This window comes from Nocardia sp. NPDC055050 (genome assembly GCF_053608345.1).
In genome coordinates, this window is sequence record NZ_JBSGVG010000026.1 from 1 (window position 1) to 57671 (window position 57671).

The 57671-nt window shown below is 69.7% G+C and carries 36 protein-coding genes (1 of these 36 running past the window's edge); 28 read left to right on the forward strand and 8 right to left on the reverse strand.

All coding sequences use genetic code 11. From position 1 onward, the window contains the following. Positions 1-34: 34 nt before the first annotated feature. Together ACWGCN_RS24110 and ACWGCN_RS24115 are read right to left on the reverse strand one after the other, a co-directional pair. Positions 35-466 carry a ferritin-like domain-containing protein gene (locus tag ACWGCN_RS24110; protein WP_378992332.1) on the reverse strand — a complete coding sequence of 144 codons (432 nt, stop codon included), beginning with the start codon at positions 464-466 and terminating at the stop codon, positions 35-37. Then, positions 463-1170, reverse strand: coding sequence for a hypothetical protein (locus ACWGCN_RS24115; protein WP_452459393.1), 708 nt, complete (start codon positions 1168-1170; stop codon positions 463-465). The genes ACWGCN_RS24110 and ACWGCN_RS24115 overlap by 4 nt, the downstream gene beginning before the upstream one ends. 231 nt (positions 1171-1401) lie before the next feature. Between ACWGCN_RS24115 and rimP the strand changes: the two genes are divergently transcribed. The 7 genes from rimP (at position 1402) to ACWGCN_RS24150 (ending at position 8530) form a co-directional block, all read left to right on the forward strand. Continuing rightward, the gene (rimP, locus tag ACWGCN_RS24120) at positions 1402-2034 is read left to right on the forward strand and encodes a ribosome maturation factor RimP (RefSeq protein ID WP_378992335.1); all 633 of its coding nucleotides are present in this window, start codon (positions 1402-1404) and stop codon (positions 2032-2034) included. After that, positions 2031-3059 (forward strand): transcription termination factor NusA, encoded by a 1029-nt coding sequence (gene nusA, locus ACWGCN_RS24125; RefSeq protein WP_378626517.1) that lies wholly within the window; start codon positions 2031-2033, stop codon positions 3057-3059. The genes rimP and nusA overlap by 4 nt, the downstream gene beginning before the upstream one ends. Before the next feature lie 69 nt (positions 3060-3128). After that, positions 3129-3440 (forward strand): YlxR family protein, encoded by a 312-nt coding sequence (locus tag ACWGCN_RS24130; protein ID WP_101468594.1) that lies wholly within the window; start codon positions 3129-3131, stop codon positions 3438-3440. A gap of 108 nt (positions 3441-3548) precedes the next feature. Continuing rightward, entirely contained in the window at positions 3549-6566 is a 3018-nt protein-coding gene (gene infB / locus ACWGCN_RS24135) for a translation initiation factor IF-2 (protein WP_452459394.1), read from the forward strand. A 93-nt stretch (positions 6567-6659) separates the two neighbouring features. After that, a complete protein-coding gene (locus ACWGCN_RS24140; protein WP_378628258.1) occupies positions 6660-6953 on the forward strand; it encodes a DUF503 domain-containing protein in 294 nt (97 codons plus the stop codon). A gap of 12 nt (positions 6954-6965) precedes the next feature. Next, positions 6966-7412: a 30S ribosome-binding factor RbfA gene (gene rbfA / locus ACWGCN_RS24145; protein WP_378626520.1), complete on the forward strand. Its 447-nt coding sequence runs from the start codon at positions 6966-6968 to the stop codon at positions 7410-7412. A gap of 119 nt (positions 7413-7531) precedes the next feature. After that, entirely contained in the window at positions 7532-8530 is a 999-nt protein-coding gene (locus ACWGCN_RS24150; RefSeq protein ID WP_378992337.1) for a DHH family phosphoesterase, read from the forward strand. A gap of 1 nt (position 8531) precedes the next feature. Here the strand turns inward: ACWGCN_RS24150 and ACWGCN_RS24155 are convergent, their stop codons facing one another. After that, entirely contained in the window at positions 8532-9698 is a 1167-nt protein-coding gene (locus ACWGCN_RS24155; RefSeq protein ID WP_378992339.1) for an MFS transporter, read from the reverse strand. 369 nt (positions 9699-10067) lie between these two features. On the opposite strand from ACWGCN_RS24155, the gene ACWGCN_RS24160 reads away from it, so the two are divergent. Together ACWGCN_RS24160 and ACWGCN_RS24165 are read left to right on the forward strand one after the other, a co-directional pair. Beyond that, positions 10068-11408: an MATE family efflux transporter gene (locus ACWGCN_RS24160; RefSeq protein WP_452459395.1), complete on the forward strand. Its 1341-nt coding sequence runs from the start codon at positions 10068-10070 to the stop codon at positions 11406-11408. 120 nt (positions 11409-11528) lie between these two features. Then, complete coding sequence (locus ACWGCN_RS24165) at positions 11529-12674, forward strand: lipase family protein (protein WP_452459396.1); 1146 nt, start codon at positions 11529-11531, stop codon at positions 12672-12674. A gap of 17 nt (positions 12675-12691) precedes the next feature. Here the strand turns inward: ACWGCN_RS24165 and ACWGCN_RS24170 are convergent, their stop codons facing one another. Beyond that, a complete protein-coding gene (locus ACWGCN_RS24170; protein WP_378992342.1) occupies positions 12692-13000 on the reverse strand; it encodes a putative quinol monooxygenase in 309 nt (102 codons plus the stop codon). An 89-nt stretch (positions 13001-13089) separates the two neighbouring features. Here ACWGCN_RS24170 and ACWGCN_RS24175 point away from each other — a divergent pair, with 89 nt between their 5' ends. From ACWGCN_RS24175 to truB, 4 genes are all read left to right on the forward strand, one after another. Further along, a complete protein-coding gene (locus tag ACWGCN_RS24175) occupies positions 13090-13392 on the forward strand; it encodes an ArsR/SmtB family transcription factor (RefSeq protein ID WP_378626527.1) in 303 nt (100 codons plus the stop codon). Between the two features lie 42 nt (positions 13393-13434). Continuing rightward, positions 13435-14391, forward strand: coding sequence for a metallophosphoesterase family protein (locus tag ACWGCN_RS24180; protein WP_358062466.1), 957 nt, complete (start codon positions 13435-13437; stop codon positions 14389-14391). A gap of 156 nt (positions 14392-14547) precedes the next feature. Beyond that, complete coding sequence (gene npt / locus ACWGCN_RS24185; RefSeq protein ID WP_378992346.1) at positions 14548-15219, forward strand: 4'-phosphopantetheinyl transferase Npt; 672 nt, start codon at positions 14548-14550, stop codon at positions 15217-15219. Next, a complete protein-coding gene (truB, locus tag ACWGCN_RS24190) occupies positions 15219-16151 on the forward strand; it encodes a tRNA pseudouridine(55) synthase TruB (RefSeq protein WP_378992348.1) in 933 nt (310 codons plus the stop codon). The genes npt and truB overlap by 1 nt, the downstream gene beginning before the upstream one ends. An 81-nt stretch (positions 16152-16232) precedes the next feature. Here truB and ACWGCN_RS24195 read toward each other — a convergent pair whose 3' ends face one another. After that, positions 16233-17717, reverse strand: coding sequence for an FAD/NAD(P)-binding protein (locus ACWGCN_RS24195; RefSeq protein ID WP_452459397.1), 1485 nt, complete (start codon positions 17715-17717; stop codon positions 16233-16235). 227 nt (positions 17718-17944) lie between these two features. Between ACWGCN_RS24195 and ACWGCN_RS24200 the strand changes: the two genes are divergently transcribed. The 3 genes from ACWGCN_RS24200 to ACWGCN_RS24210 all read left to right on the forward strand — a co-directional run bounded on the left by ACWGCN_RS24200 (position 17945) and on the right by ACWGCN_RS24210 (position 20544). Next, the gene (locus ACWGCN_RS24200) at positions 17945-19060 is read left to right on the forward strand and encodes a LuxR C-terminal-related transcriptional regulator (protein ID WP_452459398.1); all 1116 of its coding nucleotides are present in this window, start codon (positions 17945-17947) and stop codon (positions 19058-19060) included. A 109-nt stretch (positions 19061-19169) separates the two neighbouring features. Then, positions 19170-19592: an EF-hand domain-containing protein gene (locus ACWGCN_RS24205; RefSeq protein WP_378992353.1), complete on the forward strand. Its 423-nt coding sequence runs from the start codon at positions 19170-19172 to the stop codon at positions 19590-19592. 121 nt (positions 19593-19713) lie between these two features. Continuing rightward, a complete protein-coding gene (locus tag ACWGCN_RS24210; protein ID WP_378992355.1) occupies positions 19714-20544 on the forward strand; it encodes a hypothetical protein in 831 nt (276 codons plus the stop codon). Between the two features lie 7 nt (positions 20545-20551). Here ACWGCN_RS24210 and ACWGCN_RS24215 read toward each other — a convergent pair whose 3' ends face one another. Next, entirely contained in the window at positions 20552-21313 is a 762-nt protein-coding gene (locus ACWGCN_RS24215) for a metal-dependent transcriptional regulator (RefSeq protein ID WP_378992357.1), read from the reverse strand. Between the two features lie 102 nt (positions 21314-21415). Here ACWGCN_RS24215 and ACWGCN_RS24220 point away from each other — a divergent pair, with 102 nt between their 5' ends. The 5 genes from ACWGCN_RS24220 (at position 21416) to ACWGCN_RS24240 (ending at position 50836) form a co-directional block, all read left to right on the forward strand. Further along, entirely contained in the window at positions 21416-22384 is a 969-nt protein-coding gene (locus ACWGCN_RS24220) for a bifunctional riboflavin kinase/FAD synthetase (protein ID WP_452450343.1), read from the forward strand. 127 nt (positions 22385-22511) lie between these two features. Then, positions 22512-22781 (forward strand): 30S ribosomal protein S15, encoded by a 270-nt coding sequence (rpsO, locus tag ACWGCN_RS24225; RefSeq protein ID WP_056811493.1) that lies wholly within the window; start codon positions 22512-22514, stop codon positions 22779-22781. A 375-nt stretch (positions 22782-23156) separates the two neighbouring features. Next, entirely contained in the window at positions 23157-25430 is a 2274-nt protein-coding gene (locus tag ACWGCN_RS24230) for a polyribonucleotide nucleotidyltransferase (RefSeq protein WP_452450341.1), read from the forward strand. Between the two features lie 593 nt (positions 25431-26023). Further along, positions 26024-49309: a non-ribosomal peptide synthase/polyketide synthase gene (locus tag ACWGCN_RS24235; RefSeq protein WP_452529106.1), complete on the forward strand. Its 23286-nt coding sequence runs from the start codon at positions 26024-26026 to the stop codon at positions 49307-49309. A 198-nt stretch (positions 49310-49507) separates the two neighbouring features. After that, positions 49508-50836: a M16 family metallopeptidase gene (locus ACWGCN_RS24240; RefSeq protein WP_452459932.1), complete on the forward strand. Its 1329-nt coding sequence runs from the start codon at positions 49508-49510 to the stop codon at positions 50834-50836. Between the two features lie 193 nt (positions 50837-51029). On the opposite strand, the gene ACWGCN_RS24245 is transcribed toward ACWGCN_RS24240, so the two are convergent. Next, positions 51030-51392 (reverse strand): ArsR/SmtB family transcription factor, encoded by a 363-nt coding sequence (locus ACWGCN_RS24245; protein WP_378992362.1) that lies wholly within the window; start codon positions 51390-51392, stop codon positions 51030-51032. A 107-nt stretch (positions 51393-51499) separates the two neighbouring features. On the opposite strand from ACWGCN_RS24245, the gene ACWGCN_RS24250 reads away from it, so the two are divergent. Next, positions 51500-52693: an MFS transporter gene (locus ACWGCN_RS24250; RefSeq protein ID WP_378992407.1), complete on the forward strand. Its 1194-nt coding sequence runs from the start codon at positions 51500-51502 to the stop codon at positions 52691-52693. 40 nt (positions 52694-52733) lie between these two features. On the opposite strand, the gene ACWGCN_RS24255 is transcribed toward ACWGCN_RS24250, so the two are convergent. After that, positions 52734-53129, reverse strand: a complete 396-nt coding sequence (locus ACWGCN_RS24255) for a VOC family protein (RefSeq protein ID WP_364411883.1) — start codon at positions 53127-53129, stop codon at positions 52734-52736. 134 nt (positions 53130-53263) lie between these two features. On the opposite strand from ACWGCN_RS24255, the gene ACWGCN_RS24260 reads away from it, so the two are divergent. From ACWGCN_RS24260 to ACWGCN_RS24285, 6 genes are all read left to right on the forward strand, one after another. Further along, on the forward strand, positions 53264-54370 hold the full coding sequence (locus tag ACWGCN_RS24260; protein ID WP_452450337.1) for a zinc-binding dehydrogenase: 1107 nt from the start codon (positions 53264-53266) through the stop codon (positions 54368-54370). A 98-nt stretch (positions 54371-54468) separates the two neighbouring features. After that, entirely contained in the window at positions 54469-55215 is a 747-nt protein-coding gene (gene dapB, locus ACWGCN_RS24265; RefSeq protein WP_378761874.1) for a 4-hydroxy-tetrahydrodipicolinate reductase, read from the forward strand. Beyond that, complete coding sequence (locus ACWGCN_RS24270) at positions 55212-55709, forward strand: hypothetical protein (RefSeq protein WP_378992365.1); 498 nt, start codon at positions 55212-55214, stop codon at positions 55707-55709. Before dapB ends, ACWGCN_RS24270 begins: the two co-directional genes overlap by 4 nt. 7 nt (positions 55710-55716) lie before the next feature. After that, entirely contained in the window at positions 55717-56169 is a 453-nt protein-coding gene (locus ACWGCN_RS24275; protein WP_378655351.1) for a flavodoxin family protein, read from the forward strand. A 110-nt stretch (positions 56170-56279) separates the two neighbouring features. Continuing rightward, positions 56280-56969, forward strand: a complete 690-nt coding sequence (locus tag ACWGCN_RS24280; RefSeq protein ID WP_378626553.1) for a response regulator — start codon at positions 56280-56282, stop codon at positions 56967-56969. After that, a protein-coding gene (locus tag ACWGCN_RS24285; RefSeq protein WP_379313050.1) for a sensor histidine kinase crosses the window boundary here: on the forward strand, positions 56966-57671 show its 5' portion. The gene runs 509 nt beyond the window's last position; 706 of the gene's 1215 nt are visible here — the first part of the coding sequence; the start codon lies at positions 56966-56968; its stop codon lies off the right edge, out of view. Before ACWGCN_RS24280 ends, ACWGCN_RS24285 begins: the two co-directional genes overlap by 4 nt.

Here is a 57671-nt window from a genome sequence, read left to right on the forward strand (position 1 = left end):
TCGCCGATCTGCCCGCAACCGCCGACTCGGTTCGCTACGCCCGTCCCGGGAAGGTGACGGTGACCGGGACCGATCCCAGAATCGTCTGCCAGCGAGCGCGGCGAACGGCGGCCTCGGTGAGGGCTTCCGTCGCGGTGGCGCGCACCACTTCGTCGGTCGCGTTCTCCACGACCGCGTACCACGCTGCCGCGCAATCGGTTTCGACGCTCACCGCGAGATGCGCCGCGGGGATCGGGTCGTCGACCGGGGCGGGTGGGGTGTAGGCGGCGCGGGGAGCGTCCGGTGCGGTGCCCTCCGCTTCGAGCAGTTCGACCGTGCTGTCGCGACGTGCTCGATGCGCGGCGCTGAACTCGGCGACCAGCCGGGACCGGTCGGCATTGGCGTACGCGGCGATCAGGCCGTAGGAGTAGACGGCCGCGTACTCGGCATCGAGTGCGCTCTGCAATGCCGTTCGCTGTTCGGTCATGTCAGCAGGACTCCTGCCTGGGTGGCACAGGCCGCGCTGATCGACGCGAGAAGACCTGCGCGATAGCCGGTTTCGGTGCGGGCCAGGGCGGCGGCGGACTGTTGGGACCGGACCAGCTGATCACGCACTTGCGCGAGGGTGGCCGGCTGCGCGGACGCGGTCTCGGCCTCCGAGGCCGGGACCGGCGATCCGCCGGGGCCGGGCACGGTCACGGCGCCCGTGCGATGAACGGGCGTGGTGCCGTCGCCGTACACGCCGATCACCCGGTCGATTTCGGTGCGGAGCGCGTCGGCGTGCGCGGTGCGCTCGGTGGCGATCGTGCTCAGCGCGGCATTCGACTGGGGTGCCAGCGCGATCGCCGCGGTCGCGGCCGCGGCATCGGCGCGAGCCAGAACTTCTTGCGCGGCAAGAGGATCCGGAGCATGGACGGTATCGTCCTCGGTGCAGGCGGCCAGCGTGGCCACCACGGGAAGGCCGATCGCGCTCGCGCCGACGAGTCGGAGCACGGTGCGGCGGCGCCAGGCAGGCCGGGTGTCGACCCGTCCGGTCGCCGACGGTGAAAGCTGCTGCACCGGTGTGGGATGCGGCACTACGGCGGGCGGCGGCGACGCGGTCGCGCCGGTGGGAGCCGGCGTCGGCCCGGCGAGGTGCGCGGCGGCGGGCTCGACCCGTAACCGAGAGGGTTCGTGCCGGTCGGAACGCATGCCGGAAGGTCGCCCGGCTCTCGGCGGGACGGAATGGCGGTGGGGCACGTTGACCATCGTGCCAGATCTCACGCGGGCGGCACGCATGCGTGCTGACAGGCCGCGGGCACGCCGAGTCGGACCGGTGCGTGGCGCTCAGCGCCTGGTCCTTTACACTCTCTGAGCGCGTTACGCTAGACCTTCGGCGTAGATATTTCCGATCGCGTCACAACTGAACCAGGAGCCGCCCATATGCCGATGCCCACCGAGGAAAGGGTGAGCCAGCTAGTCGCTGAGCTCGTCGCACGCCGGGGATTCGACCTCGAGGGCGTCGCGATCGCCGCCGCGGGCAATGGCGAGCTGGCTCCGGTTCGAGTGAAGGTCACCGTCGACAGCGACGGCCCCGCCGACCTGGACGCCATCGCCGCGCTCAGCCGCGAGATGTCCGAACTTCTTGATGCCGCAGGCGATTTCGGCGAAGCCGCCTATCTGCTCGAAGTGACGACTCCCGGCGTGGAGCGCCCGCTCACCACCGAACGGCATTGGCGGCGCGCACAGGGCCGCAAGGTCCGCGTGAAGCTGGCCGACGGCGCCGAGCGGATCGAGGGCAAGGCCCGGTTCGACGCGCGCGTCGGCCAGTTCACCGACGACGCCACCGCCATCGCGCTCGTCATCGGCGGCAAGGTGAAGCCACACCGCGTACACGTTCCGGTCGTCGATATCGCCGAGGCTGTCGTCCAGGTCGAGTTCAACGCACCGGGCGCCGCCGAACTCGAGCTCGCGGGCGGTATCGCACCGGGCCGCCCGGTACCGGGCGAAGAACCCGCCGACCTCGCCGCACCAGGACAACACAGTGACACTCCCACCGAAGGGGTTGCGGAATGAATATTGAAATCGAAGCCTTGCGGGCGATCGTCGCCGACAAAGGTATCTCGATCGAGACCGTGATCTCGGCGATCGAGTCGGCACTGCTCACCGCCTACCGGCACACCGACGGCCACGAGGCCAACGCGCGCATCGACATCAACCAGAAGACCGGTGTGGTGCGGGTGATGGCGCGTGAGCTCGACGCCGACGGCAACCTCGTCTCCGAATGGGACGACACCCCGGAGGGTTTCGGCCGCATCGCCGCGACCACCGCCCGCCAGGTGGTGCTGCAGCGGCTGCGTGACGCCGAGAACGAGAAGTCCTTCGGCGACTTCGCCACCCACGAGGGTGAGATCGTCGGCGGTGTGGTCCAGCGCGACGCCAGGGCCAATGCCCGCGGCATCGTGGTGGTACGCATCGGCAGCGAGGCCAACGGCGCCGAGGGACTGATCCCGCCCGCCGAGCAGGTGCCGGGCGAGACCTACGAGCACGGCGACCGGATCAAGTGCTACGTCTACGGTGTCTCGCGTGGCCCGCGTGGCCCGCAGATCCAGCTCTCGCGCACCCACCCGAATCTGGTGCGGCGGCTGTTCTCGCTCGAGGTGCCCGAGATCGCCGACGGTTCCGTCGAGATCGTCGCGGTGGCGCGCGAGTCGGGACACCGTTCCAAGATCGCCGTGCAGTCCACCGTGCCGGGCGTGAACGCCAAGGGCGCGTGCATCGGCCCGATGGGTCAGCGCGTGCGCAACGTGATGAGTGAACTGGCGGGCGAGAAGATCGATATCATCGACTACGCCGAGGATCCGGCGACGTTCGTCGGCAATGCGCTCTCGCCGTCGAAGGTGGTTTCGGTCACCGTCGTCGATCCCGACGCCAGGGCGGCACGCGTGATCGTGCCGGACTTCCAGCTCTCCCTCGCCATCGGTAAGGAGGGCCAGAATGCCCGCCTGGCTGCCCGTCTGACGGGCTGGCGCATCGATATCCGCAGCGACGCGGCTCCGCAACCGGACGACTCCGCCCGGCCGGAAGCGCACCGTAGCTGATCCGAACACGTCGAATCCCGACCGGCGGATGACATGTTCGTAACTTCCGGAGGGGAGGGGTTCGTCGTTATGACCGGGTCACCGGTAGAGTGGGTACAAGACCGGCCCGCGCAATCCGTTCGCACCTGTATCGGATGCCGTCAGCGCGAGCCGTCTGCCGACCTGTTGCGGATCGTGGCGCAGCATCGAAACACCGATGTCGCGATTGTTCCCGATCCGCGGCGCAGACAGCCCGGACGGGGTGCATGGCTGCACCCCGTTTCAGTTTGTTTGCGTTCCGCAGAGCGGCGCCGAGCATTCGGCAGAGCCCTACGAGTGTCCGGAAATCTGGATATCTCAGCCCTGGAGCAGTACCTCGAGAACAGGCACGAGCACTCATGAGCACACCGTGAAGCACCAACGATGAACGTCCGTCGGAGATAACCCGAGGTCGTGCGGGCCCGCCTTACCTAGGCGGCGTCACTGCTCGGCCTCTCAGTGAGGAGAGCAGTGGCAGGCAAGGCCCGCGTGCACGAGTTGGCTAAAGAGCTCGGTGTCACAAGCAAGGAACTACTCGCGAAGCTCAAGGAGCAAGGCGAGTTCGTGAAGTCGGCGTCCTCGACGGTGGAAGCACCCGTCGCACGTCGTCTGCGCGAATCACTGGCGTCGAAGTCCGCTCCGGCGGCCGATGCCAAGTCGGCGGCCCGTCCCGGCCCGTCGTCGGCAGCAGCAGCCCGTCCGGCTGCCAAGCCCACCCCCGGTGGCCCTCGCCCCGGTCCGCGTCCGGCTCCGGCCGCTCCCGCCCCGGCAGCCGCTGCCGCGCCGGCTGCGCCGAAGCCCGAACAGGCCGCTCCGGTCGAGGCCAAGCCCGCTACTCCGGCCCCCGCGAGCCACGCTCCGGCCGCCGCGCAGTCGGCTCCGGCCACCAAGCCCGCAGGCGCCCCCGCGCCCGGCCCGCGTCCGGCTCCCGCCGCGCCGCGTCCGGCACAGGCGCCCGCCGCAGGTCAGACCCGTCCGGGTCAGGCGACGCCGGGTGCTGCCGCGCCCGGTCCGCGTCCGGCCGGTCCCGGCCCGAAGCCGGGGCCGAAGGCTCCGCGCGTCGGCAACAACCCGTTCAGCTCGGCGCCCGATCGTGAGCGTCCGGCACCGCGTCCCGCTCCGCAGGGTGGCCCGCGTCCCACTCCGGGTCAGGGCGGTCCCCGTCCGGCTCCCGGTCAGGGTGGCCCGCGTCCCGCTCCCGGTCAGGGCGGTCCCCGCCCCGGTCAGGGTGGTCAGGGTCAGCGTCCGGCCGCCGCGCAGGGCGGTGCCCCGCGTCCCGGTGGTCCCCGTCCCAACCCGGGTTCGATGCCTCCGCGTCCGAACCCCGGCGCCATGCCCGCACGCTCCGCACGTCCCGGCCCCGCGGCCGGTGGCCGTCCGGGTCGTCCGGGTGGCGCTCCCGGCGGTGGCGGCGCAGGCCGTCCCGGCGGTGGCGGCGGCGGTGGCGGTTACCGCGGTGGCGGTGGCGGTACCCCCGGCGCTCCCGGTGCCGGCGCTCCCGCGGCCGGTGGTTTCCGTGGTCGTCCCGGTGGCGGCGGCGGTCGTCCCGGTGGTCCCGGTGGCCGTGGTGGTGCCGCAGGCGCCTTCGGTCGCCCCGGTGGCGCAGTTCGCCGTGGCCGTAAGTCGAAGCGGGCGAAGCGCGCCGAGTACGAGAACATGCAGGCTCCCGCCGTCGGTGGCGTGCGTCTGCCCCGCGGCAACGGCGAGATCATCCGTCTCGCCCGTGGCGCATCGCTGTCGGACTTCGCCGAGAAGATCGACGCGAACCCCGCAGCTCTCGTGCAGGCACTGTTCAACCTCGGCGAGATGGTCACCGCGACCCAGTCGGTGAACGACGAGACCCTCGAGCTGCTCGGCGGCGAGATGAACTACGTCGTCCACGTGGTCAGCCCCGAGGACGAAGATCGCGAACTGCTGCAGTCGTTCGACCTCACCTACGGCGAAGACGCCGGCGGCGAGGACGACCTCGAGCACCGTCCGCCGGTCGTGACCGTCATGGGTCACGTCGACCACGGTAAGACCCGACTGCTCGACACGATCCGTAAGGCCAACGTCGCTGAGGGCGAGGCCGGTGGCATCACCCAGCACATCGGTGCCTACCAGGTGCTCACCAACCTCAACGAGGAAGAGCGTCTGATCACCTTCATCGACACCCCGGGTCACGAGGCGTTCACCGCCATGCGTGCTCGTGGTGCGAAGGCCACCGATATCGCGATCCTCGTGGTCGCGGCCGACGACGGCGTCATGCCGCAGACGGTGGAAGCGATCAACCACGCCCAAGCCGCTGATGTGCCGATCGTCGTCGCGATCAACAAGATCGACAAAGAGGGTGCGAACCCGGACAAGATCAAGCAGCAGCTCACCGAGTACGGCCTGGTCACCGAGGAGTACGGCGGCGACACCATGTTCGTCAACATCTCGGCCAAGCAGGGCACCAACATCGATCAGCTGCTCGAAGCCGTGCTGCTGACCGCGGATGCCTCGCTCGACCTGCGGGCCAACCCGGACATGGACGCCCAGGGTGTCGCCATCGAGGCGCACCTCGACCGCGGACGTGGCCCCGTGGCCACCGTGCTCATCCAGCGCGGCACGCTGCACGTCGGCGACTCGATCGTGGCGGGCGACGCCTACGGCCGCGTCCGTCGCATGGTCGACGAGCACGGCGAGGACGTCCACGCGGCGACTCCGTCGCGCCCGGTCCAGGTCATCGGTTTCACCTCGGTGCCCGGCGCCGGTGACAACCTGATCGTGGTCGAGGAAGACCGCATCGCCCGGCAGATCGCCGATCGCCGCAATGCGCGCAAGCGCAACGCGCTGGCCGCTCGCAGCCGCAAGCGGATCAGCCTGGAAGATCTGGATGCCGCACTGAAGGAGACTTCGGAGCTCAACCTGATCCTCAAGGGCGACAACTCCGGTACCGTCGAGGCCCTCGAAGAGGCCCTGCTCGGCATCGAGATCGACGACGAGGTGCGTCTGCGCGTCATCGACCGCGGTGTCGGTGGCGTCACCGAGACCAACGTCAACCTGGCGTCGGCCTCGAACGCGATCATCATCGGCTTCAACGTCCGCGCGGAGGGCAAGGCCACTGAGCTGGCCAACCGCGAAGGCGTCGACATCCGGTACTACTCGGTGATCTACCAGGCGATCGACGAGATCGAGAAGGCCCTCAAGGGCATGCTCAAGCCGATCTACGAAGAGGTCGAGCTGGGCCGCGCCGAGATCCGCGCGATCTTCCGTTCGTCCAAGATCGGCAACATCGCCGGTTGCATGGTCACCTCGGGCTCGGTCAAGCGCAACGCCAAGGCGCGCCTGATCCGTGACGGTCGAGTGATCGCGGAGACGATGACCATCTCCTCGCTCAAGCGGGAGAAGGACGACGCTCCTGAGGTTCGCGAAGGTTTCGAGTGCGGTATGACCGTCACCTACAGCGACATCAAGGACGGCGACATCATCGAGGCTTACGAGCTTCGTGAAAAGCCGCGCGACTGATCAACGCAATACCGCTCGATCCACGCCGCATCCGATTCTTCGGGTGCGGCGTGGAGTCTTGCGGGAACCCCATCTACCAGGAGGTGAGCACCGCTGTTCATCGGTGCGCTCGAATTCGATCTACTGCTCGGTGACGTGCATTCGCTCAAGGAGAAGCGGTCGGTGATCCGGCCGATCCTCGCCGAGCTGGGAAAGCGCTTCGGCGTGAATGCCGCCGAAGCCGGAGATCAAGACCTGCACCGCCGAGCGCTGCTCGGGGTTGCCATGGTCAGTGCGGAAACGGGACACCTGAACGAGGTGCTCGACAAGTGTGAGCGGCACGTTGCCGCGCGTCCGGAGATAGAGTTGCTGGCAGTACGCCGCCGGATCTTCGGACCCGAAGACTAGGGAGGTTCAGCCATGGTTGATCAAGCCAGGGCACGCCGGCTCGCCAAGCGGATTTCCGCGATCGTGGCCACCGCGATCGAATACGAGATCAAGGATCCGCGGCTGCGGTTCGTCACCGTCACCGATGCCAAGGTGTCCGGGGATCTGCGCGAGGCGAACGTCTATTACACGGTGATGGGCGAGACCATCGACGCCGAACCCGACTACGCCGAGGCCGCCGCCGGGCTCGACGCGGCCAAGGGTGTGTTGCGGTCCAAGGTGGGCGCGGGTACCGGAGTGAAGTTCACCCCGATCCTGTCTTTCACTCTCGATAAGGTGCCCGAGGTGGCCCGCGAGATGGAAGAGTTGCTCGCGAGAGCTCGCGCCATCGACGACGAGGTGGCCAAGGTCGCCGCCAACGCCAAGCACGCGGGCGAGGCCGACCCGTACAAGGCCGATCGCGACGACGAAGACGAGTAGGCAGGCATGTCCGGTCAGCGCCCGCAGGCGGTAGCCCGAGTGACCACGCAGGGTACGTCATCCTGCCCGGTGGCCACCGCCTTGTCGGGCCGACGACCGGTGCCCGTCGTGGACGCCGGATGACCAGCGTCCGCGACGGGACCGAACTGGGCACAGCCGTCGCCGCCTTGGCGGCGGCGCGCTCGGTGACGATCCTGTGCCACGTGCAGCCCGATGCCGACACCGTGGGGAGCGGGCTGGCGCTGGCGCTGGCGCTGCACCGGCGCGAGGTACCGGTGTGTGTGTCCTTCGCCGAGCCCGCTGAGCTGCCCGCTTCGTTGCGCACGCTGCCCGGTGTGCAGCTGGTGGTGCCGCCCGCGCAGGTGCCGGCCGAGGTGGACCTGTTGATCGTTGTCGACTGCGGCGCGCGCAGCCGTCTCGGCGCTCTCGCCGACCGATTACCCGGTGCGACCATGACATTGGTGATCGATCATCATCGGGCCAACGACGGCTTCGGCACCGTCGACCTGATCGACGAATCCGCGGCCTCGACCACCGAATTGGTGACCCGGCTCCTCGATGCGTGGGGCGTGGAGATCGACGCCCCCATCGCGCACTGCCTGTTCGCGGGCCTGGTCACCGATACCGGCTCGTTCCGCTGGGCCCGGTCCGGCAGCCACGCGATGGCCGAGCGCCTGCTCGCCACCGGCATCGACGGCACCGAGATCACCCGTGTCCTGCTCGACACCCACCCCTACGCCTGGCTCCCGATGTTGTCGAAGGTGCTGTCCACCGCCGTGGTCGTGCCCGCCGCCGCCGGTGTCGGCCTGGTCTACGCGCTCGTGCGCGCCGCCGATACCCATGACGTGGGGCCCGAAGAGGTCGAGAGCGTCATCGACGTCATCCGGACCACTGCCGAAGCGGGCATCGCCGCCGTCTTCAAGGAAGCCCGCGGCCAGAACGACCGCTGGACGGTTTCCCTGCGCTCCCGCGACTCTGCCCCAGGCCGCACCGACGGCGTCGATGTCGCCGCGGTCGCCGGCGTTTTCGGCGGCGGCGGCCACCGCTTCGCCGCCGGCTACACCACCTACGGCAACGCCGAGGATGTCGTGCGCGCCCTGATCGCCGCCCTGGGCTGACCTAGGTCGCGGCGACGGCCTTCTCGCGGCGCAGGCGCAGGGCCAGGGGGACGCCGAGGACGGTGGTGGTGGCGCAGAGGGTGAAGGCCAGGGCGGGCTGGTCTACGAGGAGGCCGGTCAGGCCCGCGACGACGAGACCGCCGAGATTGCCGGTCATCCAGATGAGGCCCGCGGCGGTGCCGTCCGCGGCGCCGGTGTGGCGTTCGGCCATGGCCAGCACGATCGGGAGGGCGGGGAGCAGGGTCAGGCCGATGAGGACGAAGGCCAGGAAGCCGGTGGCGAGGCCGGGGGCGAGGGCGACGAGCAGACAGGCGGCGGCGCTGGCGGTGAGACCGACCATCACGGCGGGGAGTTCGATACCGCGGCGCAGGACCGCGACCGGAATCACCGCGCAGCCGACGACACCGGCGAGGACGTTCACCAGCAGCACGATGCTGGCCGCGTCCGCGCTCACGCCGGACGGTTCCAGCAGCGCTTGGCCATAGGTCGCCAGCGCGACGAACGTGCCGAAGGGGAAGAACACGGTGACGCAGAGTCGGCGCACATACCGGTCCCCGAGGGTCGCTCGGAGCGCGACGAACGAGGTCGATGTGCTCGCGGCAGGTCCGGTGCCCGCGCGCATCAGTTCGACGGTGAGTGCGACCGCGGCCAGGGCGGCGAAGATCGTGCCGATCGCGGTGAGGGCGGTGAGCTGGCTTTGCGCGGGCAGCGCCGCGCCGAGTACGAACGCGGCGGCCATCCCGGCGAAGGTGCTCGCGGTGCCCACCGCGATACCGGTCGGCCGGTCCTTCTCGTCGAGATAATGCCCCGAGATGCCGGTGATGGCGTTGAGCACCAGCGGTTGCGCAATGGCGACGACGGTCTGACCGATGAGCACGATCGCGAAACCGCCGTCGAGCAGGCGCAGCGCCGCACCGATCGCGGTGAGAACCGCGCCGGCGATCAGGCTGGGACGGAACCAGCGATCGAGTGCGATTCCGGCGGGCACGGCGAGCACGACGTAGAGCAGCGGGAACATGTTCGCCAGCCACCCGATCGCGGACTCGGACACACCGAAGTGCTCCGCCGCCACGGTCGTCACCGGCGCGTAGGTGAGCCACACCAGCTGGGTGGCCGCGCCGACCAGGGCGAACGCCGTGATCACCCGCCATCGCTGCACAAACACCATGGTCGATCCTGAGTTGTCCGGGCGAACCAGGCGTCCGCGGTATGTCATCGTCCCACCCGAGCTGGGCAGGCGACCAGTATCGTCGCTCATCCTGCCTGCCGTCCACACTTCGTACTCGCGGTTTCGTGCTGATCGGGAGGTGTGTCCGCGATCGGCGGGCGTGATCGGCGATGTGGGTGGCGGCGTCGGTGCGCCACCACCGCGAACATGATCATGCCCGGCGATCGGCGAGATCGCTCCGGTGGCGCTGCGCGGTGGGCGATGGTGTCGGTGGCGTGTGCCACCATCGGCAGGTCGGCAGCGCGTCCGATGAATTCGTGGTGACCGTGGGAGGTCGGTGTGGGGTCCGCTGAACCGAGGGACGAAGCCGTGACCGGCGATGAGGCCGACCAGGTCGGACCGCGGCGAATTCTCGGCATCGCCGTGCCCACCCTGGGCGTGTTGGTCGCCGAGCCGCTGTATCTGCTCTTCGACATCGCGGTGGTCGGCAGGCTGGGGGCGCTGGCACTGGCCGGGCTGGCCGTCGGCGCCGTGATCCTCGGGTCGGTGAGCACCCAGCTGACGTTCCTGTCCTATGGGACGACCGCGCGTGCGGCCCGTAGACACGGTGCGGGGGATCGGACAGGTGCTGTCGAGGAGGGCGTACAGGCCAGCTGGGTGGGTGTGGCGATCGGTCTGGTGATCGTCGCGGTGATCCAGTTGTTCGCGGTGCCACTGTGTTCGGTGCTCTCCGGTGGTGGGGAGATCGCCGACGAGGCGCTGATCTGGGTGCGGATCGCGCTGTTCGGCGTGCCGTTGATCCTGCTGTCGATGGCGGGCAACGGGTGGATGCGCGGTGTGCAGGATGTGCGACGACCACTGACCTATGTGGTGGTGGGTCTGGCGTTGTCGGCGGTGCTGTGTCCGGTTCTGGTGTACGGACTGCTCGGCGCACCACGGATGGAACTGGCCGGCTCGGCGGTGGCGAACCTCGTCGGCCAATCGGTCTCCGGCGTCCTGTTCGCCTATGCCCTGCTGCGCGAACGTGTTTCGCTGCGCCCGCGCGTCGCGGTGATGCGCGCTCAACTCGTCCTCGGGCGCGACCTCATCATCCGCAGTCTGTCGTTCCAGATCTGCTTCGTCTCCGCCGCCGCGGTGGCCGCCCGTTTCGGCGCCGCGTCCGTGGCCGCCCACCAGGTGGTCCTGCAGCTCTGGAATTTCCTCGCCCTGACCTTGGACTCGCTCGCCATCGCCGCCCAGACGCTGGTCGGCGCGGCTCTCGGTGCCGGTAATGCCCACGGCGCCAAGGCGATCGCGCGCCGGGTGACAGTCTGGTCCGAGATCTTCGCGCTGCTCCTTGCCGCCGTCTTCGCCGCGGGCGTGACCGCGATCCCGCTGCTGTTCACCGACGACCCCCAGGTCCTCGAACGCATCCATGTCATCTGGTGGTTCTTCGTCGCCATGATCCCGGTGGCCGGCGCGGTGTTCGCCCTCGATGGTGTCCTGCTCGGCGCGGGCGACGCCGCCTTCCTTCGCACCGCGACCCTCGTCGCCGCCCTGACCGGCTTCCTGCCGCTGATCTGGCTGTCGCTGATCTTCGACTGGGGCGTGGCGGGAATCTGGACCGGTTTGGTCGTCTTCATGTTGGCTCGACTGCTGGCCGTCATCGCCCGCGCACGATCCGGTCGCTGGGCCAAGGTGGGCGCCGAAATCCCGCACGGCGCCGCATAGTGCTGTGGAAACCTTTGCGACGCAGCAGATTCGATTCTGGTGACGGGCACGAAGGTGCTTCTCGGCAGTAGATCGCCTACCGTCGCAAGTGCGGACAGTGGGATCGACGATGGAGGCGCAATGGCCGTGCACGATGTGATTTCCCAGGCCGGCCGGGTGGCGGTGGCCGCGGCGCTGGTGCTGATCGGCGCGGTGGGCGCGGGGCCCGCGGCGCAGGCGGCGCCCGTCGCGCCGGGGCAGCTGATTGCCCACACCGCGCAGCCTGCCGGCTGGGGTGAATGGTCGCGGGCAGCCATCGTCGAATATCGCACGGAGGGTGCGACGCACGGCATCGCGAACGCGGCAGGGCTGGTGCTGCTCCCGGATTCGCCCGCCCCGGAAGGTGGTTATCCGGTGGTGGCGTGGGATCACGGGACCAGCGGGCTCGGGCCCGACTGCGGCCTCACCACCGACAAGGCGCGGCATGAACGCCCGCTGCTGCAAGCGTTCCTCGATCGCGGCTGGGCGGTGGTCGCACCGGATTACCTCGGCCTGTCGCCCGGCTCCGACACCGTGCACCCGTACCTGCACACTCGCACCGAGGCCACGGCCACGATCGACCTGGTTCGTGCCGCGCGGGCCGCGGAGCCGAGTCTGGCGCCGACGTGGGCCGTGGTCGGCGGTTCGCAGGGGGGACATGCCGCACTGGGGACCGGCAACCTCGCCGGCGACTACGCGCCCGAACTGGACTTCCGCGGCACCGTGGCACTGGCGCCGGCATCCAACTACGAGCAGATTCTGACCCAGCTCGGTCCCGAGGTCCCGAACCTCCCCGTGGTGGACCGGCTCGTCGGCCCGTTCGCGGGCATGCTCGCCGGGCTTCGCGCCACCCGTCCCGATCTGGATGTGAACGGTCTGCTCAGCGCGCGTGGCCGCGAAGTGGTCGACGCGATCGCCACCAGTTGTGTCGACGATTTCGACCGGGCCGTCGGCGGTGCGTCGATCGGCACGCTCCTGGCGAAGCCCGTGGCCGCCGACGGCATCGGCGCGGCCCTGCGCGACTACATGGTGGTCCCCACGGTCGGCTATCGCCAACCGGTGCTGATCGCCCACGGCGCGGCCGACACGGTGGTTCCGCTGCCGCTGACCTTCGCGCTGCTCGCGCAGATGCGATCGGTGGGCACCCAGGTCGAGTTCGCGCAGTACCCGGGCGGACACGAACAGGTCGGCGTCGAATCGCGGGAACGGGTCCTGGCTTTCGTCGACGGCTTACTCGCCACCGCCTGACCCGGGAGCGGGACGGCTCAGCGGGGATAGGGGCTGAGCATGTCGATCCAGCGGATGTCCAGGTCGCGGGTCAGGTAGTCCAGGCGCGAATTCCAGAAGTCCTGCATGTGCGGCAGGGCGAGGTGGCGGTCGAGGTCGGCTTTGCTGCGCCATACCTCGTAGAAGACGAAGACCGAGGGGTCGTCGCTGTCGACGTGGAAGTGGTATTCGAGGCAGCCTTCTTCGGCGCGGGTCGGTTCGACGAACGAGAGCAGCAGCTCACGCAGGTCGTCGCGGCGTTCGGGTTTCGGGTGGGCGAACCCCACCAGCGCGTAGGTGCTCGACATGATGCTCCTTAGGTACGATGTTCTACGTACCTAAGGACGCTAGGCGGCAGCTAGGTATGACGCAAGCCGTACCTATGTGGAGGTGGTGGGTGGACCAGGAACTCGAGCTGGGAGCGGTACTCGGCGCGCTGGCCGATCCGCTGCGGCGTCGCGTGATCACCCTGCTCGCGCTGGATCCCGCCGATGGCGACCGCAGCTGCTCGTCGTTCGACCTACCGGTGACGAAGGCGACCCGCACCCACCACTTCCGGGTGCTGCGCGAGGCGGGGCTGGTCCGGCAGGTGAATTACGGCAATCGCAGCACCGTCGTCCTGCGGCGGGCCGACCTCGACGCGCGGTTTCCCGGGCTGCTCGATCTGCTGGTGGCCGAGGCAGCCGACGCGCAGGGGTGAACCCGCCGGTGCCGCGCACCCGGGGTGTGCCACTGTGGACAGGTGATTCCGAAGTTGATGGCGGTCAGCGATGTGCACGTGGGGCATCAGGGCAACAAGCCTGTGGTGGAGCAGATCGTTCCCGATTCGCCCGAGGACTGGCTGATCGTCGCCGGTGACGTGGGGGAGAAGGCCGAGGAGGTGCGGTGGGCGCTGGAGTTGCTGCGCGGCCGCTTCGCCAAGGTGATCTGGGTACCGGGCAACCACGAGCTGTGGACCACGCCGAAGGATCCGGTGCAGATGCACGGCGCCGCCCGCTACGACTATCTCGTCGCGATGTGCCGTGACCTCGATGTCGTCACCCCCGAGGACCCGTTCCCGGTGTGGACGGGTCCGGGCGCCGAGAAGTACGGCGGCCGGGTCACCCTGGCGCCGATGTTCCTGCTCTACGACTACTCGTGGCGACCGGCGGGCACGAAGACCAAGGCCGAGGGTCTGGCGCTGGCGCGCGAACGCAATGTGGTGGCGACCGACGAGTTCCTGCTGACTCCCGACCCGTACCTCACCCGCGACGCCTGGTGCCACGCCCGTGTCCAGTACACCCAGCGCCGCCTCGACGCGCTGCCCACCGACACTCCGTTGGTGATGATCAACCACTTCCCCCTGGTCCGCCAGCCCACCGACATCCTGTTCTACCCGGAGTTCTCGCTGTGGTGCGGCACCGACCTGACCGCCGACTGGCACACCAGCTACAACGTGGTCTGCTCGGTCTACGGACACCTCCACATCCCGCGCACCACCTACTACGACGGCGTCCGCTTCGAAGAGGTCTCCCTCGGCTATCCCCGTGAATGGAAACGCCGAGGCATGCCGGAACCGCTGCTCCGCCAGATCCTTCCCGACCCGGTCTACGCCGAAGGCGATCTGAACTCCTGGGGCGGCCATTTCAAGGTCACCCCGGAGATGGAAGCCGCGGCCGCCGAGATGCGCGAGAAGGCCGAGCGCAGGCGAGGCATCTGACAGCGAATTTGCACGAAAACCCCACGCCTGATTTCGTAAGAGCATCGGCAACTCACCGGGCACGAGCAAACCCGCCCACCCGGTACCGCCAGACGCCAGCGCTGACCCAACCAGCGCCGAGGTCTGGCCACACGACGCGGAGAGGCGGACAAGCCAGTGCTGGAGAGGATTTTGCCGAGGAGTGTGGCTTCGGCGGAGTTGCTGGTTTTCCCGGAGGATCTCACGGCGCATCCCGCCGAGGAGCACCTCATCGCCAAGTCCGTGGAGAAGCGGCGCCGGGATTTCATCGGCGCCCGGCACTGTGCTCGCCTCGCCCTCGAACAGCTCGGTGAGCAGCCTGTCGCGATCGGCAAGGGCGAACGCGGCATGCCGCTGTTCCCGCGCGGCATCGTCGGCAGCCTCACCCATTGCGATGGCTACCGTGCCGCCGCGATGGCGCACTCGCTGCGTTTCCGTTCGGTCGGTATCGACGCCGAACCGCACGACACCCTGCCCGAGGGAGTGCTCGATTCGGTCAGTCTGCCCGCCGAACGCGAGTGGCTGTCGGATACGCCCGGCGAGGGCCTGCATCTGGATCGGCTGCTGTTCTGTGCCAAGGAGGCCACCTACAAAGCCTGGTTCCCGCTCACGCTGCGGTGGCTCGGTTTCGAGGACGCGCACATCACCTTCGAGATCGACTCCCGCACAGACAATGCGGGCTCGGGCACTTTTCATACGAAGCTGCTCGTGCCCGGCCTGACGAACGACGGCGGCGCCGCGCTGACCGAGTTCGACGGCCTCTGGTTGATCGCCGACGGGCTGATCCTGACCGCGATCGCACACGGCTGATGGCCGCGCGAGTGTCGCGGGTGGGCGAGCTGGGCGGTCTCGTGATCGTCGACAAGGACAGCGGCCTCACCAGCCACGACGTGGTGGCGCGCAGCCGAAAGCTGTTGCAGACCAAGAAGGTCGGCCATGCGGGCACCCTCGACCCGATGGCCACCGGGGTGCTGGTGCTGGGGGTGGAGCGGGCCACGAAACTCCTCGGCCAGCTGCTGCTCACCACCAAGGCCTACACCGCGACGATCCGCCTCGGTCAGGCCACGAACACCGACGACGCCGAGGGTGAGGTCACCGCGACCACACCCGCGCTGCACGTCACCGACGACGAGATCGCGGCCGGCGTCGCGGCCCTGACCGGTGACATCGAGCAGGTCCCCGCCACGGTGAGCGCCATCAAGGTCGACGGCGAACGGGCCTACGCGCGCGTACGCGCCGGCGAGGAGGTACAACTGGCCGCCCGGCCGGTCACGGTGTCGCGCTTCGACATCCTGGCCCGTCGCGATGTCGCCGACGGTGAATTCGTGGATCTCGACGTCGCGGTCGAATGCACCTCCGGTACCTACATTCGCGCCCTGGCCCGCGACCTCGGCGCGGCCCTCGGTGTGGGCGGACACCTGACAGCCTTGCGCCGCACCAGGGTCGGTCCCTTCACACTCGAACACGCCCGCACCCTCGAACAACTCGCGACCGCGGTCGAAGCCGAGCAGCCTCTGCTCAGCCTCGATATCGACGCCGCCGTCCGCACCGCCTTCCCGCTCCGTGACATCGACGAATCGCAAGCCACCGACCTGCGGACCGGCCGCTGGCTCGAGCCCGTCGGCATCAAGGGCGTCTACGCCGCGATCGACCCACGGGGCCGGGCCATCGCACTCCTGGAGGAGAGCGGCAAACGCGCGGGCTCGGTGATGGTGGTGCGGCCGAGGGGAATCGGCGACTGACGAGCTCGTTGTCGTTCGATGCCCGTCTCGTGGCCGGGTGAGGCGGGCGCCCGAGCCCGAAACCGCCTCGCTGGGCAGGGGTCAGCTGCTCACGGGCAGTGTCTCGTGCCGGAATTCCGGTAGCCCGGATTCCTTCGTCAGGTGCTCGGCCAGCTGTGCCGCTTCCGCGGCGAGGCCGGGTGGGTTGGTGGCGATGAACATCGAATCCGCCGCCAGGTTGCCGAGGACGTGCCAGGTGCCGGCACGCAGCGCACGGGTGCGTGGTTCGGCGCGGAGACCACCGGTGGGCGCGACTTGCGCTGTGCCGCTGTCGAGCAGGTGTGTCATCAGCGTCTCGGTGTCCTGCGGGGTGACGTAGGCGGGTGGGTTGACGGCGTTGATCACGATGTCGGCCGTCCCGGTGGATTCACCGGTCAGCGTGAACCCGGTGTCGTCCGCCGCGATCGCGGTGAGTCCGGTGCGCAACCGCACCTGACCCGAATCCAGCAGGCGCAGCAGGATTTCCGCGTTGTGCGGGACCATCGGCGAGCTGAGGCTGCTGATCGTGCGGTAGTGATCGGTCCGCAACCTCATCCGGTCGGCGTCGGTCAGGGCAGGCCACAGGATCGGGCCCATCGTGCGGATCGCCATCGTGAGCAGGCGTCGACCCAGCAGGGTGGAGTCGACATCGGCGAGCTGGCGGCGCAGGCGAAGCACCGGGTCCTCGGCGCCGGTGGCGCGGATCTCGGCGGCGAACTCGTCGAAATCCTCACCCAGGCCGGTCAATTCGGCACGCAGGAGCGCGACCACCGCGGTGAACTCGACCGCCCCGCCCGCCGCGAGGTCCAGTGCGGCGGCCGGGGTGAGGTGGCGCGGTGCCAGTGGTCGTGGACGTTGCTGGACGAACGGCAGGATCCCGCTGCGCGACAGCAGGGTGATCGGACCTCGATGACCGTTCTCGGTCAACGCGGCCGTGATGTCGACGGCGGTCAGGCCGCTACCGACCACGGCGACCCGAGCCTCGGGATCCACCTCGGTGAGCGTGCGCGCCAGCGGATACGGCTCGTCGACATAGCCGGGGGCCCCGGTCAGTCCGTACTGGTCGCGGGGACGGCCGCTGCCGACGCAGAGCACCACGCGATCCACCGGATACCTGACACCGCCCTCGGTGCGCAGTACCACCGGCTGTTGCTGCGCGACGCCGGTGACCCGGTCGTTCACCACGTCGACCCGCCATCCGCCGTGACGCAACCGGTCGATCGACGCCCGCGCCGACCGTTCCAGGTACTCGCCGTACATCGCGCGCGGCACGATCGGCTGCCCCAACCCGGAGTCGAGGAAGCGCACCGCGTCCGGTCGCCGGGCGAGCCAGTCCTGGAAATGCCCACGATCGCTCGCCCGCGCGGACATCAACGCGGGCGGGGCGTTCACGCGCACCGCGGGCACATCGCGCTGATAGGCCCGTCCACGCCACAGCGCCGCGGATCCCTCGAACACGGTGATCGTGCCCGGTGCCCCGTCGGCACCCGCGAGCGCGTCGAGCAACCCGACCGCGGCCACTCCCGCACCGATGATCCCGATTCGCATGTCGACTCCTGTCCTCGGAGGGCGTTGCCGCGCACTCGCATTCGATGGCAGGCACGACGTCGTGCCCGCTCTGTGATCAGCGTGCTCGCGCCGGTGCCGCCGCGAAATCCCGCATGTGCGGGATACGGCTCACCGGGTGACGCGGGGCCGCGGCGGTGCGGGATCGAGACGGGCACCCCCTCGATCGCGGGATGGCCCCGAGCATTGACCGCGACGACAATGGGCACATGACCGCCCCGGCTTCGCCCGCCATGACCGCCTTGCTCCGCGGGATCGACGCGGCGCCGGATGCGCACGAGCTGTTCGAGCGGACTTCCACCAGGTTGCGCCGGTCCGTGGGGTTCGACGCCGCGGTGTGGGTGGCCACCGATCCGGTCAACGGCCTGACGACCGCGCCCGTGCGGGTGGAGAACCTGCACGAAGGTGGCTGCGGGACCTACTGGGAGTCAGAGCTTTTCGCCGAGCACGTCAACCTGTTCCGCGATCTGGCCGTGGCGCAGGTGCCGGTGGCCGGTTTGCGCGCGGTGACGGGCGACCGGCCGACACTGAGCCCGCTGTATCGAAGCTTCATGCGGCCCCGCGGATTCGGTGACGAACTGCGGGCCGTGCTGCGCGTGGACGGTCAGGGTTGGGGGCAGGTGAGCTTGTTCCGGGAACGCGGCAGACAGGCCTTCGCCGCCGCCGATGTGGCGGTGCTGCACGCGTTGTCGGCCCCGATGGCGCGGCGCCTGCGCGGCTTCGCCCGACCGGCGACCACGGGTTCGAGCGGCGTCCACGCACCCGGCCTACTGCTGTTCGGCGCAGACGGCGCGCTGCTCTCGGTGAACGACGAGGCCCGCGAGCTGCTCGCGCTCATGCCGCCTGGCCCGTCCACCACGACCGGCGCCGGACTCGAATTGCCCTTGCCGGTCTGGATTCTCAGCACCGCGGGGCGTGCGCGGCTCACCGGAGACAGCGCTCGCATCCGCATTCGCACCCTGACCGGGCAGTGGCTCGTCTGCCACGCCTCGTGTCTGCGTGACGCGAACGGCGAACCGACTACGACGGCGCTGGTGATCGAACACGCGACGCCCTCGGACGTCGCGGCGCTCGTCGTCGCCGCCTATGAACTGACCCGCCGCGAACTGGAGGTCACCGAACTCATCGCGGCGGGACTGTCCACCGCCGCCATCGCCCGGCAGCTGCTCGTCTCCGCCCACACCGTGCGCGACCACGTGAAGTCGGTCTTCGACAAGACGGGTGTCACCAGCCGTGGCGAGCTCGTCGCGGCCCTGTTCACCGAATACCGGCAACCGGCGGCCGAATCGGTCACGCTGCGGGTCCTCGACGGACGCGCCGGCTGAGCGGCGATCTCGCGGACCGGGGCCGACTCCCTGTGCGCCGCACCCACTCCGGCGAATCCGTAGAGTGGCGTAAACCGGCCGGTGGCCGGGGTGGAAGAGGGATCGTGAGATGAGTGCAGAGTCGGTCGACACGTTCACACTGTGGGATCGCGACGGTGACGGACTGGTGTCGGTGGACGATATCGCCGACGGAATTCGTTCGGCGGGAATCGAAGTCGACCGGGAGGCCGTCGAGCGGATGGTCGCCGCCGCGGATACCAACGGCGATTTTCTCGTCTCCCGTGCCGAATTCGACGCCGCCGTCGTCGCGGGGCGGATCGAGGTCACCGACGCCGATGCGGCGTTCCGGGTCTTCGACACCAACGGTGACGGCCGGATCTCGGTGGCCGAGCTGGAATCGTTGATCCGCCACGTGGGTGCGGGGCGCATCGACGAACCGGCCGCCGACCTGCTCGCGGCCGCCGATCAAGACGGCGACGGCTACCTCTCGCTGCCCGAATTCCGGGTGCTGCTGGATTTCCTGTCGCGCTGAAGGTGCCGCCTTCCCCGGTCGGCGGCCGCACCGGTAGTCAGGGGTACTGGACGGCGGATAACACCCTGCTCGGAACGGGCGATAGCGAGGATGTATAGCTTTCGCGTCGGAGGGGTAGACCATGGCTGCGATCAGGAAGATCTGGATCGGTGCCGTCGCCGGGGTGACGATGGTGCTCGCGGGCTGTGGCGGCGTCGATCCGCAGGCACCGGGATCGAGCTCGGCGCGTCCGACCACCACTCGCACTGCGCCGATCTCGGTCGCCACGCCCAGCCCCGCTCCCGCAGTCACGCCCGCCGGTCGCCCTGGCGCGGGCTCCTCGAATTCCGTGGGTGCCTCCACTGCCCCGGCGAAGACCGCGAGACCGCCCGAACTCGCGACCGGCACCGTGGTGCTGCGCACCGTGACACTGTCCGGGATCCCCGTTCCTGGTGTGCCGGTGTACCTGTCGCTGCAGCAGCCGTGTGATCCGGCGAGCAACGACATCCCCGTCGGCGAGACGGTGGAAACGCTGCGCCGCGACGGTGTCACCGACGAGCAGGGCCGGGCGGCCTTCGCCACCGAGATCGGTTGCTACCGCTTCGGGATGACCGCGCCCGCCGGGACGAACCCGGTCCCCGAGGGTATGCACTCGCTGTTCCTGGTCACCCCCGGCGGCACGGCCACCGGTCAGCTGCGCTTCCAGGACACCCCACCCGAACCCGCCCCGGCCTGCGCCGAATCCACCATCGAAACCGAACTCGGTGTCGATCCGGGACCCGTCGCCACCATCGCCGACTGCGACGGGCAGTGGGGTGTCATCCGCTGGGAAACACCCGGCGACAACCAGCGCGTCATCACCCGCACGTCGGGAACCTGGTCCACCTATGTCCGGTTCCCCCACGACATCTGTTGGTCCAGCGCCGTCGCCGATGGCGTTCCGGACCGCCTCCGTACCTACTTCAACTGCTGATCCAGGACTATGTGGTGAGCCAAATCGCTTCGGCGGCAAGAGTTCCGAGTTCGGTGGGGGCTTCGGCCGAGGCGATGTGGACGGCGATGGTGCCGGCGAAATCGCGGCGTTCGGCGACTTCGATGGTGGTGTCGAGCGCGATACCGACCGAGTCGAAATAGCGCAGCATCGCGGGGTCGGAGTCGGAGATGCGGGCCACCCGGCCGGATTCGCCCGCGGCGAAGTCGCTGAGCTGACGGGCGGGGGGAGTGGGGACGGCGCCGTCGGTGGAGGGGATGGGGTCGCCGTGCGGGTCGCGGTCGGGGTGGCCGAGTTTCGCGTCGATGCGGGACATGAGCAGGTCGGAGACGGCGTGTTCGAGGACCTCGGCCTCGTCGTGCACTTCGTCCCAGCCGTAGCCGAGTTCGTTCACCAGGAAGGTCTCGATCAGCCGGTGACGGCGCACCATCGCGACCGCGGCGCGACGGCCGTGTTCGGTCAGGGTGATCGCGCCGTAGCGGGCGTGCTCGACCAGGCCCTGATCGGTGAGCTTGCGCACCGCCTCCGACACCGTCGAGGCCGACACGCCGATCCGCTCGGCCAGTAACTTGGTCGACACCTTCTCTTGCGACCACTCCTGAGCGGTCCAGATGACCTTCAGATAATCCTGTGCCACCGCCGACAGTTCGGGCGCGATCGTGGCGGCGAGTTCGGCCTGCTCGGCGGGTTGCGTCAGCGCGCTGCGGGTCGCGACATCTCGTTTAGCTGGCACATCACCAATGTTAGGCATCCCTGGCCCGAATGACACATCGGCGAACCGGCACGCCGCGCACCGGCGATCCGCCGCACACCGGAATTCTGTTCGGGCACCGCTTTGCGTAGGCTTCGCTCTGTGCAGAGATGGCGAAGTCTCGACGACGTGCCCGCGGACTGGGGGCGTTGCGTTCTCACGATCGGCGTGTTCGACGGGGTACATCGGGGGCACGCGCAGCTGATCAGCCGCGCGGTCGCCGCGGCGGAGAAGCGTGGCGTGCGCTCGGTTCTGATGACCTTCGATCCGCACCCGATGGAGGTGGTGCGACCCGGTTCGCACCCCGCGCAGCTGACCACGCTGACCCGCCGCGCGGAGCTGGCCGAGGAGCTCGGGATCGACGTGTTCTGCGTGATGCCGTTCACCCAGGAATTCATGAAGCTCACCCCGTCGGAATACGTACACGACCTGCTGGTCGAACGTCTGCACGTCACCGAGGTCGTGGTCGGCGACAATTTCACCTTCGGTAAGAAGGCCGCGGGCACCGTCGACACGATGCGCGAACTCGGCGAGCGGTTCGGCTTCGAGGTCGACGGGGTGACCCTGCTGGGCGAACACGCTGTCACTTTCTCCTCCACCTACATCCGGGCCTGTGTCGACGCGGGCGACATGGCCGCGGCCGCCGAGGCGCTGGGCCGGCCACATCGCGTCGAGGGCGTCGTCGTGCACGGCGACGGGCGCGGGCGCGGGCTCGGTTTCCCGACCGCCAATGTCGCCCCGCCGATGCACGCCGCGATCCCGGCCGACGGGGTGTACGCGGGGTGGTTCACCGTGCTCGGGGCGGGCCCGGCGATCGGTGACGCCGCACCCGGCGAGCGCGCGATGGCCGCGATCTCGGTCGGCACCAACCCCACGTTCTCGGGTCGCTCACGGACCGTCGAGGCATTCGTGCTCGACGGCGAGGCCGATCTCTACGGCCAGCACGTCGGTGTCGATTTCGTCGAACAACTACGCGGAATGCGCAAGTTCGACTCCATCGACGATCTGGTCGAAGCCATGGGCCGCGACGTCGAGGCCGCGCGCAAGGTTCTCACCGCAGCAGAAGCCTGAACCCCGATTTATCTCGCCACCACGTGTCGAGTAAAGTGGCTCCTCGGGTTTGCTGCGGTCCGCGGTGGCGCCCATCCCGGGTAACCGGACCTTCGAGCGCGGAACTGAAAAATAGGAGTCGAGCCACATGGCGCTGACCACTGAGCAGAAGTCGGCAATTCTCGCCGAATACGGCCTGCACCCCACCGACACCGGCTCGCCGGAGGCGCAGATCGCGCTGCTGTCGAAGCGGATCTCGGACCTGACCGAGCACCTGAAGCAGCACAAGCACGATCACCACACCCGGCACGGCCTGCTGGCCCTGATCGGTCGTCGTCGCCGCCTGTCGAAGTACCTGCAGGCCAACGACATCAACCGCTACCGTTCGCTCATCGAGCGCCTGGGTCTGCGTCGCTGATCTGAATCGGACACGCCTCCTCGTCGAGGCGGTCGACACCTGGCCAACGGGAAGAAGTACACTTCTTCTCGTTGGCTATTCGTGTATTCGGGGACCATCGGGTTCCCGGCTGCACTACAACATGTGACAGCCGTATGTACCCGTCCGCGTGGCGTCGGTCTTCGGTAGTGGCCTTTCGGCAGGCGTTTCCCGCCGCCGTCGGGCTTCGATCGATGACCGCCTCCGCGTCGCCGCTTCCAAGGGGATCCGGCCGGGTGCTGCGCGTGGCAGCCAGGAGGGTTTCCACGTGTCCGTGTCCGGTACGGCTGACGAATAGCTGGTTCGCGCCCACATGGTGCTGCGCTCCAGCGAGACGAGAGGTCGAGAGAAGAGAATATGACGCAGACAACTGAACGCCCTTCGACTGCGGTCGAGGTCGAGCCCGGAGTTTTCGAGTCGGTCGCGCTGATCGACAACGGTAGCTTCGGCACCCGCACCATCCGCTTCGAGACCGGCCGTCTGGCCAAGCAGGCCGCGGGTTCCGTCGCCGCCTACCTGGACGACGAGACCATGCTGCTGTCGGCGACCACCGCCGGTAAGTACCCCAAGGACCAGTTCGACTTCTTCCCGCTGACGGTCGATGTCGAAGAGCGCATGTACGCCGCGGGTCGCATCCCCGGCTCGTTCTTCCGTCGCGAGGGCCGCCCCTCCACCGACGCGATCCTGACCTGCCGCCTGATCGACCGGCCGCTGCGCCCGACCTTCATCGACGGTCTGCGCAACGAGATCCAGGTCGTCGTCACGGTCCTGAGCCTCAACCCGGCCGACCTCTACGACGTGGTGGCCATCAACGCCGCTTCGGCGTCGACTCAGCTCTCGGGCATCCCGTTCTCCGGCCCGATCGGTGGCGTCCGCGTCGCCCTCATCGGTGGCCAGTGGGTCGCGTTCCCGACCGTCGAGCAGCTCGAAGGCGCCGTGTTCGACATGGTCGTCGCGGGCCGCGTCACCGACACCGGCGACGTCGCCATCATGATGGTCGAGGCCGAGGCCACCGACAAGGTCATCGCGCTGATCGAAGACGGTGCGCAGGCCCCGACCGAGGCCGTGGTGGCCGAGGGTCTGGAAGCCGCCAAGCCGTTCATCGCGCGCCTGGTCCGCGCCCAGGCCGACCTGGCCGCGCTGGCTGCCAAGCCGACCCAGGAGTTCCCGCTCTTCCCGCCGTACGGCCCCGACGTGTTCGAGGCTGTCGAGGGCACCTCGAAGGTCGAGCTGAACGAGGCGCTGAGCATCGCCGACAAGCAGACCCGCGAGGCCCGCATCGACGAGATCAAGGCCGAGGTGCTCGCCCGCCTGGGTGACGACTTCGTCGGTCGCGAGAAGGAACTGGGCGCCGCGTTCCGCTCGGTCACCAAGAAGCTGGTCCGCCAGCGCATCCTCACCGACGGTTTCCGCATCGACGGCCGCGGCCTGGCCGACATCCGTCAGCTCTCCGCCGAGGTCGACGTGATCCCGCGCGCCCACGGTTCGGCGATCTTCGAGCGTGGCGAGACCCAGATCATGGGCGTCACCACCCTCGACATGGTGAAGATGGCGCAGCAGGTCGATTCGCTCGGCCCGGAGACCTCCAAGCGCTACATGCACCACTACAACTTCCCGCCGTTCTCCACCGGCGAGACCGGTCGCGTCGGTTCGCCGAAGCGTCGCGAGATCGGCCACGGCGCGCTCGCCGAGCGTGCGCTGATGCCGGTGCTGCCCTCGCAGGAGGAGTTCCCCTACGCCATCCGTCAGGTCTCGGAGGCGCTGAGCTCCAACGGCTCCACCTCGATGGGTTCGGTCTGTGCCTCGACCCTGTCGCTGCTCAACGCCGGTGTGCCGCTGAAGGCGCCGGTCGCGGGTATCGCCATGGGCCTGGTCTCCGACACCATCACCAACGACAAGGGTGAGGACGAGGTCCGCTACGTCGCGCTCACCGACATCCTCGGCGCCGAGGATGCCTTCGGCGACATGGACTTCAAGGTTGCCGGTACCCGTGACTTCGTCACCGCCCTGCAGCTGGACACCAAGCTCGACGGCATCCCCTCGCAGGTGCTGGCCGGTGCGCTGAACCAGGCGCACGACGCCCGCACCACCATCCTGGACGTGATGGCCGAGGCCATCACCGACCCCGACGAGATGAGCCCCTACGCCCCGCGCGTGACGGCCATCAAGATCCCGGTCGACAAGATCGGCGAGGTCATCGGGCCCAAGGGCAAGATGATCAACCAGATCACCGAGGAAACCGGCGCCAACATCTCCATCGAGGATGACGGCACCGTGTTCGTCGGTGCGACCGATGGGCCGTCGGCCCAGGCCGCGATCGACATGATCAACGCCATCGCCAACCCGCAGCTGCCCAAGGTCGGCGAGCGCTTCCTGGGCACGGTCGTCAAGACCACCGCCTTCGGTGCGTTCGTGTCGCTCCTGCCGGGCCGCGACGGTCTGGTGCACATCTCCAAGCTGGGCAACGGCAAGCGCGTGGCCAAGGTCGAAGACGTGGTCAACGTCGGCGACAAGCTGCGTGTGGAGATCGCCGATATCGACAACCGCGGCAAGATCTCGCTCGTCCCGGTCGAGGACGAGGCCGCTGCCGCTGAGCCGGCCGCCGTCGAGGAGAACACCGACGCCGAGTAGGCGTTACTGCTGCTGACTGCCGAAACCCCCGCCGTTGCACGGCGGGGGTTTTGTCGTTTCCGGGCGCTAGCAGGTTCGTGACCTGGGTCACGAAGATGCAACGGTGATGCAACGTTGCGTCGCCTAGTGTGGCTGGACACAGTAAGAATCTGTGCCGACAGCCGTGCTGCCGCCCACTCGGAGCGCAGTGCCGACCGCTGTCGGCTCGGCGTACGCGGTCGGATCGCTGGACCGTTTCTCAGCGCCGGAAAGTGTGTCGCCCCGCCGTGATTTTGACTGAATCTGGTCCGGTTTATTATTGAAACGAATACGCTTCTCCTCGTGTTCGGACGCGTGTTTCAGGTGTCGGGGTTGACGATGGAGGTCGGGAGATAGCCGAGTCATTGCTGGTTGCGTGGCGGCGAGCCGGATTGCCGCGATCGTGTCATAGCCGATCGCACTGAATCCGGTGTGCGCGGGCGGATTTCGGGCAGGGTGCCCGAGGTTGGCCGCCCCCGCGCCGATCCACCCCACCCCGGTTCGAGCCGGGGAGTTCCGAGAGTTTGTGCGGCCGCGTGGCGTTACCCGCGGCCGGTAATGGAAGGCAGTGTGCGATGACCAACCCCACTCCGGCGCGCGCGGAAACAGAACAGCTGGCGGCGCTGGTGGCGACGGTCGCGGCGATGGATCCGGCGCGGATCGCGGTCGAGTTCGACAGCACCGCGGTGTCCTATGCCGATCTCGACGCCCAGCTCACGCTGATGGCCGAGCTCACCGGTGGGGCGCTGGACGCGGAGACGCTCGTGCAGGTGGTGCTCGCCGAGCTGTTCCCCGGCGTGGTCGATGCCGCCGAGGGGACGTTCGGTGTGCTGCTGGATTCGCTCGCGGGCGATGTGATGGCGGCGCTGGGGCTGGAGGCGGTGGCCGCGGCGACGCTGGTCGATCGGTTCGCCGCGCAGGTGGCACGGACGCCGGATGCTGTCGCGGTGCAGTGCGGTGACGTCACGCTGACCTACGCGGCATTCGATGCCAGAGTGCGGGTGCTGGCGGCGCGATTGGTCGCGGCGGGCGTCGGGCCGGAGACGCTGGTCGGGTTGGCGCTGCGGCGCAGTGTCGAGCTGATCGTCGCGGTGCACGCGATCGTGCGTGCGGGCGGTGCGTATGTGCCGCTCGACCCGGATCATCCGGTGGACCGGCTGCACTATGTGCTCGAGGTGGCGCGGCCGGTGGTGGTCGTGACACGGGCAGGCGACGAGCCGGATCTGAACGGCGCGCCGGTGCTGCGCACCGATGACATCGACTGGGACGCGGCGCCCGGCGAGGTGGTGTCCGGGGTACGGGCGGGCAACACGGCCTACGTCATCTTCACGTCCGGCTCCACGGGCAGGCCGAAGGGCGTGGCGGTCACCCACGGGGCGATCGTGGCGAACCTGGATTGGCGGCAGCGCCGCTACGCCATGACCGATGCCGATGTGGTGGTGCAGAAGACGCCTTACACCTTCGATGTGTCGGTGTGGGAGTTGTTCTGGCCCTTGCAGATCGGCGCTCGGCTGGTGGTCGCCGAAGCGGGGCGCCACGGTGATCCCGCGTACCTGGCGGCGCTGATCGCCCAGCATCGGGTCACCGTGACGCACTTCGTGCCGTCGATGCTGGCCGCGTTCGTCGGTGACGTGGGTTCCGAGGTGGATCTGTCGTCGTTGCGGATGGTGTTCGCCTCCGGTGAGGCGCTGCCCGCTGCCACGGCCGCCCGGCTGCGCGCGTTGTCGGCGACGGCGCTGCACAACCTGTACGGGCCCACCGAGGCGGCGGTCGACGTCACCGCGCACGAGGTGACCGCTCTCGATGAGGTGTCGGTGCCGATCGGGGGTCCCGCCGACGACACCGGGCTGCTCGTGCTCGACGAGAACCTCGACCAGGTACCCGTCGGGGTGGTCGGCGAGCTGTATCTGGCGGGTGTCCAGTTGGCGCGTGGGTACGTGGCGCGCCCGGGGCTCACCGCGGATCGGTTCGTCGCCAATCCGTACGGCGTGCCCGGTGAGCGCATGTATCGCACCGGTGACCTGGTACGAGAGTCGCGCGGTGAGCTGGAATACCTGGGGCGCACCGACTTCCAGGTGAAGCTGCGTGGCCTGCGGATCGAGCTGGGGGAGATCGAGGCCGTGCTGGCCGCGCACCCTCGCGTCGGCAACGCGGCGGTGGTGCTGCATCGCCATGGCGCCGGTGAGGCGCTGGTCGGTTATGTGGTGAGCGTCGACGGTGCGGTGCTCGACGAGGCAGAGTTGGTCGAGCACGCCAAGTCGTCGATGCCCGAGTACATGGTGCCGTCGCTGCTGGTGCAACTGGACGCGATGCCGATCAATGCCAGCGGCAAGCTGGATCGGAAAGCCTTGCCGGAGCCGGACTTCCGGGTGTCGGCCGCCGAATTCCGGGAGCCGCGCACGGCGACCGAGCGTACCGTCGCCGCGTTGTTCGCCGAGCTGCTCGAGGTGGACGTGGTCGGCTTGGACGACGACTTCTTCCGCCTCGGCGGCAACTCGCTGATCGCCACCCGCGCCATCGGCCGGTTGCAGGCGAACTTCGGTGTGCGGGTGGATGTTCGCGACTTCTTCGACAGCCCGACGGTGGCCGTACTCGCGAAGCTGGTCGAGGGCGGGGTGGTCGATGATCGGCCCGCGCTCGTCGCGGGTCCGCGTCCCGAGCTGTTGCCGCTCTCGCCCGCGCAGCAGCGGATGTGGTTCCTCAACCGGTTCGATCCGGAGACCGGGGCGTACAACATCCCGATCGCGGTGCGGTTGACGGGTGCGCTGGATCGGGACGCGTTGCGGGCGGCGGTGGGTGATCTGATCGCGCGGCACGAGGTGCTGCGCACGGTGTACCCCGAGGTCGACGGGGTGGGGACGCAACGGGTTCTTCCTGTCGCCGAGGCGCTCGAAGTGCTTGCGGCCGAATTGTCTTCGAGCGACCACGCCGATGCCGGCGCCGATGGGGTCGCGGCGGGGTCTTCGACGGTGCTCGACGCCGTCAGCATCGGCGCCGAGGACCTTCCGGAGGTGTTGGCGGCCGTCATTCTGCGCGGATTCGATGTCACGGCTGCGCCACCGGTGCGCGCGAGCCTGTTCGAGGTCGACGGTGATCACGTGCTGGTGCTGGTGGTGCATCACATCGCCTCCGACGGCTGGTCGGCCGGTCCGCTGGTGCGTGACACGATGACCGCCTACTACGCGCGTGCCGAAGGTGTGGCGCCGCAGTGGAATCCGCTGCCGGTGCAGTACGCCGACTACACCCTGTGGCAGCGTGCCGTCCTCGGCGCGGAGGACGACGCCGACTCGCAGGCCGGGCGCGAGATCGCGTTCTGGCGTGACTCGCTGGCCGGACTGCCGGACGAGTCGGGCCTGCCGACCGATCGCCCTCGCCCCGCCACCGCGTCGATGCGGGGACGCCGGGTCTCGTTCGAGCTCGATGCCGACGTGGTCGCGGCGCTGAACGCTGTTGCAGCGGAACAGGGTGCGACCCTGTTCATGGTGCTGCACGCGGCATTGTCGGTGCTGATCGCACGCCTGTCGGGCAATGCCGATGTGGCGATCGGCACGCCGGTCGCCGGGCGCGGTGCCGCCGAACTCGACGACGTCATCGGCATGTTCGTCAATACCGCCGTGCTGCGCACTCAGGTGCGTGGCGGCGAACCGTTCGCCGGCCTGCTCGACCGCGTCCGCACCGGGGATCTGGCCGCCTTCGACCACACCACCCTGCCGTTCGAGCGGCTCGTCGAGGTGCTCGCGCCGACCCGTTCAGCCGGTCGTCATCCGCTGTTCCAGGTGGCACTGTCGTTGCAGAACCTGCCGCCGACCACCTTCGAGCTGCCCGGTCTGCGCGCTGCCGCCGTCGACTTGCCCTATGACATCGAGAAGTTCGATCTCTCCCTGACCCTGCGTGATTCCGCGGCTATGGGTCTGTCCGGCGAATTCTCCTACGCCACAGATCTGTTCGACGAGCAGACCATCACGCGCACGGTGGCCCGCTTCACCGGCCTGCTCGCCGCGATCGCCGCGGCCCCGCAGACTCCCGTCGCCGACCTGCCACTGCTGATCGACACCGAACTCGCCGAGCTGACCGCCCGCACCGGCGGCCCGTCGACTCCGGCTCCGCTGCTGCCGCAGGTGCTCGCCCGCGCCGCCGCCGACCCCACCGCGATCGCCATCCGCGACGGCGCCCGCACCCTCACCTACGGCGAGCTCGACGACGCCTCCACCTCCCTGGCCGCCCGTCTCGCCGATCTCGGCGTCGGCACGGGCGACCTTGTCGCCGTGAGTATTCCGCGTTCGGCCGACTCGATCACCGCGATCTGGGCCGTCGTGAAGTCCGGCGCGGGTTTCCTCCCGGTCGACCCGAACTATCCCGCCGACCGCATCGCCCACATGCTCTCCGATTCCGGCGCGGCGGCGGGTATCACGATCGAGGCGGTGCGGTCGGATCTGCCGGCTACCGTGAACTGGCTCGTGCTCGATGGCACAGAACCCACGGCAGACGATGCGGCGCGGGCAGACCTGGGCGCACACGCACGTGCCGGTGACAGGACGATCAGCGTCGAGAACGCCGTCGATGCCGAGACCGGTCGCGGCGGAGTCGTGACCTCTCCCCATGCCCCCGTGGCCGATTCCCGTACGGTCGGCGCAGCAGGTGGCCGTGCGGTGAACGGCGGCGCGGCGGGTGCACGAGCGGTGGATCCGCTGGATCCCGCGTACGTCATCTACACCTCCGGCACCACCGGTCTGCCCAAGGGTGTGGTGATTCCGCACGGTGCGGTCGCGGCGTATCTGCCCGTGCAGGCCGGGCGGTACCTGGCCTGCGCCGATGCGCGCGTGCTGCACGTGGCGTCGCCCTCGTTCGACATCTCCGTGGCCGAGCTGCTGCTGACCGTGACCGAGGGGGCGACGATGGTCATCGCGCCCGCCGGGGTGTTCGGTGGGGCGGAGCTGGGGGAGTTGCTGCGGGCCGAGCGGGTGACCCATGTGGTCATCACGCCGTCGGCGCTGGCGACGGTACACCCGGAGGGCCTCGACGAGCTGCGGATGGTGGTGGTCGGTGGCGAGGCGTGCCCGCCGGAACTGGTGGCGCGGTGGACCGCCGCGATTCCGGGTCTGACCTTCCGCAACGGTTACGGCCCGACCGAGACGACCATCGTCACCAATATCAGCGAACCACTCGGTGCGGCAACGGCGATCACGCTCGGCGCACCGGTGGAGGGCACGACCGAACTGGTGCTCGACGAGCGGCTGCGGCCGGTGCCCGCCGGGGTCGTCGGCGAGCTGTACATCGCTGGTGCGCAGCTGGCGCGCGGCTACCACCGCAGGCCCGCGCTGACCGCCGGACGGTTCGTCACCAATCCCTTCGGCGCGCCCGGCGAGCGGATGTACCGCACCGGTGACACCGTGCGCTGGGTGCGGCGCGAAGGCTCGTTCGATCTGGAGTACCTGGGCCGCAACGACTTCCAGGTGAAGGTGCGCGGCTTCCGGATCGAACTCGGCGAGATCGACGCGGTCCTGGCCCGCCATCGGACGGTCGACTTCGCCACCACCATCGGTCATCGGACCGACGCGGGCGCCACCCTGCTGGTCTCCTATGTCGTGCCCGTCGCCGGTGCCACGATCGACGCCGCGACCCTCATCGCGCACACCGCCGCGCACCTGCCCTCGCACATGGTGCCCGCCGCGGTCGTCACCCTCGATGCCGTGCCGCTGACCCCCGTCGGCAAGCTCGATCGGGCCGCGCTGCCCGCACCGGTCTTCGACACCGCCGCCTACCGGGCACCGGAAACGGTGGCCGAGCAGGTGGTTGCCGCCGCGTTCGCCGAGGTCCTCGGACTGGACCGGGTCGGCCGCGACGACGACTTCTTCGATCTGGGCGGCAACTCGCTGCTGGCGACCCGGTTGATGGCCCGCATCGGCGCCGACCTCGACATGCGCATTCCCGTCCGCCAACTCTTCGACACCACGACGGTGCTGACGCTGGCCGCGGCCGCCGACCGTCTGCGTGGCACCGGCACCGGCACCGGCCCCGCGCTGGTGGCGGGACCCCGACCCGATCCCGTGCCGCTCTCGCCTGCCCAGCAGCGCATGTGGTTCCTCAACCGCTTCGATCCGGGCTCGGCCACCGACAACATCCCGCTGGCCGTCCGGCTCACCGGTGCGCTCGACATCGCCGCACTCCAGGCCGCGATCGTCGACGTGCTGGACCGGCACGAGGTCCTGCGCACCCGCTACCCGGAACTGGACGGCAACGCCATCGCCGAGATCCTTCCGGCGACCGGCCTGCTTCCCGAGGTCCACCCGCAGATCGTGGCTGCGGCCGACCTGTCCGACGCCGTGCGTACCTTCGCCGCCACCGGCTTCGACCTCACCGTCGATGCCCCGATCCGCGCGACGCTGCTGCGTGTTGCCCCGGACGCCGCGCTGGAGCATCGCGCGTCGGGTGCGCGTGACCGGGCCGATGGGCATGCCGCAGTGGCGGACTCGACGGGGTCCGCCGGTGCTGAGTACGTGCTGGTCATCGTGGTGCATCACATCGCGGCCGATGGTTTCTCGTTCGGGCCGTTGATCCGGGACGTGCTCACGGCCTACGGCACGCGCGCCATCGGTGAGGCCCCGGGTTGGGCGCCGTTGGAGGTGCAATACGCCGACTACGCCGTGTGGCAGCACACGGTGCTCGGTGATGCGGCCGATCCGGAATCGGTGGCGGCGAAGCAGCTCTCGTTCTGGCGTGACGCGCTGGCGGGGGTGCCCGAGCAGCTGGAACTGCCCACCGACCGGACCCGGCCTGCGGTCGCTTCCCGGCGCGGTGCGATGCACGGCGTCGAGATCGATGCCGCGACCCATCGGGCACTCGCGGAATTCGCTCGCGCGCAGGGCATCACGGTGTTCATGGCCGCGCACGCGGTGTTCGCGGTGCTGCTGGCACGGCTGTCGGCGACCACCGACATCGCGATCGGCACGCCGGTGTCGGGGCGGGGTGAGCGCGCGCTCGATGACCTCGTCGGCATGTTCGTCAACACCCTCGTCCTGCGGGTGGAGGTGGTACCCGCGACTCCGTTCACCGAACTGATCGCCCAGGTCCGCGAGCAGGATCTCGCCGCCTTCGGCCACGCCGACGTGCCGTTCGAGCGCCTGGTCGAGGTCCTCGATCCGGTCCGCTCCACTGCCCGCAACCCCCTGTTCCAGGTGATGCTGTCCCTCAACGAGGACACCCCGAGTGAACTCGCGCTCCCCGGCCTCACCGTCGCAGGTTTCGACCTGCCCACCGGTATCGCCAAGTTCGACCTGGAACTCACCCTCACCGAGCACCGCGACGACAACGGCACTCCCACCGGCATTTCCGGTGCCTTCCTCTACGCCACCGACCTTTTCGACGCCACCACCGTCGCCACTTTCGCTACCCGCTTGGACCGCATCCTCACGGCCGTCCTCGCCGACCCGGCCCGCCCCGTCGGCGACCTCGACTTCCTCGACGCCGCCGAGCGGACCCACATCCTGACCACGTGGAACGACACCGCCACCGAGACCGACCACGCCGCGACTCTCGCCTCGCTGCTCGCCGACCGAGCCGCCGCAACGCCCCACGCGATCGCCGTCGTCGTCGACACCGATCCCACCGCGGTCGATGACGCGCCGCTGGCCGCCACGACAATGGCACGGGCGCTCGATGTATCGCCCACCGCGAGAGACGAATCGGTGCAGGAGCGCCTGGAGTCGACGGCGAAGCCGGGTCGTCTGTCGGCGCGCACAGTCGAGGCGGGCACGCCGACCGAGGACGGCGCTCGGGTAGTTGCCGATGGCGCGCCCCTCGAAATCGGGGCGTCCTCGAGCGCGATTTCCCGGCTCGAACACGCGGCAGCCGATGCCATCGCCGCACACCGCGCCGGGGGTGCGGTGCCCGAGGTGTCGCTGCGTGCTGCTGATTCCACGACCGCGGTGGAGCTTTCGTACGGGGAGTTCGGCGTGCGAGTCGCACGATTGGCTCGTCATCTGATCGGGCTGGGAGCGGGCCCTGGCTCGCTGGTCGCGGTCGCGATGCGCCGTGGTGTGGAGCAGTTGGTCGCGGTGCACGCCGTGCTGGTGGCCGGGGCGGCCTATGTGCCGGTGGACCCGGATCATCCGGCCGAGCGGACCGCGTATGTGCTGGCGCAGACGGCACCGGTCTGTGTGCTGACGCTTGCCGGAATCGGTGTGGCTGTGGGCGAATCGGTGGTGGAGGTCGACGTGCTCGACCTGTCGGAGCTGTCCGGCGAGCCGATCACCGATGCGGAGCGGGTGGCGCCGCTGCGTCCCGGGCACCTCGCGTATGTGCTGTTCACGTCGGGTTCCACCGGCAAGCCGAAGGGTGTGGCCGTGCCGCACAAGGCCGCGGTGAACCAGTTGCTGTGGTTGCAGCGGGAGTACCCGCTCGGTGCCGACGACGTGGTGCTGCAGAAGACACCGTTCACCTTCGACGCATCGGTGTGGGAACTGCTGTGGCCGTTGCACGCCGGGGCGCGCTTGGTGCTCGCCACCGCTGACGGGCATCGCGATCCGGCCTACCTGGCGGCAGCCACCGTGCGGCATCGGGTGAGCGTCGTCCAGTACGTACCGTCGGTCCTCGCCGCGGTCGTGGCGGAACCGGCTGCCGCGCAGTCCGATTCGCTGCGACTGGTCTTCGTGGGCGGTGAAGCGCTGACGACCGACCTGGCGCGGCGGGTGCGCGCGATGACCGGCGCGACGGTGGTCAACCTGTACGGCCCGACCGAAACCGCCATCCAGGTCACCACGCACGAGGCTGGTGACGAACTCGGCGCCACGGTGCCGATCGGCGCACCGGTCGCCGATACCCGTGTGTACGTGCTGGATTCGCGCCTGCGTCCCGTCCCCGCGGGTGTTCCGGGCGAGCTGTACGTGGCGGGCGCGCAGCTCGCCGACGGCTATCACGGCCGTACCGAGCTCACCGCCGAACGTTTCGTCGCCGACCCCTTCGGCGCGGGCGAGCGCCTGTACCGCACCGGCGATCTGGTCACCTGGCGCACCGGCGCCGACGGTCCGGCGCTGCACTACCTCGGCCGCACCGACTTGCAGGTGAAACTGCGCGGTCTGCGCATCGAACCGGCCGAAATCGAAGCCGCGATCGCCTCGGTTCCCGGCGTCGGCCGCGTCGCCGTGCTGGTCCGCTCGGACGAAGGCCGGACCGATCAGCTCGTCGCCTACGTCGTCCGTGCTGCCGAGACACCCGAGGTCGTCGTCGGTGACTTCGGCCCCATCGCCGGCGGCGCCGATTCCGGGGGAGGCGACGCGGTCCGTGCTGTCGACGCCGCGCCGGCTGTTCCGCGACCCGACTCGTCGGGGGCGCCCACCACCGCCGATTTCGACGCAGCGATCGCGGCGACCCTGCCCTCCTACATGGTCCCTGGCGCCTACGTCTTCCTCGACGAGTTGCCCGTGAATGCTTCGGGCAAGCTCGATCGCCGGGCACTTCCTGCGCCGCAGCCGCGGCAGCTCGACTACCGCGAGCCCGCTACCGCCACCGAGCGGATCGTCGCCGCGACGTTCGCCGGGGTGCTCGACCTCGACCGAGTCGGCGCGGGCGACGACTTCTTCGCCCTCGGGGGCAACTCGCTGCTGGCGACCCAGGTGGCGGCCCGGCTCGGTGCCGCGTTGGATGCGCGGGTGCCGGTGCGCGAGCTGTTCGAGGCCAGCACCGTCGACGCACTCGCCGTGCGGCTGGACGCGCTGCGCGGCACCGGCAGCAGGCGTGGACCGGTGGCGGGCCAACGGCCGCAGCGGATCCCGCTCTCGCCCGCCCAGCAGCGGATGTGGTTCCTGCACCGCTTCGATCCGGACTCCGCCGCGTACCACATCCCGGTCGCGATCCGGCTCAGCGGCGAGCTGGATACGACCGCGCTGCGCGGCGCCCTGGGTGATCTGATCGCCCGGCACGAGACATTGCGCACCACCTATCCCGAATTCGACGGGCAGGCGACCCAACTCGTCGGTCCGGCGTTCGTGCCCGAGCTCGCCGTCGTCGACGTGGCTGCCGATCACGTGCCCGCGACGGTGGTGTCGGTCCTCGCCGGCGGTTTCGACATCACCCGCGAGGTGCCGGTGCGCGCCGCACTGCTGCGGGTAGCGGCGACCGAACACGTGCTGGTGCTCGTTGTGCATCACATCGCGGCCGACGGCTGGTCGATGGGGCCGCTGACGCGGGATCTGGTGGCCGCCTACGCCGCCCGCGCTGTAGGTGCGCAGCCACAGCTGCCCGCGCTCGCTGTGCACTATGCCGACTACGCGCTGTGGCAGACCGAGGGGCTCGGCAGTGCCGACGACCCGGACGCGCCGCTGGCCCGCCAGCTCGACTACTGGACGCACCGACTCGCGGGTTTGCCCGATGTCCTGACGCTGCCCGCCGACCGGCGCAGGCCGCTGATCGCCTCCAACCGGGGCGCGACCTTCACCACCACCCTCGGCGCCGACCTGCATCGCGGGATCGAGGAGCTGGCTCGCGCGCACCGCGCCACTGCGTTCATGGTGCTGCACGCTGGCCTCTCGGTGCTGCTCGCGCGGCTCTCGGCCGGTGCCGACATCGTCGTCGGCACGCCCGTGGCCGGGCGTGGCCGTCGCGAACTCGACGACATCGTCGGCATGTTCGTCAACACGCTCGTGCTCCGTGCGCAGGTGCGCGCGGGCGCGCGTTTCAGCGATCTCCTCGACGCAGTCCGTGCCGAGGATCTCGATGCTTTCGACAATGCCGACGTGCCGTTCGAAAGCCTGGTCGACGCACTGAATCCGGCGCGCTCACAAGGGTATTCACCGCTGTACCAGATCTCCCTGGCCTTGCAGAACCAGCGCAGGACCGCCTTCGAATTGCCGGGCCTGACCCTGTCGGGGCTGACCCTGCCGGATGCGCCGATCGAAGTCGATCTGGACTTCACCTTCGTCGACCGTTTCGCGCCCGACGGCGCACCTGACGGGCTCGACCTCGAACTGCGCTACGCCACCGATCTTTTCGACGCCGACACCATTGCGACCATGGTCGCGATGCTCGATCGGGTGCTGCGGGACGCGGTCACCGCCCCCGGCACCGCGGTCGGCGACCTCGCCTTGCTGGCCGACACGGCCGCGGCCACAACGCCGGCGCGGCACCACGGTGAGGTGGTGCCACTCGACAGCGCGCTCGCGGAACTGGGCCTGCGCGCCCCACTCGCCGCCCACCTGCTCGATGCCGCGGCCGCGCGAGCTCCCCACGCCGTGGCGGCGATCTTCGAAGGCGTCGAGATCACCTACGGCGCGCTCGCTGCCAGGGCGAACCGGTTGGCGCGCAGGTTGATCGACTGCGGTGTCGGGCCGGAAACACCGGTGGCCGTGGCTGTTCCGCGCAGCATCGAACTGCTGGTGGTGCTGCACGGTGTACTCGCCGCCGGGGGCGTGTACGTGCCGATCGACGCGGGCCAGCCCGCCGAACGTATCGGGCATGTGCTGGCGACCGCCACCCCGCGACTCGTCGTCGTCGCGGCGGCCGGTGACCTCGACCATGTGGACAGCGGTATCCGATCCGCCACGGCCTCGGTGCATTTCGCCGCCGCGTCGCGCTCCGGGGTTGCGGTGCTCACCGTCGGCCAGCTCGAGGACGTAGCGCAGGACACGGTGGCAGCCGGCCCGGTCACCGACCTCGAACGCCTGGCGCCGCTGCACCCCGAGCACCCGGCGTATGTGCTGTTCACGTCCGGCTCCACCGGTACGCCGAAGGGCGTGCTGATCTCGCATCGCGCCGTGGTCAACGAGATCTGCTGGCTGCGTGGCGAATACGGCATGACGTCGGCCGATCGCTTCCTGCAGCGCGCACCCCTCACCTTCGACGTCTCGCTCTGGGAACTGCTGGCACCCGCGCTGCTCGGTGCCCCGCTGGTGCTGTTGCGCCCGGGCGGTCACCTCGACCTGGAATATCAGGCGCGAGTGGTGCGCGAGCAGGGCGTCACCATCATGGAGATCGTGCCGTCGGTGCTGGCCGCGATGCTCGCCGAAGGGCTCGGCGACGCGCTGAGCGGGCTGCGCATGCTGCACGTGGGCGGCGAGGAACTGCCCGCGCCACTGGCGGCCACCGTCCTCGCCACCATCCCCGGCGAACTGCACAACACCTACGGCCCCACCGAAGTGGCGATCACCAGCACGTTCCAGCGGATCACCGCGCCGGTCGAGCAGACCGAGCTGCCCATCGGCAGGCCGACCTGGAACGTGCGCGCATACGTGCTCGACGAGCGCCTGCACCCGGTGCCCGGCGGTGTCGCGGGCGAGCTGTATCTCGCAGGTGACCAGCTGGCCCGAGGCTACCTGGGCAGGCCCGACCTGACCGCCGACCGCTTCGTCGCCGACCCGTTCGGCGCCGACGGAACCCGCATGTACCGCACGGGTGACCTCGTTCGCCGCGATCGCGACGATGCGCTGGTCTATTTGGGCCGCAACGATTTCCAGGTGAAGATCCGGGGACTGCGGATCGAGCTGGGCGAGATCGAGGCCGCGCTCGGCGACGCACCCGGCGTCACCCACGCGACCGTGCTGCCCGCCACCGACGACGCCGGTCGGCAGTGTCTGGTCGGGTATGTCGCGGGCGAGGTGGACAGCGTGGCGGTGCGTGCCCACGTCGCGGGCCGGGTGCCCGCGTACATGGTGCCCTCGCACCTGGTCGTGCTCGACACCGTGCCGCTCAACTCGGCGGGCAAACTGGATCGGGCCGCGCTGCCCGCCGCCGACCTGTCCGTCACCACCGAATACGTGGCGCCGCGACCGGGTGCGCAGACCGCGCTCGCCGGTGTGATCGGCGAATTGCTCGGCGTGGCACGCATCGGCGCCAACGACGACTTCTTCGCCGTCGGCGGCAACTCGCTGCTCGCGATGCGTCTGGTCGCCCGGGCCAACGCGGCCCTCGGCAGTGCGCTGGACGTGCGCGATGTGTTCGACGCCCCGACCGTCGCCGGACTCGCCGAGCGTGCGGGCGTCGGCGGCGAACAGTCGCCGCCGCTGACCGTGGTGCGACCGCGCCCGGATCGAATCCCGCTGTCGCTGGCCCAGACTCGCCTGTGGTTACTGAACCGGATCGATCCCGAATCGGCCGTCTACACCCTGCCGATCGCGTTGCGCCTGACCGGCGACCTCGACACCGGCGCCCTGTGGGCGGCGCTGGCCGATGTCCTCGACCGGCACGAATCACTGCGCACCATTTTCCCCGAAGACGCCGACGGCCCGACCCAGGTGGTCCTTCCCGCCGACGCGGTGCTGCCCGCTGCCGTCGTGCGCGAGATCGCCGAGGATGAGCTGGCCGCCGCCGTGCGCTCGATCATCGGCCAGGGTTACGACCTGACCACTCAGCCGCCGCTGCGCGCCGCGCTGCTGCGCCGGGAAACGCCGGTCGAAGCTGTCGACCGCCGACCAGTGGTCGGCGATGCCACGCCGCGTCTCGCGGCCGTGCATTGCGTGGGTTCGCACCAGACAGAGCACGTGCTGGTGCTCGCTGTGCATCACATCGCCGCCGATGGGGTGTCGACGACGCCGCTGGCGCGGGACCTCATCGCCGCCTATGCCGCGCGCGCCGCGGGGATCGCTCCGGTGTGGGAGCCGTTGCCGGTGCAGTATCCGGACTTCACCCTGTGGCAGCGTGCCGTGCTCGGCGACGCGGCCGACCCGCAGTCGCGGCTGGCGCGGCAGTCGGCGCACTGGCGTGACGAATTGGCCGGGATCGCACCGGTTCTCGAACTGGCGACGGATCGGCCCCGGCCCGCCGTCCGCGCGGGTGCGGGTGGGGCCGTCGGGTTCGAGGTGCCCGCCGATGTCGTGGCGGGGATCGAGGCGCTGGCTCGCCGCCACGGGGTGTCCACCTTCATGGTGGTGCACGCGGCGTTCGCGGTGCTGCTGTCTCGTCAGGGCGCAGGCGCGGATGTGCTCGTCGGCACGCCGGTCGCCGGGCGGGCCGATGCCGCGCTCGACGACCTGGTCGGCATGTTCGTCAACACCCTCGTGTTGCGGACGGCGGTCGATGCCGGTGCCGGGTTCGGTGAACTACTGGCCGAGGTGCGCGACGCTGATCTGCGTGCCTTCGCACACGCCGACCTGCCGTTCGAGCGGCTCGTCGACGAGCTCAATCCGAGCCGCTCCACGGCGTATTCGCCGATCGTGCAGGTGATGCTCGGGTTCGAGCATCGCGAGGACACCATCATCGAGTTGCCCGGACTGCGGATCGACGAGTTCGCTCTGGACGCGGCGACCACCCAGTTCGATCTGTCGCTGGCGATCAACGAGATCGTCGGCGCCGCGGGGGAGCCCGGCATGCACGGGTGGCTGCGCTACGCCACGGATCTGTTCGACGCCGACACGGTGGCGGCGTTCGGTGCGCGGTTCGTGCGGGTGCTGAGCGCGGTCGCCGCCGACGACAGCATCGCGGTCGGCGAGATCGATCTGCTGGATGCCGCCGAGTCCGCCCAGCTCGCGGCGTGGAACGATACCGTGGCCCCGCTCGACGCCGAGGCGACGCTGGTCTCGATGTTCGCGGCGCAGGCCGCGCGTACCCCCGACGCGATCGCCCTGGAGTTCGAGGGGCAGCGGATCACCTATGGCGAGTTCGCGATTCGTGTCGCCCGCCTCGCGCGTTGGCTGATCGCCGAGCAGGTCGGTCCCGGCGCGGTCGTCGGTGTCGGGCTGCGGCGCGGCATCGATCTCCTGGTCGCCCTCTACGCGGTTCAGGCCGCGGGCGCCGCCTATCTGCCGCTGGATCCCGACCACCCGGCCGACCGGATCGCCGACATCCTGGCGACCGCGGCCCCGGTCTGTGTGCTGGCCGCCGCCGACTTTCCCGAAACCGGCGCACGCACCGCGGTGCCCGCCGCGCAGGTCGAGTCCGGCTACCGGCCGGTCGAATCCGGCACCGAGCCCGGCATTCGTCGTGTCGAGCCCGGCGCGCTCGATCTTTCCGGGTTCGCTGTCGACCCGGTGACCGATGCCGACCGGATCCGGCCGTTGCGTGCCGCGGACCTGGCGTATGTGCTGTTCACGTCCGGCTCGACCGGTAAGCCCAAGGGTGTCGCGGTGACCCATGCCGCGATCGTCAACCGCCTGGTGTGGATGCAGGATGCCTACCGGCTCGACGCGGCCGGCACCGTGCTGCAGAAGACGCCGATCACCTTCGATGTGTCGGTGTGGGAACTGTTCTGGCCCTTGCAGATCGGCGCCACCCTGGTGATCGCGCGGCCCGACGGGCACCGCGACCCCGCCTACCTGGCCGAGGTCATCACCCGCACGGGTGTCGGCGTCGCGCACTTCGTGCCGTCGATGCTGGCGGCCTTCCTCGCCGAGCCGCGTGCGGCCGACTGTGTCTCGCTGCGGCAGGTGTTCGCCTCCGGTGAGGCGCTGCCCGCCGCCGCTGCCCAGCGCCTGCGCGCGCTGGTCCCCGGTGTCGCCGTGCACAACCTGTACGGACCCACCGAGGCCGCGGTCGACGTGAGCTTCCACGAGGTCACCGACGCCGACACGGTCACGGTGCCGATCGGCGCCCCGGTCGCCAACACCGCCCTGCACGTGCTCGATGCCCGCCTGCGTCCCGTTCCCGTCGGCACACCGGGTGAGCTGTATCTGGCCGGCGTCCAACTCGCCCGCGGCTACCTCGCCCGCCCGGATCTGTCCGCCGACCGCTTCGTCGCCAACCCCCTCGGTGCCCCCGGCGACCGCATGTACCGCACCGGCGACCTCGTGGTCCGCACTCGCTCGGGCGAACTGGAATACCTGGGCCGCACCGACTTCCAGGTGAAACTGCGCGGCCTGCGCATCGAACTCGGCGAAATCGAGGCCGTTCTCACCGGTTTCGACACCATCGAACGGGCGGTGGTCACCGTCCGTGACGACGGCACCGGCGACTACCTCACCGCCTACCTGCTCGGTGTCCCAGGGCTGGACCTCGACGTGGTGAAATCCGCTCTACAGCAGGCACTTCCGGTCTACATGGTGCCGAGCGCGTTCGTTGTTCTCACGGAGTTCCCGGTCAATTCCTCGGGCAAGCTCGATCGGCGGGCGCTGCCCGCGCCCGAGCTGGCCGCTCGTGAATTCCGTGCTCCGGCGACACCGTCGGAGCAGTTGGTGGCCGGGGTCGTCGCCGAGGTGCTCGGTGTCGAACTGGTCGGTGCCGAGGACGATTTCTTCGATCTGGGCGGCAACTCGCTGATCGCGACCCGGGTCGCGGCGCGGCTCGGTGCGGCGTTGAATCGGCAGGTGCCCGTGGCGCGGATCTTCGAGACGCCCGTGGTGGCCGCGTTGGCTGCCGCGCTCGACGCCGCGGGCGGCGCGGCGCGGCTGGCGCTGGTTGCGGGGGAGCGGCCCGCTTCGATCCCGCTCTCGCCCGCCCAGCAGCGCATGTGGTTCCTCAACCGGTTCGATCCGGACTCGGCCGGCTACAACGTGCCGATCGCGGTGCGACTCGGTGGCGCGCTCGATCTCGACGCGCTCGCCGCCGCGGTGGACGATCTCATTGACCGGCACGAAGTATTGCGCACCTATTACCCCGAGACCGCCGAAGGTCCGGTACAGCAGATCGTGTCCGCCGCCGAAGCCGGTGTGGCTCTGCGGGTTCAGTACCTCGCGCCGGCGGAGATCGTGGCTGCCGTGACGGCGCTGGCCGCCACCGCCTTCGATGTCACGGCGGGTGTGCCGTGGCAGGTGGTGCTGTATCGGATCAGCGCCGACGAGGCGGTGCTCGCCATGGTCGTGCACCACATCAGCGCCGACGGTTCGTCGATGCCGCCGCTGGTGCGCGACCTGATGACCGCCTACCTCGCACGACGCGACGGTACGGCCCCGTCGTGGACGCCGCTGCCGGTGCAGTACGCCGACTACGCGCTGTGGCAGCGCGCGCTGCTCGGCGACGAAGCCGATCCCGACTCGGTGGCCGCCCGCCAGCTCGACTTCTGGCGCGCCGAACTCGCCGACCTCCCCGATGAACTCGCGTTGCCGCTGGACCGCCCGCGCCCGGCGGTGCGGACCCTCGCCGGTGGGACCGTGCCGGTGACCCTGGACGCGGGCACCCACGCCCGGCTCAGCGCGCTGGCCAGGGAGTCCGGGGCAACGCTGTTCATGGTCGTGCACACCGCGTTCGCGGCGCTGCTCGGTCGCCTCTCGGGCAGCGCGGACGTCACCGTCGGCACGCCGGTCGCCGGGCGCGGTGAGGCCGCGCTCGAGGACCTGATCGGCATGTTCGTGAACACGCTGGTCTTCCGAACCCGGCTGCGCGCGGGAGAGTCGTTCCAGCAGTTGCTGATTCGCCAGCGCGCCACCGACCTCGCCGTGTACGCCCATGCCGAGGTGCCGTTCGAACGTCTCGTCGAGGTGCTCGATCCGGCCCGCTCCACCGCCCGGCATCCGCTGTTCCAGGTCGGCTTCTCGTTCCAGAACTTCGAGCGTGCCGAGCTGGCCCTGCCCGGGATCACCGTGTCGGGGCTGGACACCGAGAACGAGCTGTCGCAGTTCGATCTGCACCTCATCGTCAGCGACGAGTACGCGGTCGACGGTGCGGCCGCGGGCGTCACCGGCGTCCTCACCTACGCCCACGACGTGTTCGACACCGAGACCGCGGTGGCGATCGCCGGACGGCTGGAACGCCTGCTCACCGCTGTCGCGGCATCGCCGCGTACACCGCTGGATTCGGTCGAGGTGCTCGAACCGGTCGAGCGCACGCGCATCCTCACCGAGTGGAATGCCACCACCCACGAGATCGACGGCGCCGCCACGCTACTCACCCCGTTCCGTGCGCAGGTTCGGGCGACTCCCGACGCGACAGCGCTCGTGTTCGAGGACACGGCCCTGACCTACGCCGAACTCGACACCCGGGTCAACCGCCTGGCCCGGTACCTGATCGAGGAAGGTGTCGGCCCCGACGCCCTGGTGGGGCTCGCCATCCGGCGCTCCACCGAACTCGTCGTCGCCCTGTACGCGGTCCTCACCGCGGGCGGCGCGTACGTGCCGATCGATCCGGATCACCCGGCCGACCGGATCACCCAGATCCTCGACACCGCGCGGCCACACCTCGTCCTCACCACCGCCGCAGACGCATTCGACGGGCCGGCACCGGCTGACGGTTCGTCCGACTCACCGTTCCGGGTGATCGGCAGTGATCGTGGATCGCCGATCCCGGGAGTCGAGGGCGGCGAGACCGCGCCAGGTGGTTCGCGGACCGCGGGGCCGACCGGGGTTGTCGTGCTCGATGACGTCGACAGTGCCCGCTACTCGGGTCATCCCGTCGCGGAGTCCGAACTTCGCGCCCCCCTGCGGGATTCGAACCTCGCCTACGTGCTGTTCACCTCCGGCTCGACCGGCGAACCCAAGGGCGTGGCCATGAGTCATGCCGGCATTCGCAACCAGATCGCCTGGCTGATCGAGCAGTACGCGATCGACGGTGACGATGTGTACCTGCAGAAGTCCGCGGCCGGGTTCGACTTGTCGGTCTGGGGCTTCTTCGCACCGCTCGCAGTGGGCGCGACCCTGGTGCTCGCCACCCCGGACGGGCATCGCGACCCGCTGTACCTCGCCGAACTGGTGGCAGCGAGGCAGGTCACCGTCGTCGACTTCGTGCCGTCGATGCTGGCAGTGTTCGCCGCGCACGCCGACGCCGAGCACCTGGCCGGTCTGCGGCTGGTGCTCGCGATCGGTGAAGCGCTCACTCCGGAGACAGTCGGCGCGCTGCGGGCGAAATCGGCTGCGGCGGTGCACAACCTGTACGGGCCGACCGAGGCCGCCGTGTCGGTGACGGCGTGGCCCGCCGACGGTGCGACCGGGCAGACGGTGCCCATCGGTGTGCCCGAATGGAATTCGCGCGTGTACGTGCTCGACGAACGGCTGCGCCCGGTCGCACCGGGAGTGGCCGGTGAGCTGTACCTGGCGGGTGACCAGCTCGCTCGCGGGTACCTCGGCCGCACCGCCCTCACCGCCGACAGATTCGTCGCGGACCCGTTCGCCGGGGCGGACATCCATTCCGGCGCGGCAAGCACCGTCGCGGACGCGGGTCTCGACACCGCGTATTCCGTCGGTGACGGCCGCGACCGGCATCGCCGGGGCGCGAGAATGTATCGCACCGGAGACCTGGTGAAGTGGACTCGCGACGGCGTACTGGTCTATCTGGCGCGCATCGACTTCCAGGTGAAGTTCCGTGGTCAGCGCATCGAACTCGGTGAGATCGAGGCCGCGCTCGGCGGATCGGCCGGGGTCGGTCAGGCCGCGGCGGTGGTCGCGGCGAGTGCGACCGGTGACCAGCTCGTCGGCTATGTCGTGCCGAGGGCGGGCGTCGCGCTGGATCCGGCCGCCCTGCGGTCGGGCGTGGGCGCGGTGCTGCCGTCCTACATGGTGCCGTCGGTGATCGTGGTGCTCGACGCGTTCCCGCTCAACACCTCCGGCAAGCTCGACCGCAAGGCGCTGCCCGCACCGGAATTCGTGGCCAGGCCGTTCCGGGCGCCGGTCAGCACGGCGCAGCGGGCGGTGGCCGAGGTGTTCGGTGAGGTGCTCGGGCGCGAGCGGGTCGGGCTCGACGACGACTTCTTCGAACTCGGCGGCAACTCACTCATCGCGACCAGGGTCGCCGCCCGCCTCGGCGCGACATTGTCGACGCGGGTGCCCGTGCGGACCCTGTTCGAAGCGACCACCGTGGCCGACCTGGCCGCCGCGCTCGCGACCACGGCCGGCAGCGGCGCGGGGATCGCGTTGACATCCGGCGAACGACCGGCCCGGATACCGCTGTCCGCGGCCCAGCAGCGCATGTGGCTGCTCAACCGCCTCGATCCCGAGTCCGCCGCGTACAACATCCCGATCGCGGTGCGGCTCACCGGTGATGTCGATGCCGGCGCGCTGGCCGCCGCGGTCACCGACGTGCTCGACCGGCACGAGGTGCTGCGCACGGCCTACCCTGCCGTCGACGGGATCGGGCACCAGGCGGTGTGGGAGTTCGTGCCGACGCCGGTGGTGGAGACCGTGGACCCCATCGCGGTACCGGCGATCGTCGCAGCCGAGATCGGGCGCGGATTCGATGTCACCGTCGCGCCGCCGGTGCGGGTGCGCGTATTGCGCTGCGCGGCGGACGAAGTCGTGCTGGTCGTGGTGATCCACCACATCAGCGCCGACGGGTTCTCCGCCGGGCCGCTGCTGCGTGACACCACCGCCGCCTACCTCGCCCGTCGCGCGGGGACCGAACCCGGGTGGGCGCCGCTGCCGGTGCAGTACGCCGACTACACGCTGTGGCAGCGTGCGGTGCTGGGCAGCGAGGACGACGCCGAGTCGGTCGCCGCACGGCAGCTGCGGTTCTGGCGCACCGAGCTGGCCGGACTGCCCGGGTTGCTCGAATTGCCCGCCGACCGGCCGCGGCCTGCTGTCGCGTCGCATCGTGGTGCGAGCGTTGACACTGTTGTGCCGCCGACGGTATGGCAGCGGGTGGCGCGGTTGGCGCGTCGCGCCGACGTGAGCGAGTTCATGGTTGCCCATGCCGCGCTGGCCGCGTTGCTCGCGCGACTCGGTGGCGCCGGCGACATCGCGATCGGCACTCCGGTGGCGGGTCGCGGTGAGCAGGCCCTCGACGATCTCGTCGGCATGTTCGTCAACACGCTGGTGCTGCGCACCGGTGTCGACCCCGCAGCGTCGTTCAGTTCGCTGCTGCGCGAGACCAGGCGGGTGGATCTGGATGCCTTCGAGAACGCGCAGGTGCCGTTCGAACGGCTGGTCGACGTGCTCGACCCGACCCGCTCGACCGCGCACAGCCCGCTGTTCCAGGTGATGCTGGCCTTCCAGAACCTGGCCGCAGGCCCGGTCGAGGTGGTCCTGCCCGGCCTCACCGTGACCGGACTGGACGCCGACGCCGCCATCGCCAAGTTCGACCTGGATCTGGTCCTCACCGGCACCGCCGACGGTGGTTGCGCGGTGAGCGTGACCTACGCCACCGATCTGTTCGACGCCGAGACGGCCGCCCGCATCGCGGAGGGGTACGTGCGGATCCTCGACGCGGTCACGGCGAACCCGGAAGGTGCGGTCGGCGATATCGACCTGCTCACCGACGGCGACCGTCAGATGCTCGAGAATTGGTGTGACACCGCGCATCCGGCCGACGATGCGTGGCCGGTCGCGGCGACTGAGGACGCGAGGTCGCTGCCGGGCGACATCGCTCACGTCGGCGCGGTCGGCGTTCTGCCGACAGCGTTCGATCGCCGAGCCGCGGCGACACCGGACGCCGTCGCGCTCGTCGACGGTGACCTCGTTCTCACCTACGCCGAATTCGCGGCGCGGGTGAACCGGCTCGCCCGCCATCTGATCGACCACGGTGTCGGGCCGGATCACGCGGTGGCGGTGGGAGTTCGGCGCTCGGCCGAGTTGCTGGTCGGCGTGTACGCGGTGCTGGCGGCGGGTGGCACCTACGTGCCGATCGATCCGGATCATCCGGCGGAGCGGATCACCCGCATCCTGCGGATCGCGCAACCGGTCTGCGTGCTCACCACCAGCGGCGATGCTATGGACCTCCCGCTGCGCGGGCACGAGGTGATCACGCTGGACACCGTCGATCTCGCGGGCTTGCCGGTAGCGCCGATCGCCGACGCCGAACGGGTGGCGCCGTTGCTCCCGGAGCACACCGCGTACGTGATCTTCACGTCCGGGTCGACCGGTCTGCCCAAGGGCGTCGGTGTGCCGCATCGCGCGATCGTCCACCAACTCGACTGGCTGGCACAGCAGTTCGGCTTCGCCGCCGGTGACAGGGTGCTGCACAAGACGCCGATCACCTTCGACGCCTCGATCTGGGAGCTGTTGCTGCCGCTGCGGGTGGGCGCCCGCACGGTCATCGCCCGGCCCGGTGGGCACGGGGACCCGGCCTACCTGGCCGCGCTGATCACCGAACACCACATCGACACAGTGCAATTCGCCCCGACACTGCTCGCGGCCTACGTGGCGCACGTGCGGGAGGCGGCCGCTGCGGGTAACAGTGTCGTGAGTACGCCGCTACGGCGGGTGTTCGCCGGTGGCGAGGCGTTGCCCGCCGGGCTGGCACAGCAGGTGCGCGCACTGACCGGCGCGCAGGTGGTGAACCTCTACGGGCCGACCGAGACCACGGTGCAGGTGAGTGCGCACCGGGTGACCGATGACGACGTCGTCACGGTGCCGATCGGTGCGCCGGTGTGGAATACGGGGCTCTACGTACTCGATGCCAGGATGCGTCCGGTGCCGCCGGGGGTGACCGGTGAGCTGTATGTCGGTGGCGCGCAACTCGCACACGGGTACATCGGGGCCGCCGAGCTCACCGCGGAGCGGTTCGTCCCGAACCCGTTCGGTGCGTCCGGCGCTCGGATGTATCGCACCGGCGACCTCGTTCGCCTGCGGGGAAGTGACACTCCGGCACTGGAATACCTCGGGCGTGCCGACCTGCAGGTGAAGCTCAACGGCCAGCGCATCGAACTCGGTGAAGTGGAAGCCGCGCTGCAGCGGCGGCCCGGGGTGGCGCAGGCCGCGGCGGCCGTGGTGTCCGGGGTCGGCGCAGATCGACTTGTCGCGTACGTGGTGATGTCACGGAACAAGGAATCCGATGGCATTGCCGGTGCGCCCACTACCGTCGGAGCAGGTCCCGGTGCGGCGGTCGACGGCACTGTGACACACGCTGGTTCGGGATTCGATGCGGCCGTGCTGCGGGCGGCGCTGGCCACCGAACTACCCGGCTACCTGGTGCCCGCCGTGGTCCTCGAGCTGGACGCGTTGCCGGTCAACACCTCCGGCAAACTCGACCGCGGCGCACTGCCGCGCCCGGAGATCCGCCAGGCGACCTATCGGGCGCCGATCACCGAGACCGAGCAGCTCGTCGCAGGCGCCTTCGCCCGGGTACTCGGACTCGACCGCATCGGCATGGACGACAACTTCTTCGACCTCGGCGGCAACTCCCTCACCGCGGTCCAGCTGTCGTCTCGACTGAGCGAAGCACTGGGCAGCCCGGTGCCGGTGGCGTGGTTCTTCACCGACCCCACGCCGGCGGTCGTCGTGGAACGGCTACGCGCCGAAGATGATTCGAGCGATGACGCGTTCGCGGTCCTGCTCCCGCTACGCGCCGGCGGCACCGGCGCGCCGCTGTTCTGCATCCACCCCGTCGGCGGTGTGTCCTGGTCGTTCGCCGGACTGACCCGTCACCTCGACCCGCAGCGCCCGATCTACGGGTTGCAGTCGCCTGCCCTCACCGCCGACGAACCGCTGCCCGCCACGATCGAGGACTGGGCGCGCCGCTACATCGCCGCCATCCGCGAGGTGCAGCCGGAAGGGCCGTACCACCTGCTCGGCTGGTCGCTGGGCGGGCTGCTGGCCCACGCCGTCGCCACCGGCCTGCAAGCCGACGGCGAACAGGTGGCACAGCTGGCCATGATGGACAGCTGGCTCGGCGACGGACCGCAACAGACTGCGATGCCCACCGTCGGCGACCTGCTCGGCGGGCTCGCCGGTGACGATCTCGCGTTCGACACCGACGGTCTCGCCGCCGCGGCCGCGGGCATCGGCGGACCACTGGCAGCACTCGATCGCGCCCGCATCGCCCGCATCATCGACGCCGCCACGGCCTCGATGCGGATGGTCGACGAATACCGGCCACGTCGCTTCGACGGCGACCTCGTCTACTTCGCCGCCACCGTCGACGATCCCAGCGGATCGCGTGGCGCGGCGAGTTGGGCCGCCGCCGTCGACGGCACGGTCCACCGGCACGCCATCCCCGCCACGCACTGGGCGATGGCGGGTGAGGCGGCGCTGGCCCGGATCGCGGATGTCCTCGACGGGAGCGGATCCGAGACGCGCGGGCTCGCCGGAGAGGACCCGGCGACGAGGGCCGATGCGCGGGCGGGGGCGATGGGCGCATAGAATCGCGGAGCCGGCCGTCGTGCCTGCGGCCTGCACAATGAGGCATTACGCGCACGTCGCCAGGTCCCGTTCGAGAGTTTGAGGAACCATGCCAGCACAGCCGTCCGGTGGGATCGGGTGACGAGGTCCGAGCACATCGAGTCGCAGACCGAGTCCGACGAAGACACTGTTATCGAGGATCGGGTGACGAAACCGAAGTTGACCGAGTCGAATACCGAATCCGCTGACGATGTCTCCACCGGGGGAGTGCGCCGCACCGTGCTGCCCGGTGGCCTTCGTGTGGTCACCGAGCACGTGCCCGGCGTGCGCTCGGCCTCCATCGGAGTGTGGGTAGGCGTCGGTTCGCGCGACGAGGGCCCCACCGTGGCCGGCGCCGCGCACTTCCTCGAACACCTGCTGTTCAAGGCGACGCCCACACGCACCGCCCTCGACATCGCGCAATCCATGGACGCGGTCGGCGGCGAGCTCAACGCGTTCACCGCCAAGGAACAGACCTGCTACTACGCCCACGTCATCGACGAGGACCTGCCGCTCGCGGTGGACCTCGTCTCCGATGTGGTGCTCAACGGTCTGTGCCGCGCGATCGACGTCGACGTGGAGCGCCAGGTGGTCCTGGAAGAGATCGCGATGCGCGACGACGACCCCGAAGACCTGGTCGCCGACTCCTTCCTCACCGCCATGTTCGGCGACCATCCGATCGGGCGCCCGGTGATCGGCAGCGTCGAATCCATCGAGAACATGCAGGCTGCCCAGCTGCGCGGCTTCCATCAGCGCCGCTACCGGCCCGATCGCATGGTCGTCGCGGTGGCGGGCAACGTGGAGCACGAACGCGTAGTGGAACTGGTGCACCGCGCGTTCGGGCCACACCTGGACACCACCGCCGAGCCCGCGCCGCGCCGCGAAGGGAAGTTCCGCGCGCAGGGCGCACCCGGCCTGATCAGGATCAACCGCGACAGTGAACAGACCCACCTCGCCTTCGGGGTGCGGGCGTTCGGCAGGCACGAAGGTCAACAGCGCTGGCCGCTGTCGATCCTCAACACCATCGTCGGCGGCGGCCTGAGTTCGCGCCTGTTCCAGCGCATCCGGGAAGAACGCGGCTTGGCGTACTCGGTGTACTCGAGCGTCGACACCTTCGCCGACACCGGCGCGTTCTCGGTCTCGCTCGGCTGCCAGCCCGAAAACCTCGGCCAGGTCGCGACATTGGCACGTGGCGTGCTCGACGAGGTCGCCGCCAACGGCGTCACCGATGCCGAATGCGCCAGGGCCAAGGGCTCGTTGCGCGGCGGGCTGGTCTTGGGCCTCGAGGACTCGGCCTCCCGGATGAACCGCATCGGCCGCAGCGAACTCAGCTACGGCAACCATCGCAGCGTCTCGGCGACCCTGGCTCGCATCGACGCCGTCACCACCGACGAGGTCAGCGAGATCGCCCGCACCTTGCTCGCCCGCCCCTACGGTGCGGCGGTGTCGGGCCCGTATCAGCGCACCCGCGATCTGCCCACCTCGGTCCGAAAGCTCGTCGAGCGCTGAGCAATTCGGCACCGGGGTCATCCGGGTGCGCGCGTGAACGGCGGTGCCGATGATCGGTGGTGAGCGGTGTCGCGCCACCCCGGGTGGAAGCGCCCGGTCGCCTGCGGCCATCTGGGCCGGCACGCCGTCACTGCCGGGCGGCGCGGTGGCGACAGCCGCGGAACGCTGGAAACACGCAGGGCCGGTCGGGCGATCAGCGCAAGGACTGCTCGTCGCGGTGTGTGGCATCCGCATCCACACGGTTGGCGGCGTCGACGATCGAGGGGAGCAGGCCGGGCAGCGCGTGCTCTACGGCATCGGTGCGCAGTTCCTGGAAGGTCTGGCCGTCGATGGTGAGCCGTTCGATCAGGCCCGCTTCGCGCAGGATCTTGAAGTGGTGGGTCGCGGTGGATTTGTTGATCGCGTCGTAGAGCGCCGCGCAGCGGACGGGGGCGGCGGCATTGCTCAGGCGACGGACCATCTCCAGGCGGACGGGGTCGTGAAGGGCGCCGAGGACGGTGGGGAGCGCGGCGACGGGTATGGTCGGCGCCGGGGTGAGATCTTTAGCCTGTGTCATGAGTTACCTCACTCGGGGGTTTGATAGTCATCATACTCGGCGTAGCCTGATCATCGTTCGATGGTTATCAAACTCTGCTGATGGGGGCTGCTGTGGCAGCGACAACGATGGCGCCGGTCGAGGCCGGGCAGCGCTGGGCGTACGGGCTCGTCCTGGCCGCGAGCGCGGTGGCGCTCGGGGTTTCCGGGGCGCCCGCTCCGCTCTACGGGATCTACGAGACCGAGTGGCATCTGTCCCCGCTGACCACGACCCTGGTCTTCGCCGTCTATGCCTTCGCGGCGCTCGGCGCGGTGCTGGTCTCCGGCCGGATCTCCGATGTGGTCGGCCGCAAGCCGGTGATGATCGGCGCCTTCGCCACCATGATCCTCGGGCTGGGCGTCTTCCTGCTCGCCGATTCGGTGCCGATGTTGTTGCTGGCCAGGGCATTACACGGGGCGGCCGTCGGCGCCACCGTCGTCGCGGGCGCGGCGGCGCTGCTGGATCTGCGGCCCGAGCGTGGTGCTCGCTCCGGGCAGCTCAGCGGCGTCGCGTTCAACGTCGGCATCGCGATCGCGGTGCTCGGCACCGCGGTGCTCGCGCAGTACGCGCCGTCGCCGTTGCGCACGCCGTATGTGGTGATCACCGTCATCTGTGTCGCCGCGGGGGCCGGCATTCTCGCCCTTCGTGAACCGCACACCACCCGGGTGAAGGCACGCATCACCATCGCGAAACCGTCCGTCCCGCACGAGATCAGGTCCGACTTCTGGTTCTCCGCGATCGGCGTGATGGCCGCCTGGTCGGTGCTGGGTGTCCTGCTGTCGCTGTATCCGTCGCTGGCCGCGGCCGAAACCGGCGTGCACAATCTGGTGTTCGGTGGTGTCGTCGTCGCGAGCACCGCGCTGGCGGGCGCGTTGGCGCAGTTGCTGGCCACCCGGGTGCCGGCCCGTCGCGCCGCGATGATCGGTGACCTCGGCATGGCGGCCGCACTACTCGCCACTATTCCGGCGCTGGCCACGAAAGAGCCCGCGGTAGTGGTCCTCGCCGGTCTGGTGCTCGGCGGCACCTTCGGTCTCGGTTTCGGTGGGTCGCTGCGGCACCTGTCCGAGGTCGTTCCGCCGCATCGCCGTGGCGAGACCATGTCGGCCTTCTACCTGCTGGCCTATTCGGCGATGGCCTTGCCGACCCTGGCGGCGGGCTGGGCCGCGACGACCTGGGGACTCACGACGGTATTCCCCTGGTTCATCGTGGGCGTCTCGGTGGCGTGTGTCGGCGCCGCGCTGCTGGGTCTGCGCGGGACCCGCGCGGCCGCGAAGCTCGGGTAATCGCAAACAGGCCGGTCCCAGTGGGGACCGGCCTGAACGACTACTCGGGCCAACCGCCGTACGGAACGGTGATCAGTTCCAGGAAGTGGCCGTTGGGGTCGAGGAAATAGACACCGCGACCACCATCGTTGTGATTGATCTCGTTGACCCCGTGTTGCTGGGGGTCGGCCCAATGGTCCAGCTTGTAGCGCTGGATCTTGGCGTAGGCCGCGTCGAACTCGGCCTCGCTGACCAGGAACGCGTAGTGCTGCGGCTGGATCTCGGAAACGAAGGGCGGGACCTTGGCGAAATCGAAGGCCGCACCGTGATCGAGGGCGATCGGAATGAACGGCCCCCACTCTTTTCCTACGTCCAACCCGAGGATGTCCGCCCAGAACTCGGCGGTCTCCCGATTATCGCGGCATCCGACAATGGTGTGATTGAACTGCACTGACAGGGGATTTCTCCTTGTTCGTGATGGCGCCGACCCTGGGCACGGTACGAGGCGGCCGACAGGAGCACCATCACCGAGATCGAGGTTAGCGACAGATCCCGGAACCTGTAAAGGGCACTCGCGGTAGCGTCGCGACCATGAAGATTCGTGGAGCCGTTCTGGAACGGATCGCCGATCCGGCGCCGTTCGCCGATTCGCAGCCCATCACGGTGTGTGACCTGGAACTGGCCGAACCGGGTCGGGGCGAACTGCTGGTGCGCATCGAAGCGGCCGGCCTGTGCCATTCGGATCTGTCTGTGGTGGACGGCAATCGGGTGCGTCCGGTGCCCATGCTGCTCGGCCACGAAGCCGCGGGCATCGTCGAATCGGTGGGCGCCGGTGTCACCGATGTGGCCCCTGGACAGCGGGTCGTGATGACGTTCCTGCCGCGCTGCGGCGACTGCGCGGGCTGTGCGAGCAACGGACGCACGCCGTGCGGGCCGGGCAGTGTGGCCAACAACGCGGGCGAACTGCTCGGCGGCGGCCGACGGCTCACGCGCGACGGCGAGGTGGTGCAGCACCATCTCGGCGTCTCCGGCTTCGCCACGCACGCGGTGGTGGACCGGCGCTCGGTCGTCCCGGTCGACCACGACGTGCCGCCCGAGGTGGCGGCGGTGCTCGGCTGCGCGGTGCTCACCGGCGGCGGCGCACTGCTCAACGCCGCGAAACCCGGTGCGGGCGACCGGATCATGGTGGTCGGGCTCGGTGGTGTCGGGATGGCGGCGGTGCTCGTCGCGGTGTCGCTCGGGCTCGGTGAGGTGATCGCCGTCGACACGGTTCCCGAAAAGCTGGCGCTCGCCCGCGAATTCGGTGCGACCGCGGCCTGCACGCCGGGCGAGGTCGCCGAGCAGGGCGTGCAGGCCGACGTGGTGATCGAAGCGGCGGGCAACGTCCGCGCGTTCGAAACCGCCGTCACCGCAACAGCACCCGGTGGCGTCACCGTGACGGTCGGCCTGCCCGCCCCGACCGCCACGGCCACCATCTCGCCACTGGCGCTGGTGGCGCAGGGCCGCACCATCATCGGCAGCTATCTCGGCTCCGCTGTTCCCGACCGTGACATCCCCGAATACGTGCGGCGGTGGCGCGAGGGCAAGCTGCCGCTGGAACGGCTCGTCTCGGCCCGTATCGGACTCGACCAGGTGAACCAGGCGATGGACGATCTCGCGGCGGGCGCGGCGCTACGACAGGTGATCGTCTTCGACTGACGGCTCGGCAGGCCCGATGGTGTGAGGTCGGCGCCGCGGCCCCACGGGCTGCTCGATAGGCTTCGACGAGCAAGCTGAGTCGAGGACGAGGAGATGCGGTGACCATTCGGGTCGGAGTGCTCGGAGCACGCGGCAAGGTCGGGCAGGCGATCTGCGCGGCGGTGGAGGCGGCGCCCGATCTGGAGCTGGTGGCGCAGGTCGACAAGGGTGACGCGCTCGAGACGTTCACCGAGGCGGGCACCCAGGTGGTCGTCGATTTCACCCACCCCGATGTGGTGATGGGCAACCTGAAGTTCCTGATCGAGAACGGCATCCACGCCGTCGTCGGCACCACCGGCTTCGACGAGGCCCGCCTCGCCGAGGTACGCGGGCAGCTGGCGCAGCGCCCCGAGGTGGGCGTGCTGATCGCGCCGAACTTCGCCATCGGCGCCGTGCTGTCGATGCGATTCGCCGAGCAGGCGGCGCGGTTCTTCGACTCGGTCGAGGTCATCGAGCTGCACCACCCGAACAAGGCCGACGCCCCCTCGGGCACCGCCTACCGCACCGCCGCGGTGATCGCCGCGGCCCGCGCCGAGGCCGGGGTCGGGATCAGCCCCGACGCCACCACCACCGAACTCGAGGGTGCCCGCGGCGCCGATGTCGACGGTGTGCGAGTGCATTCGGTGCGACTGGCCGGGCTCGTGGCCCACCAGGAGGTGCTGTTCGGCACCCAGGGCGAGACCCTGACCATTCGCCACGACTCCATCGACCGGTCCTCGTTCGCCCCGGGCGTGCTGCTCGGGGTGCGTGAGATCGCCGGACGGCCGGGTCTGACCGTCGGGCTCGACCCGTTCCTGGATCTGTGAGCGACTCCGACGCGCAGCGACCCGATCGGCAGGTCCTGAAAACCGTTGCGGTCGTGGTGTTCCTGGTCGTCGCGCTGCTGTTCTACTTCGTCCGGCTCGGCGGGCTCGCCATCGCCTACATCGCCGACGGCGGGTTCGCGGGTATCGCGATCGGCATCGGCATGCTGCTGCTGCCCGTCGTCGGTCTCTGGATCCTGTGGGCGACCTTGAGCGCGGCGTTCGCGCATCAACGGCTGGCCCGGCGTATCCACGAGGAAGGACTGGAGGTCGACACCTCGCAACTGCCGCGCCGACCCTCCGGCCGGATCGAACGCGACGCGGCCGACGCCCTGTTCACACAGATCAAGACCGAATGGGAAGCCGACCCGGACAACTGGCGTTCCTCCTACCGGCTGGCCCGCGCCTACGACTACGCCGGCGACCGGGGCCGCGCCCGCGACACCATGCGCCGCGCGGTGGCGCTGGAAAAACTGGAACGCGACCCAGGAGAGTAGCGAGCCCATGGCCCGGTTGCTGATCATCCATCACACCCCGTCGCCGCACACCCAGGCGATGTTCGAAGCGGTCCTCGCCGGGGCGAGCGACCCCGAGATCGAGGGGGTCGAAGTGGTGCGCCGGGCCGCGCTGGCGGTGACCGCCGTCGATGTGCTCGACGCCGACGGCTACCTGCTCGGCACCCCGGCCAATCTCGGCTACATGAGCGGCGCGCTCAAACACGCCTTCGACACCATCTACTACCCCTGCCTCGACTCGACCGGTGGGCGCCCCTACGGCCTCTACCTGCACGGCAACGAAGGCACCGAAGGTGCTGAGAGCAGCGTGGAGCGGATCACCACCGGGCTGGGCTGGCAGCGCGCCGCCGAGGCGGTCGTGGTCTCGGGACCGCCGAGCAAGGCCGATCTGGAGAAATGCTGGGAACTCGGCGCGACCATCGCCGCTGGTCTGATGGAATAGCTGATCGGGACAGCGGGTCCGCCCCGAATTTTGGTGGGCTGACACGTGGGCTCGGGATGCGGTAGAACTCGACCGACGTGTTGCGGGCTGGCCGCGGTGGGTGTTCGAGGATGGGGAGTGGTCGGGTGAGCGAGTTGGCGCAGACGCGCACGGTGCGGCGGGTCGGTCTGGTGGAGGACCACGAGTCCGTGGCGATCGGACTGGCGGCCATGCTCGGCCCCGAACCCGACCTGGAACTGGTGGCGGTGGCGGAGTCCGTCGCCGGGCTGCTCGCCGAGACCACCGATCTCGACCTCGTCGTCCTCGATCTGCGCCTGCCCGACGGCTCGACGCCCGAGGACAATGTCACCGCGCTGCGCGAACGCGACATCGAGGTGCTGGTGTTCACCGGCGCCGACAACGCCTTCCTGGTCCGCTCCGCCGCCAAAGCGGGCGTGCTCGGGGTGCTGCGCAAGTCCGAGAGCGTGGCGACCGTGGTCGAGGCGGTGCGCCGGGCCGCGTCGGGGGAGCAGGTGGTGACCACCGACTGGGCCGCCGCCATCGACGGCGATCCGAAGCTCTCCGACGTCGGGCTCAGCCCGCGTCAGGAGGAAGTGCTGATGCTGTACGCCTCGGGAGAGAAGGCCTCGCGGGTGGCCCGGCTGACCGGTCTGTCGGAACAGACCGTCAACGACTACCTGGGCCGCATCCGGCAGAAGTACGCCGACGCGGGCCGACCCGCGCCCACCAAGACCGATCTGTACAAACGGGCCGTCGAGGACGGATGGCTGCCCGTGCCGGAAAGGCAGCAGCGCACGTGACCGATCTCGCGGTCGCGACGGCGCCCGCACCGGTCGGCGACGTCGACTTCTCGCGCGCGGCGACCGAACAGATCCTGCGCAGGCTCGGGCTGGTGATCGGGACCGGCGCCACGATCGTGATGGTGCTGGAACTGCCCGCGGTGCTGGTGCAGCCGATCAATCATTCGGTGTGGCCGGAACTGCATCTGGTGTCGGCGTATCTGATGTTCGGTGTGCTGGCGATCGTGTCGGCGCGCGGCACCGCCGCGGCGATCCGGCGCACCGCCGCCGCGGCCGCCGTGTGTTACCTCGCGGCCACCGTGGCGACGCCGCTGGTGTATCCCGTGGTGCACGTCGGTTCGTTCGCCTCGTGGCCTTATCGAGGGCTCGCTGTCGGCGTGCTGGCCGCGGGTCTGGCGTGGCCGCGACGTGGTGCGGCCGCGTTCGCAGCCCTGCTCGCGGTGACGACCAGTGTGTCGAATGCCCTTGTGGTGCCCGACAGTTCGATGGGGGCGTTGTTCGGCGACATCACCAGGGCGCTCGGCGTAGCCGCGCTGTTCCTGTGGTGCGTGGTGTACGCGCGTGCCGCCGCCGAACGGGTCGACCGGGAAGCGGTCCGGCAGCGCAGCCGGGCGGCGGCGGTCGCGGCGACCTCGGCCAGAGAACGCGAGGGCGCGCGTTTCGCGGCGCTCATCCACGACGCGGTGCTGTCGACGCTGCTGG

Bases quoted from the DNA above. Each gene is read 5' to 3' on its own strand.
- ACWGCN_RS24130 (WP_101468594.1), top strand. From the start codon at position 3,129: ATGACCGGGTCACCGGTAGAGTGGGTACAAGACCGGCCCGCGCAATCC.
- ACWGCN_RS24165 (WP_452459396.1), top strand. From the start codon at position 11,529: ATGGCCGTGCACGATGTGATTTCCCAGGCCGGCCGGGTGGCGGTGGCC.
- ACWGCN_RS24155 (WP_378992339.1), bottom strand. From the start codon at position 9,698: ATGGTGTTTGTGCAGCGATGGCGGGTGATCACGGCGTTCGCCCTGGTC.
- ACWGCN_RS24260 (WP_452450337.1), top strand. From the start codon at position 53,264: ATGAAGATTCGTGGAGCCGTTCTGGAACGGATCGCCGATCCGGCGCCG.
- ACWGCN_RS24230 (WP_452450341.1), top strand. From the start codon at position 23,157: ATGACGCAGACAACTGAACGCCCTTCGACTGCGGTCGAGGTCGAGCCC.
- ACWGCN_RS24200 (WP_452459398.1), top strand. From the start codon at position 17,945: ATGACCGCCCCGGCTTCGCCCGCCATGACCGCCTTGCTCCGCGGGATC.
- ACWGCN_RS24235 (WP_452529106.1), top strand. From the start codon at position 26,024: ATGACCAACCCCACTCCGGCGCGCGCGGAAACAGAACAGCTGGCGGCG.
- ACWGCN_RS24195 (WP_452459397.1), bottom strand. From the start codon at position 17,717: ATGCGAATCGGGATCATCGGTGCGGGAGTGGCCGCGGTCGGGTTGCTC.
- ACWGCN_RS24215 (WP_378992357.1), bottom strand. From the start codon at position 21,313: ATGCCTAACATTGGTGATGTGCCAGCTAAACGAGATGTCGCGACCCGC.
- nusA (WP_378626517.1), top strand. From the start codon at position 2,031: ATGAATATTGAAATCGAAGCCTTGCGGGCGATCGTCGCCGACAAAGGT.
- rimP (WP_378992335.1), top strand. From the start codon at position 1,402: ATGCCGATGCCCACCGAGGAAAGGGTGAGCCAGCTAGTCGCTGAGCTC.
- truB (WP_378992348.1), top strand. From the start codon at position 15,219: ATGGCCGCGCGAGTGTCGCGGGTGGGCGAGCTGGGCGGTCTCGTGATC.
- ACWGCN_RS24150 (WP_378992337.1), top strand. From the start codon at position 7,532: ATGACCAGCGTCCGCGACGGGACCGAACTGGGCACAGCCGTCGCCGCC.
- ACWGCN_RS24245 (WP_378992362.1), bottom strand. From the start codon at position 51,392: ATGACACAGGCTAAAGATCTCACCCCGGCGCCGACCATACCCGTCGCC.
- ACWGCN_RS24205 (WP_378992353.1), top strand. From the start codon at position 19,170: ATGAGTGCAGAGTCGGTCGACACGTTCACACTGTGGGATCGCGACGGT.
- ACWGCN_RS24170 (WP_378992342.1), bottom strand. From the start codon at position 13,000: ATGTCGAGCACCTACGCGCTGGTGGGGTTCGCCCACCCGAAACCCGAA.
- ACWGCN_RS24210 (WP_378992355.1), top strand. From the start codon at position 19,714: ATGGCTGCGATCAGGAAGATCTGGATCGGTGCCGTCGCCGGGGTGACG.
- rpsO (WP_056811493.1), top strand. From the start codon at position 22,512: ATGGCGCTGACCACTGAGCAGAAGTCGGCAATTCTCGCCGAATACGGC.
- ACWGCN_RS24110 (WP_378992332.1), bottom strand. From the start codon at position 466: ATGACCGAACAGCGAACGGCATTGCAGAGCGCACTCGATGCCGAGTAC.
- ACWGCN_RS24280 (WP_378626553.1), top strand. From the start codon at position 56,280: ATGGGGAGTGGTCGGGTGAGCGAGTTGGCGCAGACGCGCACGGTGCGG.
- ACWGCN_RS24275 (WP_378655351.1), top strand. From the start codon at position 55,717: ATGGCCCGGTTGCTGATCATCCATCACACCCCGTCGCCGCACACCCAG.
- ACWGCN_RS24250 (WP_378992407.1), top strand. From the start codon at position 51,500: ATGGCGCCGGTCGAGGCCGGGCAGCGCTGGGCGTACGGGCTCGTCCTG.
- ACWGCN_RS24115 (WP_452459393.1), bottom strand. From the start codon at position 1,170: ATGCGTTCCGACCGGCACGAACCCTCTCGGTTACGGGTCGAGCCCGCC.
- rbfA (WP_378626520.1), top strand. From the start codon at position 6,966: ATGGTTGATCAAGCCAGGGCACGCCGGCTCGCCAAGCGGATTTCCGCG.